Source organism: Enterobacter soli (assembly GCF_964208575.1).
In the GTDB taxonomy this organism is placed as follows: Bacteria; Pseudomonadota; Gammaproteobacteria; order Enterobacterales; family Enterobacteriaceae; genus Enterobacter; species Enterobacter soli_A.
The window spans coordinates 1-56336 of record NZ_CAXOFU010000011.1 but is presented as its reverse complement, the minus strand read 5'-3'; the positions used below and the strand labels follow the sequence as shown (position 1 = coordinate 56336).

Here is a 56336-nt window from a genome sequence, read left to right as displayed (position 1 = left end):
GTGACGAAAGAAGCGAGTCTCTCTCAAATAAGCGATACGAGGATGCACTTCGTGCCGCATTGAATATCATTGTCAGCGCAGGTTCAAAGCCAGTCATCATGTTCACGATTGCCACTATGCCTGTTAACTATCAGAACTGTATAAACCAGCACGTTATCCACCGTCGTCCTTATGATGTCAATGAATGTGACAATCAAAATCCTTCAAGGGATAACAATGAAAACGTGACGAAGCTTATGCAGAAAATGAAGAGCGAATTCCCGACGCTTACATTCATTGACTCAAAGTCTATTCAATGCGTAAGTGGTAAATGCATCACTAGCATTGATGGAACAACTATATATCGTGATGAAGGGCATTTAACTGATTTTGCTTCCTACAAATTCGGTGAGATGTATATCAAAGAGTTCGGTAATCCGCTTAAATAAATCCCCATTACGCCAGGCATCGCCTGGCGTTTTCCTTATTTCATCAGGCGTTACGCCCCGCCATCACACCACCATCCACATCCCAAATCGCGCCCGTAACCCAGCCCGCCTTATCGGAAAGAAGAAACGCCACTGTTTCAGCGATATCAGCCGCCGTGCCCACGCGGCCGATAGGATGGAAACCGTCAAAGCTATTCATCACATCTTTCACGTCGTCTTTTGGAATAAAGCCTTCGTAAATCGGCGTGTGAACCACTGCCGGAGATACCGCATTCACGCGTATACCCTGTCCGCCGAGTTCAATGGCCAGATTTTTGGTTAACGCGTGAAGACCCGCTTTTGCCATTGAATAGGCAGATGAAGGCGTTGCGGCAATGGCCTGCTGAGCCCACATCGACCCGACATTTACGATGGCGCCCTGCGTTCCCGCCTCGAGCATGTTGCGCACCACCGTGCGGGTAATAAAGAACATCGCGCGGTTGATGCTCATATACATGTCGTAGTCGGCCGCTTCATGCTCGATAAAGGCTTTCGGGAAGAAAACCCCGGCCGCATTTACCAGCAGGCTAATATCGCTATGCGCATCGTTGATCGCGTCGATTACGCGCCGCATCCCTTCCTCTTTCATCAGATCGGCAACAATAATCGCTACCGGGCCGAACGCCGCCAGCGCCTGACGGGCCTGCTCTGATTTATCTTCGCGGCTGCCAATAAGCACCACGCTGCCGCCCTTTTGCAGAATCCTTTTTGCCGTTTCGAAACCCATGCCGCTGGTGCCACCGACCACTAACAGTTTTTTACCGGCGAAAGAAACGTCCATCGTTAACCTCATATATTCATTTTGACGGGTGAAAGCAGCCTTGCTGCTCTTCGTGTGGCAGCAGAATGCCACTCAGAAAGCGCGGTGACGAATGAGAAGAAATTGCGTGTCGGGAAAGAAATTCTATCTTACTCGGGTATAGTTATGGGCAGTTCACTCCGGAGTTTTACATGCGATCGCTTAACCGACTCAAATGGCTACACGCCTTTGAAGCCACTGCCCGGCACGGCAGCTTTACTGGCGCTGCCGAGGAGCTGGGGGTAACCCCTGCCGCCGTCGGTCAGCTTGTCCGCTCCCTCGAAGCCTGGGTTGGCCACCCTCTCCTTCACCGCACCCGCACGGGCAAGGAGCGTCTGACGCTGGTTGATGAAGCGCGGGATGCGTTGCAGGACATTACTCATGGGCTGGATAAGCTGGAAGCGGGATTAAACAAACTGCGCGGTCGCCGGGCGCGGGCGGTGGTGGTCGTTACGGCCTCTCAGGTTCTGATGATGAACTGGCTGATGGCGCGTCTTAACCGCTTTGCAGAAACCCATGAAAACATCGATCTGCGGCTTAACGTCACTGAAAAGCTAATGGACGTTGCCCACGGCGAAGCGGATATCGGCATCCGCTGCGGACAGGGCGACTGGCCAGGCGTCAATAAAACCTGGCTGATGGATGAAGAGGCGGTGCTGGTATGCAGCCCGCGCCTGGCTCCGCCGGAGAAAACCGACTGCGCAACATGGCTCGCCGCGCAAAAGTTGATCCACGATGACACCCCGCATCCCGGCGCAGATTTTCCATCCTGGGAGACCGTATTCAACACGCTGAACGCCCCGGAGCCGCGCGAGAGCCGACTGCATATCAACTCCACGTCTGCCGTGATTTTATCGGCGCTCAGCGGTCGCGGGGTGGCGATAGTGCGCCATGCCCTGGTGAAGCAGCTGATTGAAACCGGGCAGCTCGTCCATTTACAGCCCAACCACCGCTGGCCGCTGAAATGGGCCTATTACGTGGTCACTCCGCAGCAGTCGGTCATGCGCAATGAGGTCAGCGTTTTTCACGACTGGCTGCTGCAGGACGTGCTTGAACAGCCGTAATATTGATAAAGAGAGGATTCAGCCGGGCCATTGCCGCCTTCCCTCCTTTCTTGTAACCTTTGACCGTTTAATCCCCCAGAAAATATGAGAAAACCGGACGCAACATGACTGCACACACTTCGAAAGATCCTTTGCATGGCGTAACGCTTGAGATGCAGGTCAATGCGCTGGTTGCCCGCTACGGCTGGGATGAACTGAGTAAACGCATCAAAATCAACTGCTTTAAAAACGATCCCAGCGTCAAATCGAGTTTGAAATTCCTGCGCAGAACGCCCTGGGCGCGTGCAGAAGTCGAAGCGCTGTATCTCGACTCTCTCGACGATGACGCCATCGATGAACCGGATGTTCCCGCCTTTAACCCCTGGGCTAATAGTCGGATCACTAAGAGCTAAAACATCAATGTCACGACACGTAAAACGGATTGGTGCGCTTATTGGTTGCGCACTTTTACTTGTTAGTTGCTCCTCAAAACCCCCTAAATCGCTCGTCACGCCCCTGCCGCCGGTGGATAAACCCGGCCAGCCGCTCAACGAACCGATGCGCGGCATCTGGCTGGCGACGGTCTCTCGCCTCGACTGGCCGCCGGTATCCTCGGTGAACGTCAGCAGCGCAGAGCTGCGCATCAGCCTGCAAAAGCAGGCGCTGAAGGACAAGCTCGATAATCTCAAAGGACTGGGTATCAATACCGTGTTCTTCCAGGTGAAGCCCGACAGCACCGCGCTGTGGGCGTCCAAAATCCTGCCGTGGTCAGACATGATGACGGGCACGATTGGCGAGTATCCTGGCTACGATCCGCTGCAGTTTATGCTCGACGAAGCGCACAAGCGCGGCATGAAGGTTCACGCCTGGTTTAACCCCTATCGGGTCTCGACCAACATCAAACCCTCGACCGTTGCGGCGCTCAACCGAACCGCCTATCAACAGCCCTCCAGCGTATATGTGCAACATCCTGAGTGGATCCGCACCTCGGGGGATCGCTTCGTGCTCGACCCGGGCATCCCGGAAGTGCGCGACTGGATCACCCGCGTGGTAAACGAAGTTGTCGCCAACTATGCGATAGACGGCGTGCAGTTTGATGACTATTTCTATACGGAAACGCGCGGTTCGACGCTCAACGATAGCTCGACATTCCAGCGCTACGGTCAGGGCTTTGCGTCCAAAGCAGACTGGCGACGCCACAACACGCAGCAGCTGATCGCGCAGGTGTCGAAGGCCATTAAGGCCCAGAAGCCCAACGTCGAATTTGGCGTAAGCCCGGCGGGCGTCTGGCGCAACCGATCGTTTGATCCTGCGGGGTCGGATACCCGCGGCGCCGCGGCCTATGATGAGTCCTTCGCGGACACGCGTCTGTGGGTGCAGCAGGGTTTGCTGGACTACATCGCGCCTCAAATTTACTGGCCCTTCTCACGCAGCGCGGCGCGTTATGACGTTCTGACGAAGTGGTGGGCGGACGTCGTCAAGCCGACCCACACGCGGCTGTATATCGGGATTGCGTTTTATAAGGTGGGAGAGCCATCTAAAAACGAGCCGGACTGGACGGTGAACGGCGGCGTGCCGGAGCTAAAAAAGCAACTAGACCTCAACGAATCTCTGCCCGGCGTGAGCGGCACCATCCTCTTCCGTGAGGATTACCTCAACCAGCCGCAGACCCAGGATGCGGTGAGCTACCTCAGAAGCCGCTGGGGAAGCTAAAAAAAAGGCAGAAACGCGCGGTTTCTGCCTGTTTTACTTAGGGTTTCGGGCCAAACATCTCCGTGAGCTGCTTCTCGTCCGGCATTCCAACCACCTGCTGCAGCTCATTTCTCGCGTTCAGATAATAAATCGCTGGCGTGGCGTTTGCCCCCAGCGAGTCCATCAGCTTCTGATGCTGTTGCAATACATCGAAGGTCGCGCGCGACGTTTCGCCTTTGTTTTCAGGCAGTTTTTTACCGCCCGACAGCTCGTACTCCTTCCACGCGGTGACCGGATCTTTGGCGTTCAAGATGGCCGACGCGTAAGGGCCGCTCTTCGGATTCAGAAACGCCACCAGCAGCGTGTTTAGCTGTACTTTCCCGGCCTTCACCCAGGGTTGCGCCTCAGACCAGAACGCTTTGCAGTACGGGCAGAACGGATCGGCAAAGACAAACACCTTGCGCGGGGCGGTATCAGCGCCCTCTTTCAACGGATGCGCCGCATTAAGCGATGTCCACATCTCTTTTCCAAGCGGAATGTAGATCTCTTTCTGGAAAATCTCTTCGCTCAGGTTTTTACCTTTATCGTCATAAAGATAGCCGGAAACAACGTGCTTACCGTCAGGCGTTAAAAAGAGCGTCACGCCCATGTCCTGATACTGCCCCAGCCACGCCGGTGCACCGCCCGGCGCGTCGATCTTCTTGAGGATTTTGATCCCCTGCTGCTCGCTGAAATTTTTCACCACGTCAGGCAGAGCCTCTGCCGCGTTTGCCAACCCGGAAATTGCCAGCGCGGAAAGTAACAGTAATTTTTTCATTCGTGTCTCCGCAGTCAGCCGAAAGCCGTCGGCTGCGCGTAATGATTCCCATAGTCGATTTGAGATCATAAACGACAGGAATGATTCTACAAGGCTTTGCACTGTAAGGATTTGTCTGTAGGGCTACTCGCCCGTCAGCGCATCATAGATATCCCGAAGCCGGGTTCGCAGATAAAGCACCGCCTTGTGCTTGCGGGACAAGAGCGTTTGCACGCTGACGCCGTTCTCTTCCGCCAGCGTTTTCATGCTGTAGCCCTGGAGTTCCGTTTTTTCGAACACCTCGCGCTGGGGTGACGGCAGTTCGGATAGCGCATTTTCCAGCTCTTCCCACATCAGCGTTTTCAGATACTCCTCTTCGGGCGTCTGCGGGATGCCAAACAGCGTTTCGGCGATCTCATCCTCGGCGAAATCGCCGTCGTCGTCTGCGCTGAAATAGCCGGGCAGCGGCACTTCGCGTTTCTTACGCGCCCGGTCGGTCATTTCATTGCGCGCCGCCCGAAAAAGCCAGGCGGCAACGTTCTCAACCGGCTGCTCGACGTTCATCAGCTGAACGGTGATTTCCTGAAAGATATCGTCAGCGTCCTCGCGAACGGCGCTCCGTCCGCGGATGAAGGCTTTCAACCGCGTGCGGCAGGCATGTAGCGCCGACATCAGCAAAGAGTCGCCTGCCGCCCCGGTTTTCATCTCGCTCACTCGGCTTCCGGTGCTTTTGCAGTGCTTTCATCACGCTTCTCTTCGCGATGCCCGCGCCCGCCGCAGTGTCCGTGACGGCCAAACCCGCCGCGACGCTGCTGGATAAAGGCTTCCCGCTGCTCGGGCGACATCTTCATCCAGCGCTCATGCATCCGCCGGTGTCCGCCAAACATCCCCGGACGAAAACCCAGACCGCCAAAAAGAATACGGCACAGGATCAACAGCCCAAGCGCCTGCCAGAACCCGATGGCGTTGACGCCCAAAATGGCTGGCAGGATCGCATTCCACAGGGACATCACCAGCAGCCCCAGCACCACAAACACGATCGCGCCGATGGCCAGCGCTTTCCCCATGCGATGTCGCCCAAAACCACGCCCGCGGCCGCTTTCGTGCATAGTAAAATCTCTCATTGTCGTTACCTCATTAACCTACTGATTATGGTCTGTGGTGAGGTAGACGTATGAGCGGAGGAAATATTGCTGGAATGGGGAAAAATTTATTCGAATATTAAATAATATGCGGCCAATGAATGTCACCAACGCCGTTAAGCTGCGGTCGGGCAAACAAAAATCCCTGAAAACGCCTGATCCCGGCGGACTCAAGCCAGCACCACTCCTCTAGCTTCTCAATCCCTTCCGCCACCAGCGAAATCTCCATGTCGGTACAGCAGCTGACGATGGATTTCACAATCGCCTGTTTCGGCCCGCTCAGGTGAATATCGCTGACAATCTCCCGGTCGATCTTGATCTTGTCCGGCTGGAATCTGGTCAGCAGCGACAGCCCCGCATAGCCGGACCCGAAGTCGTCAATCGCCAGGCCAATGCCTTCGGCACGCAGCTGTTTAATGGCGCTGTTAAACTGGTTAAAACCGGAAATCATTTCGTTTTCAGTAACTTCAATCACGACCTGTTCCGGCTGGAGTCCATGACGCTTGATTTGATCCACCAGAAACTCCACCGCGCCAGGCACATTCACCAGAGACATGGGCAGCAGGTTTACCGCAATTTTATGGCCGCCAATGCCGAGCTTCTCGGCCAGCGCAAAGGCGTAGGCCTTGGTCTGAAGGTCAATCTCGTAGATTTTGTTCTGATCGATACTCTGGAAAAATCGCTCCGGGCTACCGCCGTCGTTGCCGCGAATCAGCGCCTCGAGGGAGGTGATTTTCCCCTGGGTGGGTTCAACGATAGGCTGGAGGGCGAACTGGCAGCTCTGATTGGCAATCAGCCCTTCGATCCGTTCGCCAAAGGGCGCGTTTTCTTTCGACAGCGTCCACTTATCCGCAGTGAGCGCAGATGCCGCGCGCGCCGTTTTTTTCTGGGTAATGAACGACTGGATGAATTTAAACACCCTGTCTTCGGAGGCAAGGTAGCTTTCGAGCTTACTGTAGCGCAGAACGGATTCCAGTACCGCTTTCGGCGATTCAATGCGCAGGTCAAAGAGGAACATACCGACATTCTCGAAGCGCCTGCGCGGACCGTAGTCCCGCATCAGCTCGACCACGTCGGTGTGCCGCCTGTCGTCACGAATGCGGTGAAACAGCTTAACGATGCTCTCCTCCGCGCCTTCCAGCACCTGGAGGATCTCGAGTCCGTTAAACAGCATAATTCCGGTAATATTCATTAGCGCATTGCGCTGCCGCGCGTGCTTAATCAGGGCGTCAAGCTGCTCTGATTTACAGGATGAATTTAACTGGCTTCGGTAAATGAGTGTTGTCAGCACAGTAATTGTTCCTGATCTTTTCTATGCGGCGATAAGCTATTGTTTAGCATACTTCCCCTGTAGCGACTAATTATATTCACGCGGGTAAGCGCATTAATATCGCCCGTAGGAAAACATCCACAATGTGAATGCGTTAGCGCTGCCTACTTTTTCTCATCCGCATCAATGTGCTCGTCGATCCTCGCCTGCATATAGCTGTAAAACGGATTCGAGGTAATCCGCATCAGCGTATCTTTCCCGACGCTTAAAACCGAGGTTTCGCCCCACAGCGACACCGTGCCGAGGCTTACGCCGTAGCGGTTTTTCTCTTCTGGACGGCTGCCGTAGAGGTCATCGTCTGGCGGAAAAGGCACCGCCACGTGCGACAGGGAATAGACGTCCTGCGGGTAAGGCGTGGATAAAGGCACGCTCTGCGCGTCGAGACTTCCCGCCGGAGTGGTTTTTGCGACCGTATCAAAGGTGTGCGGCGTAGCGTTGGTGATTACCGTGACACTGTAACGCCTGAGCGCAGCGGGAAGCAGCTCCGACACCGCCGTCCAGGATGCGGGTTTAAACAGCGGACGCAGAATGGCGGCCTGGTTGATATCAAACACCACCAGCTCGCTGCCGTTGTCCGGCAGCCTGTCGAACAGTCCGGTGACCACCGCGCGGGTGCTGACCGTTGAATCCATCACCGACTGGAAGGCAATCACCGGCGGCAGCGACGCGAGCCTGCCTTCGGCCTCGGCGCGCCCAAACTGCTGCTGCAGCGCTTTGGTCAGCAGCCAGGACTGGCGGGCGGCGTTGACCGGGAAGGAGTTATATTTATACGGGTTATATTCCGGGGTGATGTTAAGCCACGCGGATTTCGCAAACGCCGGGAGCATGGCGGGTAATCCGGCAAGCCCGGCAAAGCGCGCGAACGCCGTGACGCCAATCATCGGCGAGAGCAATACCAGCCGCTGAGGTTTACGCAGGTTCGGTGAATCCAGGCTGTCGAGGGCATACTTCATTGCCAGCGCCCCGCCGTTGGAATATCCCACCAGGTGCAGCGGCACATCGCTTCCCGCCAGACGCGTTGCTTCCCGCACGCCGAGCCGCGCCGCGGCAAGCCAGGACTCCCAGTCGACGGCCGTCAGCGCGCCGGGCGCGGTGCCGTGACCCGGCATGCGCGGCACCACGGCGACAAACCCGTGCTGCTGATAATCCAGCGCCAGATGCCGGACGCTGTAGGGCGCATCCGTCAGTCCGTGCAGCAACACCACCGCGCCGCGCGGCTTGCCGGCGGGCATCAGCACGAACGAGCGGTTGGCATCAGGAGTAAACTGCCCCGGCCACACAAGGCTGTGACGATAAAAACGGTTGAGCGGCGTCTTCTCGCTCTCTTCAACGCGATCCGTCACCTCGCTCTGTAGATCGCTGAAAATGGCCTTTTCTCTCTCGAGGTACTGAGCGAAGGTCGCGCGATCGATTTCGCGAGCCGACATCTCATCCCCTGTCCAGGTGTGCCATTCGTGCAGGCCGGGCTCTTTCAGCGAGGCATAAATTCGAACGGTGAGCAGCACGATCAGGACAATGCCGACAACCAGTGCCACTTTCTTTGCCAGAACCATAAGGCGCACGCTAATGCGCCACGGCAGGTTAGCCATGCCGGTATCCCTTTCCTTTCTACGATGCCCTTATCTTAACAAAAATGTGAAGGCGCTGACGGTTTTGCCAAAGTCCAGCCCGCGCCGTCCGTCCCTGCACCAAAAGTGAACTACGCTGCACAAATGTTGATCATTAGTTAAACAAATATTGCATTAGCTTTGCTGCCGCAGGCGGATTTCGCCGTCATGTGAACATGGCACGCGCCGTGCATTGTTAAGCAACTAACACCCTATCGGCGTTTGACAGCCTGTTAACAGCGAGGCGGTATGACGACAAAACCAGAGATGCTGGCCCGTATCGAAGCGCGTTTTAGTCAGTTCACGCCCAGCGAAAAGCGCGTGGCGAGCTGGATGCTGGCGCACGGGGCGCAGATCCCGTTTGAAACGGCGGAAAGCGTGGCGCTGGCAACCGGCACCAGCGGCATTACGGTAGGACGCTTCCTGCGTAAGCTTGGCTATCGCAATCTGGAAGACGCCAAAAAAAGCCTGCGCGATCCGTATCAGCCCTGGGGCATGAACGATCGCCTCGACTCCTGGCAACAGCAGCAGCCGCTCTCTGACCGACTCCAGCATTCGCTGTCGCTGGAGGTAGACGCCATTACCCACGTCTATCAGCTGGCGCAGACGGATGTGTTTAAGCAGGTGGTGCATCAGCTCACCCACGCGGACGCGGTGTTTGTGCTGGGCATTCAGTCCACGCGCGGGATCGCCAACGCGTTTTTCAGCCATCTGGAGTATCTGCGCCCGCGCGTTAGCTATTCCGAGGGGCTGTCCGGCAGCTGGGTGGAGTCGCTCAATTCCGGGTTTGCGCGGCCCTACATCGTGCTGACCGACACCCGCGCCTACTCCGCTATCGCCCGTCAGTACTGCCGGGTGGCGAGTGAGAAAGGCCTGTCGATGGCGCTGATCACCGATATCTGGTGCCCCTGGGCGCGAGACTACCCGGGAGATTTGCTGCAGGTGAAAACCGATACCGGCCACTTCTGGGATTCGCTGGCCCCGGTGAGCTGCCTGTTCAACCTGCTGCTGTCGGGCGTGGTGGAGATGCTGGGTGACGCCCTCCCGGAACGCCTGGCGATAAACCGACAGCTACAACAAGAGTTTGGTCAATTCGAACGCTAAAGGAGCGGAGCTATGCCCGAAGAGTATCCCCTGGTGGATGTGGCGAAGATCTTTCCCTCGCTGCATATCGATCTGAAGTACGCGACTGCGGACAACCTCACCGGTCATCCGATTTATCAGGAGCACCTGTGCCTGCTGCACGCCGACGCCGCCACCGCGCTGGCGAAGGCCATCAGCATTGCCACCCTCGCCGGGCTAAAACTGGTGGTCTACGACGCCTATCGCCCGCAGGAGGCGCAGGCCCAGCTGTGGCAGGCCTGTCCAAACCCGGAGTACGTGGTGGACGTGGCGATTGGCTCTAACCACAGCCGCGGCACGGCCATCGACGTCACGCTGATGGACGAGCACAGCCGCATGCTGGATATGGGCGCCGGGTTTGACGAAATGCACGACCGCTCCCATCCGTATCACCCGTCCGTGCCGCCTCACGCCCAGCGCAATCGCCTGCTGCTGAACGCCATTATGTTCGGCGCCGGGTTTGTCGGGATAAGCAGCGAATGGTGGCACTTTGAGCTGCCGAACGCCGCCGGCTATCCGCTGTTAGAAGACCAGTTCGCCTGTTATACGCCTGCACACACATCACGTTAACGCTGGAGCACTGCCATGAAAACAACGCTTCTCACTACGCTCATCGCCGCCACCCTGGCCTGTAGCGCGCCCCTGGCGCAGGCTGCGGTGCCAAAAGACATGCTGGTCATCGGGAAAGCCGCCGACCCGCAAACCCTCGACCCGGCGGTGACCATCGATAATAACGACTGGACGGTGACCTATCCCTCCTATCAACGGCTGGTGAAGTACAAGCCGGGCACCACCGAGGTGGAAGGCGATCTGTCGACGGGCTGGAAAGCCTCGGACGACCAGAAAGAGTGGACCTTTACCCTTGCCGATAACGCGAAGTTTGCCGACGGTACGCCGGTGACCGCCGAGGCGGTGAAGCTCTCCTTCGAGCGCCTGCTGAAAATCAGCCAGGGGCCGTCTGAAGCCTTCCCGAAAGATTTGAAAGTGGACGCGGTGGATGAGCACACGGTGAAATTCACCCTAAGCCAGCCGTTTGCGCCCTTCCTCTACACCCTGGCGAACGACGGGGCGTCCATCATTAACCCGGCGGTGCTGAAAGCGAACGCCGCCGACGATGCCCGCGGTTTTCTGGCGCAAAACACCGCCGGGTCCGGCCCGTTTATGCTGAAAAGCTGGCAGAAAGGCCAGCAGCTGGTGCTGGTGCCGAACCCGCACTGGCCGGGAGCGAAACCGCACTTCAAGCGCGTGTCGGTGAAAATCATCGGTGAGAGCGCCTCGCGTCGCCTGCAGCTCTCCCGTGGCGATCTGGACATCGCCGACGCCCTGCCCGTCGATCAGCTCTCCGCCCTCAAGCAGGAAGGCAAAGTGGCCGTGGCGGAATACCCGTCCCTGCGCGTGACCTATCTGTATCTCAACAACGGCAAAGCGCCGATGAACCAGGTGGATTTGCGCCGGGCGGTCTCCTGGGCGACGGATTATCAGGGCATGGTGAAAGGGATCCTCAGCGGCAACGGCAAGCAGATGCGCGGGCCGATCCCGGACGGGATGTGGGGCTTCGACGCGAGCGCCATGCAGTACAGCTTCGATGAGGCCAAAGCCAAAGCGGCGCTGGAGAAGGTACAAGAGAAACCCGCCAGCCTGACCTTCCTCTATTCCGACAACGACCCGAACTGGGAGCCTATCGCCCTTTCCACCCAGGCGAGCCTCGGCAAGCTGGGCATCAACGTCAAGCTGGAGAAGCTGGCCAACGCCACCATGCGCGACCGCGTGGGGAAAGGCGATTACGACATTGCCATCGGCAACTGGAGCCCGGACTTCGCCGACCCGTATATGTTCATGAACTACTGGTTCGAGTCGGACAAAAAAGGGCTGCCGGGAAACCGCTCGTTCTATGAGAACAAAGAGGTCGACGGCCTGCTCCAGGCGGCGCTGAAAACCACCGACCAGGCCGAGCGCAGCAAAAATTACCAGCAGGCGCAGAAAATTGTCATCGACGAGGCGGCCTACGTTTATCTGTTCCAGAAGAACTACCAGCTGGCGATGAACAAAGAGGTCAAAGGCTTCACCTTTAATCCGATGCTTGAGCAGGTGTTCAACATCGACACCATGAGCAAGTAACGGGCCGCGCCGGGGGAAAGCGTATGACGTTCTGGAGCATAGTGCGCCAGCGCTGCTGGGGGTTAATCCTGGTGGTGGCCGGCGTGTGTATCATCACTTTTATCATTTCGCACATGATCCCCGGCGATCCGGCGCGCCTGCTGGCGGGCGACCGCGCCAGCGACGACATCGTTCAGGGCATTCGCCAGCAGCTCGGGCTGGACAGGCCGCTCTATGTGCAGTTTGGCCGCTACGTGGATGCGCTGGTTCACGGTGATTTAGGCACCTCTATCCGCACCGGGCGTCCGGTGGCGGAGGATCTCAAAGCCTTTTTCCCGGCCACGCTGGAGCTGGCGTTTTGCTCTCTGCTGCTGGCGCTGGCAATCGGCGTGCCGCTGGGAATTTTGTCGGCGGTGTACCGCAACCGCTGGCTGGATCACCTGGTGCGCCTGATGGCGATGACCGGGATCTCCACGCCCGCCTTCTGGCTCGGGCTGGGGGTGATAGTGCTCTTCTATGGACATCTGCAAATCCTGCCCGGCGGCGGCAGGCTGGACGACTGGCTCGACCCGCCTGCCCGGGTGACCGGCTTTTACCTTATTGATGCGCTGCTCGAAGGCAACGGCGAGGTGTTCTTTAACGCGCTCCAGCACCTGATCCTGCCGTCCCTGACGCTGGCGTTTGTGCATCTGGGCATCGTGGCGCGTCAGGTGCGTTCCGCCATGCTCGAGCAGCTCAGCGAAGATTACATCCGTACCGCCCGCGCCAGCGGCCTGCCGGGGTGGTACATCGTGCTGCGCTACGCCCTGCCGAACGCAATGATCCCGTCCATCACGGTGCTCGGCCTGGCGCTGGGGGATCTGCTTTACGGCGCGGTGTTGACCGAAACCGTCTTCGCCTGGCCGGGGATGGGCGCCTGGGTGGTGACCTCCATTCAGGCGCTGGATTTCCCGGCGGTCATGGGCTTCGCCGTGGTGGTGTCGCTGGCCTACGTTTTAGTGAATCTGGTGGTCGACCTGCTCTACCTGTGGATCGACCCACGAATCGGGCGCGGAGGTGCCGAATGATGATGACTCAGGAAACGCCCGTTCCGGTGAAAACCACGCCGCCGCGCATCGACTGGGCGAAGCTGTTCTGGCTGCTGCGCAAAAGCCCGCTGACGCTGGTCGGCGGGGTGATTATGTTCCTGATGCTGGCGCTTATGGTGACCTCGCCGTGGATCGTGCCGCACGATCCTAACGCGCTGGATCTGACCGCGCGCCTGCAGGCGCCCTCGGCGCAGCACTGGTTTGGCACCGACGAGGTCGGGCGAGATCTGTTCAGCCGCGTGCTGGTGGGCAGCCAGCAGTCCATCACCGCCGGGCTGGCGGTGGTGGTAATTGCCGGAGGCATCGGCTCCCTGCTCGGCTGTTTGTCCGGCGTGCTTGGCGGGCGCGGTGACGCCCTCATCATGCGGGTGATGGATATCATGCTGTCGATCCCCTCTCTGGTGCTGACGATGGCGCTCGCCGCCGCCCTCGGCCCGAGCCTTTTTAACGCGATGCTGGCGATAGCCATTGTGCGCATACCCTTTTACGTGCGCCTGGCGCGCGGGCAAACCCTGGTGGTGCGCCAGTTCACCTACGTGCAGGCCGCCCGGACGTTTGGCGCCTCGCGCTGGCATCTCATCAGCTGGCATATCCTGCGTAACGCCCTGCCGCCGCTGATTGTGCAGGCGTCGCTGGATATCGGCAGCGCCATTCTGATGGCCGCCACCCTTGGGTTTATCGGGCTCGGCGCGCAGCAGCCTAGCGCCGAATGGGGTGCGATGGTTGCCGTCGGGCGTAACTATGTTCTTGACCAGTGGTGGTACTGCGCGTTTCCGGGCGCGGCGATCCTGATCGCCGCCGTGGGGTTCAACCTGTTTGGCGACGGGATCCGCGACCTGCTCGACCCGAAATCAGGAGGAAAACAGTGATGAGCGAATCGGTCCTGTCGATTGAAGACTTACACCTGAGCTTCCCGATTTTTCGCGGGGAGGTTCACGCCCTAAACCACGTTTCGCTGGAGATTAAGCGCGGCGAAATCGTCGGCGTGGTGGGGGAATCGGGCTCCGGAAAATCGGTCACCGCAATGCTGGCGATGCGCCTGCTGCCCGAAGGCAGCTATCGCGTTCACCACGGGCAGGTAACGCTGCTGGGGGAAGACGTGCTTCGGGCGTCAGAAAAGCAGCTTCGCCAGTGGCGCGGGGCAAAAGTGGCGATGATTTTTCAGGAGCCGATGACCGCCCTCAACCCGACCCGGCGCATTGGCAAGCAGATGGAGGAGGTGATCCGCCAGCACCAGCCCCTTTCGCGCCGCGCCGCCCGCGCCAAAGCCATTACCCTCCTGGAGGAGATGCAAATTCCGGATGCGGCAGAGGTGATGGACCGCTATCCGTTTGAGCTGTCAGGCGGGATGCGCCAGCGGGTGATGATCGCCCTTGCCTTCTCCTGCGAGCCGGAGCTGATCATCGCCGACGAGCCGACCACGGCGCTGGACGTCACGGTGCAGCTGCAGGTGCTGCGGCTGCTGAAGCACAAGGCGCGCGCCAGCGGCACCTCGGTGCTGTTTATCAGTCACGATATGGCGGTGGTCTCCCAGCTGTGCGACCGCACGTACGTCATGTATGCGGGGAGCGTGATTGAGAGCGGCACAACCGACACCTTAATTCGTCATCCCGTTCATCCTTATTCGATAGGCCTTTTGCGCTGTGCGCCGGAAAGCGGCGAGCCGCGCGAGATGCTGCCCGCCATTCCCGGCACGGTGCCTAACCTGACCCGCCTGCCGCGCGGCTGCGCGTTTCGCGAGCGCTGCTTTGCCGCCGGCGCGAAATGCGACGAAACGCCGCCCTTACGGCCCAGCGGCGCGGGCGACAGGCAGGCGGCGTGCTGGTATCCGCAGCTGGAGGTGCGTCATGTCTGATATTTTGCTCAAGCTGGAAAGCGTTCACGTGAACTTCCCGGCGCGTAAAAACTGGCTGGGACGCGTTACGGAGCAGGTTCACGCCCTGAACGGGATGGATCTTCAAATCCGCCGGGGCGAAACGCTGGGCATTGTCGGGGAGTCCGGCTGCGGGAAAAGTACCCTCGCGCAGCTGCTGATAGGCATGCTCAAGCCCAGCGCCGGGGCGTGCCAGCGCACGCGGGACGCAGGCGGAATGCAGATGGTGTTTCAGGATCCGCTCTCATCTCTCGACCCGCGCCTGCCGGTCTGGCGGATCATTACCGAGCCGGTGTGGGTGCAAACGCGCAGCAGCGCCCGTGAGCGCCGTCGACTTGCCGAAACGCTGGCGCAGCAGGTCGGCATTCGCCCGGAGTATCTCGACCGTCTGCCCCACGCGTTTTCCGGCGGCCAGCGCCAGCGCATCGCCATCGCCCGGGCGCTGTCGTCCAGTCCCGATATCATCGTGCTGGACGAACCCACCAGCGCGCTGGATATTTCGGTGCAGGCGCAAATCCTCAACCTGCTGGTGAAGCTCCAGCAGCAGCGCAATCTCACCTACGTGCTGATCTCGCACAACGTGTCGGTGGTGCGGCACATGAGCGACCGGGTGGCGGTGATGTATCTGGGGCAGATCGTCGAGCTGGGGCAAGCTTCGCAGGTGCTGGGCCAGCCGCGCCATCCCTACACCCGGCTGCTGCTCGATTCGGTGCCTAAGACCGGCGAGCCGCTGGACGACAGCCTGGCGCTGCGTAAAACGGAGCTGCCGGGCAATCGCCATCTTCCCGTCGGCTGCTATTTCCGCGACCGCTGTCCGCTGGCAGCCCAGGGCTGCGAAGCGCCCCAGGCTTTACAGCCAGCAGCGGACGGACGCACCGTGCGCTGCTGGCGTAACCTTAGCTGAGCGGCAAAGCCTTAAATCTGCGCCATCCCGCCGTCGACGAACAGCTCGGCGGCGTTAATAAAGCTCGCGGCGTCGGAGGCCAAGAACGCCACCGCTTTGCCCACCTCCTGCGGCTGCCCCAGACGTCCCAGCGGCACCTGGGCGGCCAGCGCATCGTAAAGTCCCTGACGCTGATCCTCCGGCACCAGATCCCCAAGACCCGGCGTCCTGACCGGCCCCGGGCTGACCACGTTCACCCGGATGCCGCGTCCCTGCAAATCCAGCGCCCAGGAGCGGGCGAAGTTCCTCACCGCCGCCTTGCTGGCGCTGTACACGCTGAAGTTGGCGGTGCCTTTGATCGATACCGTCGAGCCGGTCAAGATAATGGACGACCCCGAAGCGAGCAGCGGCAGCGCTTTTTGGACGGTAAACAGCACGCCGCGCACGTTGGTGCCAAAGATACGGTCAAACTGCTCTTCGGTAATGGCGCCGAGCGGCAGCATGTCCCCGCCTCCGGCGTTGGCAAACAGAATATCCAGACGGCCTTCGTCTTTCGCAATCCGGGCGTACACCAGATCGAGATCCGAGAGCTTAGAGACATCCGCGCGGATCCCCACCGCCGAAGGATGAATTTGCCCAACGGCGGCGTCCAGTTCCGCCTGGCGGCGACCCGTGATATACACCTTCGCACCCTGCGCCGCCAGCTCCTGCGCGGTAGCCAGACCAATCCCGGTGCTGCCGCCGGTGACCAGAGCGATTTTTCCTGAGAGCGTGTTGTTCATGTCATTCACCTTCTTTTACGGGGTTTACGATGCCAGCAAAAGCGGTTGAAGGGGCTTTCGCTTGCGTTGGAGTTACTGTAGCGTTGCCGTGATTAGCAAAAAACCAGCAAAAATGAAAATGACTATTCACACAGAGAAATAATGAAGGGGGATAGCGTGGATCAGCTGATGGCAATGCGCGCCTTCACGCGCGTCGTGGAAACCGGGAGCTTTACGCAGGCGGCGGACTCGCTGAACATGCCTATCGCCACCCTGAGCAAGCTGGTGAAAGCCCTCGAAGCCCATCTTGAGGTGCGCCTGCTGCACCGCACGACCCGGCGCGTCGTCAGTACCCCGGAGGGCGAAGCCTACTATGAAAAAGCCCTGCGGGTGCTGATTGATATCGAAGATATCGACACCTCGTTTCGCGTTTCCCGCAGCACGCCGAAAGGCCACCTGCGCATCGACGTTGGCGGCTCTACGGCCCGGGACGTGCTGATCCCCCTGCTGCCGGATTTTATGCAGCGCTACCCGGACATTCGCATCGATCTGGGCGTAGCCGACCGGCCTGTGGATATGATCGGCGGCAACGTGGACTGCGTGATCCGCGGCGGACCGCTCAACGACTCAAGCCTGATTGCCCGCCATATCGGCGATGCGGAGATGGTGACCTGCGCCACGCCAAACTACCTGAAAAAATTCGGCGTCCCGGCCTATCCGCAGGAGCTATGCAACGGCCACCGGCTAGTGAGCTATCTTTCGCCCGTGACGGGCAGAGCCTTTCCCTTCCGCTTTCGCAAAAATGGCCAGACGCACGAAACGGTCGCGGCTCACTATCTGGGGGTAAATGAAAGCAATGGTCATCTGGCGGCATCGGTCGCGGGGTTGGGGATTATTCAGACGTTCAGGTATTCAGCCAAATCTTATCTGGCAGACGGGACGCTGGTTGAGATCCTTCAGGCATGGCGCCCGGCGGCGTACCCTTTTCACGTGGTCTATCCGCAAAACCGGCATCTGACGCATCGCCTGAGGGTGTTTATCGCGTGGATTGCAGAGGTATTTTCTGCGGCGTTGAAAGGTTAGCCGGGCGCGAGCCCGGCCAGATCGCTTAGTTCAGCGTATAGTCCAGAGTGATTTCTGCTTTCAGCAGCTGCGACACCGGGCAGCCGGCCTTCGCTTTCTGGATAATGCCGTCAAACTGCTGCGGATCGATGCCCGGCACTGTGACCTTGCTTTGCAGGGCAACTTTAGTGATCGCAAAACCGCCGTCGGTTTTGTCCAGCGACACGTCCGCCGTGGTGTCGATAGAATCAGCGGTATACCCCGCCTCGCCCAGCATCAGCGACAGCGCCATCGAGAAACAGGCCGCGTGCGCCGCACCGATCAGCTCCTCGGGGTTAGTCCCTTTCGCCCCTTCAAAGCGGGTGTTAAAGCCGTAAGGTTGCTGATTAAGGACGCCGCTCTCCGTTGAGACAGTCCCTTTGCCGCGTTTAATATCGCCAGACCAGTGCGCCGAACCGTGCTTATGAATCGTCATTCTTGCTCTCCTTTTGGCTTACAAAGGGTTAAGTATAGAACATCGTTCAGGAACGTTCGGTAACGCAGATAATTCCTGGTAAAGCGCGAGATTACACTTTGACAAAGCGATAAAAAACGACAATCACAAATATGAAAAACAAGGGAACAAGCCAGACTGGGCTATCTGGAAATAATAAGCCCTGAACCAATGCAAAAATGAGGGTAAGCACCGCAGGGCCGTAATACGAAACCAGCGAATGGAGAATTCTCCTGAAAAATCTTTTGAGTGAATACATGATTTTTATCCAATCATACGGGCAATTATTTCTGCAATTTCATCGTCCGATGACCAAAGCGCATTTAGCGCGTCAGCCCGGACAAATAAGGGTTCAATCAGGAAGTACATCATTTCCAGCTCCTGTGCATAGAGAGCTGAATAGTAGGCCGGACAAATAGTGTGAAGACGATTGGCACTGTCTGCTGCTTTCTGAACCAGGCCATATATTCCAATGAGAGCTACTACCCCGCCTGCTCTGCGCCCTGCCAGAGCGCTGAACTCAAGACTGAGATTCATCCCTCCTGCAACAAGGCAAGCCGTTGCCAGTGCAAACCCGGCGTTGGTAAGTGAGCTGGCGGCGACATGGATGTTTACCGCCATAAGTCTTTCACGTATGTGCTCTAAACTCTCGTGACTTTTGTGGCTGAGTATCACTTCGAAATATGATTTGAGCATCTCAAATACAATATCTGTATACTTAAGAAGATTAATCACGCCGTTTCTGAATCTAATATCTTCTGTTTTATGCCGCTGACAGACGTCGTTATATTCCTCCGTAAAGCAGGATGCGTAATACAAGGCCCGCGTTGCACCCTGGCCTATCGTTTCAATCTGACGAGAAACAGCATGACCCACACTCGATAATGCATATTCGAGCTTTAGCGCCAGAATTTTATTCGCCTGTAAATAATCGATCGTTTCATTGCTGAAATTCATAGCAGCTCCTTGCTATTTATTAAGTCCATTTTTCACGAGCGGACGGGAAATTTCCGTCAAATCCTAACGTAAATAACGCACAATTTCATCCAGGAAGACCCTGAGCGATGCAGGCTGATATTCTCGCGATTGGTAAATGCCATAAATATCGAGGCTAGTGGGTTTAAGCTGTGGCAAAACAGGCACCAGCTTTCCCTGCTCCAGCGCGCTCTGCGCCTCGCGTTCCGGCAGCATGGCGATACCGCAGTGGTTAATTGCGGCGTCCATCAGCAGCGAAGAGATGCTGGCACTCAAATTACCGCTCACCGCCATGGAAACAGGTTCGCCCTCCTGGGTGGTAAAGCGCCACGATTGCCCGGCAAAAAAGCTGTAGTGCAGGCAATTATGGGCCGTTAAGTCCTCCAGCCGCTGCGGCGTTCCGCTGTGGGCAAGATACGCCGGGGACGCGCACAGCACCGAGCGGCACTCCCCGAGGCGACGGGCAATCATTCCCGGCTCCGGGTTATCGGTTATCCGAATGGCGACGTCAATGCGCTCCCCGACCAGGCTTACCGGATGATTATTCACGTCCAGCTCAATGCGCAGCTGCGGGTAGCGCGACAGCAGATCCGGCAGCACCGGGGCAATCATATGGATGGCGGTAAAGTGCGCGCAGGCCACCCTCAGCGTGCCCGCCGGTAAATCGCTGGCGGACTGGTCTTCGATCTCCTGGGAAAGCTGTGAAAGCGTGCGGGTTTTCAGCAGCACTTTTTCCCCCGCGGCGGTGAGCGTCAGCTTGCGCGTTGAGCGGTTGATCAGCCGGGTTCCGGCCCACTTCTCCATCTGCTCCAGGTAGCGGCTCACCATCGGACGCGAAATGCCCAGCGCGCGGGCTGCCGCGCTGAGGCTGCCCAGCTCGCATATCCGGTTATAGACCTGGGCGGCGATGACACGATCCATGCTTCACTCCATTTGCTCGATTTATGAAACTAAGCATGTCCTGTTTCAGGAATTCTGGCAAATCGAGATATCCGTACAATAGAGACTTTCCTGATAACAGAGACACTATGATGAAGCTCACCCGCCTTGCCCTCCTCGCAACCCTGTTTACGCCTGCGGTGTTTGCCGCGCCGTTAACCATTGATACCTATAACCCGCAGGAGAAAGGCATTTTCGCCGTCTCCTCAACGCTGGTTTACGGGCCAACCGAGGCCGTGCTGTTCGACGCCCAGTTCAGCGTCAAGGACGGCGACGCGCTGGTGGAGAAGATCCGCAAAAGCGGCAAGACGCTGAATAAAATCGTCATCACCTCCGGCGATCCGGACTTTTACTTTGGCCTGCAGCCGCTGGTGAAGGCGTTCCCGAATGCCAAAGTGGTGGCCACGCAAAAGGTAGTTGATCACATCAACGCCACAAAAGCGGCCAAGCTCGCCTTCTGGGGCCCGCAGATGAAAGACGGCGCGCCGACGCAGCTTATCGTGCCGCAGGTTATCGCCTCGACGACCTTCCTGGTGGACGGTGAAAAAGTGGATATTGAGCAGCCGGACAGCTACGCCGCCTACGTGTGGATCCCGTCAGCCAAAACTATTCTGGGCGGCACCGGCGTCTCCTGGGGCATTCACCTCTGGACGGCGGATACCCAAACCAAAGCGAGCCGTCAGCAGTGGCAGCAGACTCTGGACGCCATGGCGGCGCACCAGCCAGAGCGCGTGATCCCGGGTCATTACCTCGGCACGCCGCCAGCAGGCACCGCAGCCATCGACTTTACCCGCACCTACCTCCAGCAGTTCGAACGGGCGCTGGACAAGCATAAAGATTCCGCCAGCGTCATCGACACCATGAAAAAACAGTGGCCGAACCTTGCGGAAGCCAGCTCCCTCGAATTAAGCGCCAAAGTGAACACCGGCGAGATGAAGTGGTAATAACCTGATTTTCTCCTGCTATATTTATATTTTTATAGCAGGAGAAATATATGCCCTCGACAGTAAGAGGCATCGACCATATTGGTATTACGGTGCCGGACATTGAAAAATCCACGCAATTTTTCGAGCACGCCTTTGGCGCAAAGGTTTTATATCAGTCGCTGGATTCAAAAACCGATAATATTGACCACGCATCCCAGCAGCACACCCTGAGATTATTCCCGGGCACCCGCATCCGCGCCATCCGGATGCTCGCCATGCCGCACGGCCCCGGCGTCGAGCTTTTCGAAATGCACGGCCCGGAACAGGGTATGCCCGCCCGCGCCAGCGACTTCGGCCTGCAGCATTTTGCTGTGTATGTTGATGATTTTAATCAGGCCATCGCCGCGTTCACGGAAGCCGGCGGGGAGATGTTTACCGAGCCGAAGCCCCTGACCTTTGCGGATGAACAAGGCGAAGGCAACGCCTTCTGCTACGGCCAAACGCCCTGGGGCAGTATTATCGAATTGATCTCCTGGCCCTCGCCGATGCCATACGAAAAAAAGACAAATTTACGCCGCTGGAAGCCCTGATTTTAATTTCCAGGGGTTGAATATGATAATTTTATTTCCAGGATGAATCTGAACCACAACGGCAAAAATATTTGTCACTCTGTTTTTGAATCAGGATTTAAGCAAGCCGTAACATTAAACAGATAACGACACGGAGGCACTATGTTTACTTATTACCCGGCACACACAACATCTGCACAACCTGAGCTCGTCAACGCGATCGCGCAGGGTCTTCACGCCGAGCACGGTGCTGTGACTGAAGATGACATTTTGATGGAGCTAACCAGGTGGGTGGAAGCCACGGACAATGACATCCTCAGTGACATCTACCAGCAGACCATTAACTACGTTGTCAGCGGGCAAAACGCACCCTTGTAAAAACCTGCTAAGCTTGATCGGCAACCTAAGGGATACATTTCTTCCGCACATGCGGAGTTGTCCTTAAAACTATCAACAGGATTGAGGAGTACATATGAAATCAAACCGTCAGGCACGCCATATTCTGGGACTGAACTATAAGCTCTCTAACCAGCGCAAAGTCGTGGTTGAGGGCGACAGCGAAACGCAAATCGCGCACGCCACCGGCAGAAAACGCCACACCGGCCAGTAAGTTCCCGTCAGAAATCCACAACACCATCGGCAAAACCGATGGTGTTTTTGTTTATGTGTTGCGGTAATTAATATTTTGCTCCTCTATAATACTGCCCGACCGCGCCCCGCAGCACAGGCCAGAAAGATGACAAACGCAGTGTCAGGGACGGATCTTCATAAAAAGAGTGAGTGACATGGACAACAAACTGAAAAAACATCGTTCCCTATATATTCCGTACGCCGGACCCGTTCTGCTTGAATTCCCCCTGCTCAACAAGGGCAGCGCCTTCAGTATGGAAGAGCGCAGCAGCTTTAACCTGCTCGGGCTGTTGCCTGAAGTGGTTGAAACCATTGAAGAACAGGCGGAACGCGCCTGGATCCAGTATCAGGGTTTCAAAACTGAAATCGACAAGCACATTTACCTGCGCAACATTCAGGACACCAACGAAACCCTCTTCTACCGCCTGGTGCAAAACCATCTCGAAGAGATGATGCCGGTCATTTATACCCCAACGGTCGGCGCGGCCTGTGAACGCTTCTCTGAGATCTACCGCCGCTCCCGCGGTGTGTTCATCTCCTATCAAAACCGTCACAACATGGACGACATTCTGCAAAACGTGCCGAACCACAACATCAAGGTGATCGTGGTGACCGACGGCGAGCGCATTCTTGGCCTGGGCGACCAGGGCATCGGCGGGATGGGCATTCCAATCGGGAAGCTGTCGCTCTACACCGCGTGCGGCGGCATCAGCCCGGCCTATACCCTGCCGGTGGTGCTGGATGTGGGTACTAACAACCAGCAGCTGCTGAACGACCCGCTGTACATGGGCTGGCGCCATCCGCGTATTACCGACGACGAGTACTATCAGTTCGTTGATGACTTCATCCAGGCCGTTAAGCACCGCTGGCCGGACGTGCTGCTGCAGTTCGAAGATTTCGCGCAGAAAAACGCGATGCCGCTGCTCAACCGCTACCGCGATGAGATCTGCTCCTTTAACGATGATATTCAGGGCACCGCCGCCGTGACCGTCGGTACGCTGATCGCCGCCAGCCGCGCAGCGGGCAGCCAGCTGAGCTATCAGAAAATCGTCTTCCTGGGCGCAGGCTCTGCGGGCTGCGGTATCGCCGAGCAGATCATCGCCCAGACCCAGCGCGAAGGCTTAAGCGAAGAATTGGCGCGCTCCCGCGTGTTCATGGTTGACCGCTTCGGCCTGCTGACCGACGGGATGCCGAACCTGCTGCCGTTCCAGACGAAGCTGGTGCAGAAGCGCGAGAACCTGAAAAACTGGGATACCGACAACGAGGTGCTCTCCCTGCTGGACGTGGTGCGCAACGTGAAGCCGGATATTCTGATCGGGGTGTCCGGCCAGACCGGGCTGTTCACCGAAGAGATCATCCGCGAGATGCACAAGTATTGCGAACGCCCTATCGTGATGCCGCTGTCCAACCCGACCTCCCGCGTGGAGGCGACGCCGCAGGACATCATCGCCTGGACCGAAGGCAACGCGCTGGTTGCTACCGGCAGCCCGTTCGATCCGGTCGTGTGGAAGGACAAGGTTTATCCTATCGCTCAGTGCAACAACTCCTATATCTTCCCGGGCATCGGCCTTGGGGTGATCGCCTCAGGCGCATCGCGCATCACCGACGAAATGCTGATGTCGGCGAGCGAAACCCTGGCGGGCTACTCGCCGCTGGTCAACGACGGTGAAGGCCTGGTGCTGCCGGAGCTGAAAGATATCCAGAAAGTGTCCCGCGCTATCGCGTTTGCGGTCGGCAAAATGGCGCAGCAGCAGGGCGTGGCGGTGAAAACCTCTGCCGACGCGCTGCAGCAGGCCATCGACGACAACTACTGGAAGCCGGAGTACCGGAGCTATCGCAGGACATCGATTTAATAGATGTGGAATGGCTCCTTCTTGCAGTGTGCAGAAGGGGCCACCGAAGCCGTATGTTCCCCTCACCCTCTCCAAAAGGCTGACAAATATTCAGTATTTTTTTTAACTCTCGAAGCGACAGATTTTTGGCTTAAGAATAAACCGGTTACAGCGACGCCCTGTTCCGGCTGAAAATCGCCGAAGCGTTTACGGAAGGCCGGGGCGACGCGCATGGATGCGCGGCGAGGGCGGCTTTACAGGGACGTTTCATCCGCCCGCCCCGATAAGCCTGGAGCAAACGCTGAGGACAAAATTGCCGGGAGCAATTTTGGACAGCGCTTGCGCTGGCCCCGAAGGGGTGAGTCCCATGGATGGGACGAACAATCCCCGAAGCGGCGATTTTCTTGCCGGGAGCCCGGGTGGTCAGGGCGGCGGCGACTGAGCCGCCCTGACACGTTCACAGGTATTGTGGCGACAGAGAAGCAGGGAACGAAAGGTGAACGGAATAACCACCGAAGCCGTATGTTCCCCTCACCCTAACCCTCTCCCCGAAGGGGCGAGGGGATTGTTCTGTGCAAACGTCACACTAGCCAAACCCCCATTCCCCCGCTACACTCCCTTCACCCATTAATCTACTGAATATATAAGGAGGCCAATTATGCTGTACTGTGAAATTTTCAATGTTTCACATACATTTGGTGATCGCACCAGCTCAAGCGTTATCGGTATCGTGCTGCGATAACTTCTGCTTGAGCGAAGACACCAACCCCTGAATCCCTTCTCTCGGGCTTACTGAGTTATCGTCAGCGATGTTTGACGAGGCATAAACATGCCTGTAACTCTTGGGTAAGCAACAAATGAGCACTTTACTCACTGCACAATCTTTACGCGTTGATACGGCGTTTGGCACGCTCTTCGACTCACTCTCCTTTACGCTGAAAAAAGGCGACCGCATTGGTCTGCTGGGCGATAATGGCTGCGGCAAAAGTACGTTGTTAAAGGTACTGGACGGCACTGACACCCCTGCTGCCGGAACGGTGGCGCTGGCCGGACACTGCCTGATGGCGCGCGTTGAGCAACATCTGCCGGAGGCGATCTATCCCCTGACCATGCTGGACGCGGTGCTGGCTCAGCTGCCGCAGGCCGAACGCGACAGCCTGCGCTGGAAAGCCGAAACACTGCTGGCGGGCATGGGCTTCACGCCGCAGGACATGGCGCTGCAATCGGCCACCCTCAGCGGGGGGCAACACACCCGCCTGCTGCTGGCACGGGCGCTCATCAGCGAGCCGGATCTGCTCCTGCTCGACGAGCCGAGCAACCACCTCGATCTGCCAACCATGCTCTGGCTGGAGCAGTTCCTGCAAAACTGGTCCGGCAGCTTTGTGCTGGTGTCGCACGACCGTCAGCTGCTGGATGCCGTCACGAACGGCAGCTGGATCCTGCGCGACAAGACGCTGCACTACTTCGCGCTGCCCTGCACGGCGGCGCGGAACGCGCTGATCGCGAAAGATGAAACTGACGCCCTGCGCCACAAGGCAGAGCAAAAGGAGATCGACCGCGTCACCGCCAGCGCAAAACGGCTGGCAACCTGGGGCAAGGTCTACGACAACGAAGACCTTTCGCGCAAAGCCAAACAGATGGAAAGACAGGTTGAACGCCTGAAGGAGAGCCAGACCGAGCTGACGGCAGGCAGCCAGTGGACGTTAACCCTGCGCGGTGATGCGCTGCGGGCGGATCGTCTGCTGGAAATGGACAGCCTCGACGTGCCGCCGGCACCGGGACTGCCCGCGCTGTTTAGCGTGGACGTGGTGCGCATTAAAAGCGGCGACCGGGTCGCGATAGTCGGGCGCAACGGCTGCGGGAAATCGTCCCTGATGAAGCTCATCTGGCGGCAATTTATCAGCGGCCAGCTCTCCGACGCGCTGAAAATCCACCCGCGCGTGGCGATGGGCTATTACGACCAGACGCTGCACCAGCTGCCGGACGAATCCTCGCTGCTCGACGCCCTGGAGCCCTTTGCCCCTGCCCCGCAGGATCGCAAAATGGCGTTAATCAGCGCCGGCTTTCCGTGGGCGCGCCACGGGCAAAAGGTCAGCACCCTCAGCGGCGGCGAGCGATCTCGCCTGCTGTTTGTCGGCCTGACGCTGGCCCGCTACAGCCTGCTGATGCTGGATGAACCGACCAACCACCTGGATATGGAAGGCAAAGAGGCGCTGGCCGACACCCTGCAACAGTTTGAAGGCGGCGTGCTGCTGGTGAGCCACGACCGTCAGCTTATCAGCCAAAGCTGCAACCGCTTCTGGCTGATTGAGGACGGTAAACTGAGCGAGTGGCACGATGCCCAGGCGGTATTTGAACGCCTGCGCGAGGGCTCGGGCATCGCGCAGCCAGAGGAGATCGTTGCGCGTGCAGAGGCGCACTCTTCGCCTTATGACGATTTACTGGAAAGGCTGGTCGCCCTGGAAACGCTGCTGGCGGAGGATTTGGCGCGCAAGCCGAAGCATCAGAAGCCGCAGCTTCAGGCGCAATGGTGTAAAGAAATAGAGGCTCTGGAAGCTCAGCTGTAACTCTGTGCCCGGCGGTAGCCGCGCCGGGTCAGTTTTTTACTGCGGGTTTTTCGCTTTCCAGGCATCCCACGCCTGCTTAATTTCCTGCTTCGCCGCCGCCGCATCGTTAAAGCCGCTCAGCTCCACCTTCTTGCGCCCTTCCGGAAGCTGCTTATAGACGCGGAAAAATGATTCCAGGCGCTGCACTTCAATTTTCGGCAGATCGGTCAGCTCTTTGATGTCGTCGTAGGTCGGGTCGATTTTACTCGCCGGCACCGCCACGATCTTGTCGTCCTTCTCGCCGCCATCCACCATTTTCAGCACGCCGATGGCGCGCAGCTTAATGAGCGTGCCCGGAGCCATCGGGGCGCGGGTGTAGAAAATTACGTCCAGCGGATCGCCGTCACCGGCCAGAGACTGGGTCAGCGAGCCGTAGTTGACGGGATACGCCACCGGCATGGACTGGAAACGGTCGGCCACGATAAAGCCGGTTTTGGCGTCGGTTTCATACTTGATGATGCCGCCTGCCGGGATCTCGGTTACGGCGTAGAACTCCTCCGGGTTGTTTTCCGGCTGAGGGAAATCGAGGATGTTTTGCGCGTGAACGGAAGCGGAAAGCAGGACGCTGATTGCGATAAGTTTTTTCACCAGATGCATTGTCTTTTAACTCTTCGGTTATTTGGAAGACAACACGTTACGTTTGAAGAATGACAGAACCATGACAGTTTTTTGGCAGTTTTATTCCCCACCATTTATTAGAGGATCGTCGTATTCTTAATCTGAAATCGTGGCAAATTATAACATTATGTTGCCACTGCCTTGCATTACAGCGCCAAACTCTTAATCCTTAGTGAGTACCACACCTGCTATGCAGATACTCATCATGAACAAGGAGAAACACATGAAGGCTGCTGTTGTCACTCAGGATCACCACGTAAACGTCACCGAGAAAACCTTACGCCCTCTGAAGCACGGCGAAGCGCTGCTGAAAATGGAGTGCTGCGGGGTTTGTCATACCGACCTGCACGTAAAAAACGGTGATTTTGGGGATAAGACCGGGGTGATCCTCGGCCATGAAGGGATTGGTATCGTTAAAGAGATTGGCCCGGGCGTGAACTCGCTGAAAGTAGGCGACCGCGCGAGCGTGGCCTGGTTCTTTGAAGGCTGCGGCCACTGCGAATACTGTAATACCGGTAACGAAACCCTGTGTCGCGACGTGAAAAACGCGGGCTATTCCGTGGATGGCGGTATGGCTCAGGAGTGCATCGTGACCGCAGACTACTCGGTAAAAGTGCCGGATGGTCTTGATTCTGCCGCGGCGAGCAGCATCACCTGCGCCGGCGTCACCACCTACAAAGCGGTGAAAATTTCCCACATCAAGCCTGGCCAGTGGATTGCGATTTACGGCCTCGGCGGTCTGGGCAACCTGGCGCTGCAGTACGCTAAAAACGTCTTTAATGCCAAAGTGATCGCCATCGATGTGAATGACGAACAGCTGAAGCTGGCGGCCAGCATGGGCGCGGATTTGACCGTGAACTCGCGCAGTGAAGACGCCGCCAAAGTGATCCAGGAAAAAACCGGTGGCGCACACGCTGCGGTGGTGACCGCGGTGGCGAAAGCCGCATTCAACTCGGCGGTGGACGCCGTTCGTGCCGGTGGCCGCGTGGTTGCGGTTGGCCTGCCGCCGGAATCCATGAGTCTGGATATTCCACGCCTGGTGCTGGACGGTATTCAGGTGGTCGGTTCGCTGGTCGGCACCCGTCAGGATCTGCAGGAAGCCTTCCAGTTTGCCGCCGAAGGCAAGGTTGTGCCGAAAGTGACCATGCGTCCGCTGGAAGATATCAACGCCATCTTTAAAGAGATGGAGCAAGGGCAAATCCGTGGCCGTATGGTGATTGATTTACGCTCTTAATTCCCCTGAGCCGGGCGGTCATTTCGCCTGCCCGGCCTGTTACGACGAACGTCGGTCTGCAATCCACTCCTGCACCTCTATCTGGAACGTATCCGGTGCTTTACGGTACATCTTGCGCGCCAGGTCGAGGATCGTGTGTCGCGACAGCTCCTCTTCCATTCGCTGCTGTGCGTTGTCCATTACCGAACGCACGCCGCACGGCCCCTCGCAGACCCAGGCGGGCGGCGTTTCGTCGAACACCGCTAACCGCTGCCGCACTTCCCGACATTCAAACATGTTCTTTTCGCCGTCGATGGCGTGCGCCACGTCCAGCACGGAGATCAGCTCCGCCGGGCGCGCGAGCTTAAATCCCCCGCCCTTACCCTCGGTGCTGCTGACCAGCCCGGCGCGGGACAAACGGGTGAAAATTTTGCCCAGATAGTCATAGGGCACGCCCTGAAGGGCGGCCATCTCTCTGACGCTCATCTCGCGCTCGTTGCCTTTTGCATCCACCATACACATCAGGCTGTGAATGCCGTATTCCACGCCGGAACTGTAAAAAGCCATGGTTAACTCCGAAGTCATTATTCCGGGTAATTATAGCGATGTTTACGAAAGGTTAAACACTTCAAACTCCCCAATGCTTTAATCCACTGAATTCCCACGACCTTAAACCTTAACTCAGAAAAAAGTTGTCGCAGTTGACTCCGACAAGTATAGTTGCAGTTATGTCAGGCATACAGCCTGAAGACCAAAAGGATCGAAGATGAAGAAGCAAATTTTAATTGTAGGCAGCGGGTTTTCCGGCATGTGGGCGGCCGTCAGCGCGGCTCGACTGGCCGAGCTGGAAAAGAGCCATGAGCTAAATATTACCGTGCTGGCCCCCGTGCCGGAGCTGCGCGTTCGCCCGCGTTTTTACGAGGAGAACGTCTCCACGCTGGTCGCCCCGCTCAGCGATTTGTTTGCCGAACTGGATATCAACTTCATTGCCGGAAGCGCAGAGCGCATTGATTCAAAAGCAAAAACCGTCTGGTATCGCGACGCGCAGGGCAACACCTCTTCTGCTGCCTACGATCGCCTGGTGCTGGCCATGGGCAGCCAGACCCGACGCCCTGCCGTCGCCGGTCTTGCGGAGCACGCCTTTGATATTGACCAGCTGGAATCCACCCAGGTGTTCGAAAAACACCTTGATTCGCTGACGGCGCGTCCGTCTACCCCGGCGCGTAATACTGTCGTGGTGTGCGGCGGCGGCTTCACCGGCATTGAGCTGGCGACCGAACTCCCTGCCCGTCTTCGCGCGCGCTTTGGCGACGATACGCAGACTAAAGTTATCGTAGTAGAGCGCGGAGCGGCAATCGGCGGTCGTTACAGCGCCGGGCTGCGTAACACGATAGAGGAAGCCAGCAGCGAGCTTGGCGTGGAATGGCGTCTGAACAGCGAAATCGAAGCCATCGATGCCGAAGGCGTGACGCTGAAAAACGGGGAGCGTATTGCCTCCTCTACCGTGGTGTGGACCGCTGGCGTAGAGGCGAACGCCCTGAGCCAGCAGATTGACGGTAAACGGGATAATCAGGGGCGTTTAAGCGTGACGGAAACGCTACAGATTCCGGGACATCCCGATATTTTCGCGACCGGGGATATGGCCCACGCCAAAACCGACGACGCGGGCAATACCGCGCTGATGACCTGCCAGCACGCCATTCAGCTCGGTAAGTTTGCCGGGCACAACGCCGCGGCGAGCCTGCTGAACGTCGAGCCCTATCCTTATCGTCAGGTGAACTACGTTACCTGCCTCGACCTGGGGGCCTGGGGTGCGGTCTATACCGAAGGCTGGGAGCAGGCGGTGAAGTCGGTGCGCGAAGAGGCGAAGAAGATCAAAATCGCCATCACTAACCAGCTTATCTACCCGCCCGCAGCCGACAAAACCGTGGCCTTTGCCGCCGCCGACCCGCTGGCGAAGTTTGTCTAGCCCACTCCCCGCGCCCCTTCGCCGGGGCGTTTTTATTTTCAGTTTCCGGCAATCCTTATCTCAATTCCTTTGTTCCCTTGCTTTCAGCCGCGCCCGATGATGGCTGCGACGCTAACAAGAAGATAACAAAGGAATTCACCATGCAAACCCCCTTTCGCCTGCCGCTCCTCACGGCGCTCATTCTGGCAACAACCGCGGCCTATGCGGCAGATGCGCCCGTCAAAGGCGGCACGCTGATCTATCTGGAGCAGCAGGCGCACACCAACCTTTATCCTCCCGCGGGCGGGTTTTACCCCAACGGCGGGATCCTGAACCAGATCACCGACAAGCTGACCTGGCAGAACCCGAAAACCCTCGAGGTTGAACCCTGGGTGGCGGAAAGCTGGACCACCAACGCCGATAAAACCGAGTACACCTTTAAAATTCGCCCCGGCATTACGTTCTCTGACGGTACGCCGCTGGATGCCGCCGCCGTGGCGAAAAACTTCGATACCTACGGACTGGGCAACAAGGCTCAGCGCCTGCCGGTGTCGGAGGTGATCAACAACTACGATCGCAGCGAAGTGGTCGATCCCCTAACCGTGAAGTTCTTCTTCAAAAAACCGTCGCCAGGTTTCCTGCAAGGCACCGCGACCATCGGTTCAGGGCTGGTGTCGCTGAGCACTCTGAAGCGCAACTTCGAAGAGCTGGGCGATGCCCGCCATATCATCGGCTCCGGGCCGTTCGTGGTGAAGGATGAAAAGCTTGGTCGCGAAGTGACGCTGGAAGCGCGTAAAGACTACCGCTGGGGGCCGAAAAACCTGCCCCAGCAGGGCCCGGCAAACCTCGACGGCATTAAGTTTATCGTCACCCAGGAGGACAGCGTGCGCGTGGGCGCGCTGCTGGCGGGCCAGGCGGACTTTATCCGCCAGGTGCAGGCCTACGACGAAAAGCAGGCCACCGACCAGGGCTATAAAATCTACGCGGCACCGACCCGCGGCGTGAACGACAGCATCAGCTTCCGCCCGGACAACCCGCTGGTGGCGGACGTTCGCGTGCGCCAGGCATTGCTGCACGCCACCAACGCGAAACAGGTTGTGGAGACCCTGTTCTCCCCTAACTATCCGCAGGCCAAATCGGTTATCGCCGACTCCGCCGCAGGCTTTGTCGATCTCAGCGATAAGCTCGCTTTCGATCCGGCAAAAGCCAATAAGCTGCTGGACGATGCGGGCTGGAAAACGGGCAGCGACGGGATCCGCGTGAAGGACGGGCAGCGTCTGGCGCTCACCATTTATGAATCTCTGCCGCAGCCGCAAAACAAAGAGGTTTTACAGCTGATTGCGCAGCAGTGGCGTCAGACGGGCGTAGCGCTCAGCGTCAAGGCCGGCGATGCCGGAAGCCGCACGCTGGATAACCTCGACCCGCTAAAAACCCCGCTCACCGTGTCGGAGGTGGGCCGCGCCGACCCGGACGTGGTGAAAAGCATGTTCTACCCGGCAAACCGCGACGCGCTGCTGCAAAAGGGAGGCTCAAGCGACAAGGTGAAGACCTTCCGCGACGACAGGCTGAACGATCTGCTGGTGAATATCTCTGCGGAAGTGGATCCGCAAAAGCGTCTTCAGCTTACCGGAGATGCCCAGCGCTACCTGCTGGACAACGCCTACGTAATCCCGATTTTCGAGGAGCCGCAGGTCTTTGCCGGTGCCCCCTGGCTGAAAGGCGTGAGCTTTGAAGCGGTAGGCCGCCCGTCGTTCTACGGCGCGTGGATTGAGAAACACTGAGGAGCCGCCAATGCGCCACACACTTCTTCAGCGTTCAGGCCACGGGCTGCTGGTGCTCTGGGCCGCCTTCACCCTCTCGTTCGTGCTGCTGCAGGTGCTGCCGGGTGACGCGGTGCTGATTAAATTTCAGAACCCGGATCTCGGCCTCAGCCCGGCGCAGATCCAGGAGATGCGCGTGGCGTACGGGGCCGACAGCCCGCTGTGGCAGCAGTATGTTCATACGCTGTTTGCCATGCTGCGCGGGGATTTTGGCTATTCGCTACAGGCGGGCGTCCCGGTGAGCGAGCTGATCGCCAGCAACCTGCCGGATACCCTAAGCCTGGCGCTTCCGGCGTTTGCGCTGGCGGTGGTGCTGGCGTTTACCCTGGCCTTCGCCTCGCGGCTGCCCGGTTTACGCTGGCTGAGCAATACCATCCAGTCGCTCCCGGTGCTGTTTATCTCTCTGCCCACCTTCTGGCTGGGCATTGCCCTGATCCAGCTGTTCTCTTTTCAGCTACGGCTGATCCCGGTGATTAACCCCTCGCCGCTGCAGGGGCTGATCCTGCCGATCGTGACCGTCGCCATCCCGATCTCCGCGCCGCTGGCGCAGATTTTAATGCGCAGCCTGGACCAGGTTGCGGCGCAGCCTTTCGTGGCCGTCGCCCGCGCCAAGGGGCTGAGCGAAACCGCCGTGCTGTGGCGACACGTCACCGGCAACGCCCTGCTACCGGTGCTGAATATCGCGGGTTTGCTGCTGGGCGAGCTGATTGCCGGGGCGCTGATCACCGAAACCGTCTTTGGCCGAAGCGGCCTGGGGCAGCTCACCCAGCAGGCGGTGAATAACCAGGATATCGCCGTGCTGCAGGCGGTGGTAATGATTTCGGCGCTGGGTTTTGTCCTGATTAATCTGCTGGTGGATCTGCTGATGCCGCTGTTCGATCCCCGTCTGCATACCCTTACCGGAGGTGCATCATGAGCCTTGTCGATTACGCCGCCGCGGCGCGCAAGCGCGTGCCCCAGTGGCAGGCCTTCTCCTGGCAGCCCGGCTTATGGCTGGCGTGGGCGGTGATTGCGACCGCCGCGCTGGCGGCCTTCGCCCCGGGGCTTTTCACCCACTACAGCCCGATTGAAGGCATTGCCGGCGCGCAGCGTCTGGCGCCGCAGGCCGGGTACTGGCTGGGAACCGACCAGCTCGGGCGGGACGTGTTCACGCGCATCGTGTACGGCGCGTCGCACTCCCTGAGCGCGGCGCTGGCTGCCGTCAGCCTTGGGCTGGTGGTGGGAACCGGTATCGGCGTCATTGCCGGGGCCTTTGCCGGACGCGTGGAGTCCCTGCTGATGCGCTTTGTTGACGTCCTGCTCGCCATTCCCTCCCTGCTGCTCTCGCTGACGGTGATCATTTTGCTCGGCTTTGGCACCGTCAATGCCGCCATTGCGGTGGGCGTGGCCTCCGTCGCCAGCTTTGCCCGTCTGGCGCGCGGTGAGGTGGTGCGCATACGCCATAGCGATTACGTCGAGGCGGCGTTCGGCAGCGGCGGCACGTTTTTGTCCGTCCTGTGGCGCCACATTCTGCCCAACTCCCTAACCGCGGTGCTGGCGTTTGCCACCCTTCAGTTTGGTCAGGCGATCCTGGCGCTCTCTACCCTCAGCTTCCTTGGCTACGGCACGCCGCCGCCCGTGCCGGAATGGGGATTGCTGATCGCCGAAGGGCGTAACTATCTTTCGACCGCCTGGTGGCTCACCACCTTCCCCGGCGTTGTTGTTATCGCCGTGGTGCTGGCAACCAACCGCATCAGCCAACAGTTCAGCGGAGGCCGCGTATGACCGTTCTCTCAGTTGAGGATCTCAGCATTAGCTACCGCACCGGCCGCCGCTGGCAGGAGGTGGTGCATCACGTCAGCTTTAGCCTGAAGCGGGGCGAAATGCTGGCGTTCGTGGGCGAATCCGGCTCCGGCAAAACCACCACCGCGCAGGCGATCATCGGCCTGCTGGCGGACAATGCCCGTCGCGACGGCGGTAAAATTGTGCTGAACAATGAAGACATCAGCCGCTGGTCAGCCAAACGGCTCGACGCGCTGCGCGGGGCGCGAATCAGCCTGGTGCCGCAAGATCCGGGCAACTCCCTGAACCCGGTGAAAACCATCGGCGCGCAGGTGGGGGAAATCCTCCAGCTGCATCAGAAAATATCCGCCAGGGCGCGGGATGAGCAGGTGCTGGCGCTGTTAACCAAAGTCGGCCTGAGCCATCCGGAACAGCGCATGAAGCAGTACCCGCATCAGCTTTCCGGCGGCATGAAGCAGCGCGTGCTGATTGCCATCGCCATTGCCCTGCGCCCGGACGTGATTATTGCCGACGAACCGACCAGCGCCCTGGACGTGACGGTGCAAAAGCGCATTCTCGACCTGCTGGACGTGCTGCGCCGTGAGTCCGGCACCGCCGTGCTGTTTGTCACTCACGATCTGGCCCTCGCCGCCCAGCGCGCCGACCGGCTGCTGGTCTTCCGCCACGGCGAGGTGCAGGAACAGGGCGCAACGGCGGATATCGTGCGCGCGCCGCAGCACGCCTATACCCGCCAGCTGCTGAGCGATTTGCAGGGGCAGCGTTTGACCATCGCCCCGGTGTCCGGCCGTCCGCTGGCGTCCCCCGCCATTCGCGCCCTGTCGATTGGCAAGCAATTTTCTCTCGGCAATGGCCATCGTCTTCAGGCGCTCGACGACGTCAGCTTCGAAGTGACGCGCGGCAGCACCCACGCGCTGGTTGGCGAGTCGGGATCGGGAAAAACCACCCTCGCCCGCATCCTGCTTGGGTTTGAACAGGCCGACAGCGGGCGGGTGGTGATTGATGATATTGACGCCACCACCTTAAGCCACGAGGCGCGCCGCCAGCTGCGGCAGAAAATTCAGTTCGTGTACCAGAACCCCTTCGCCTCGCTCGATCCGCGCCAGAGCCTTTTTGAGATTATCGAAGAGCCGCTGAAAAACTTTGCCCGCATCCCTAAAGAGGAGCGCAAGGCGCGGGTCGAAACCGTGGCGCAGCGCGTCGCGCTGCCCGTCGAACTACTGAACCGCACCGCGCGAGAGCTTTCCGGCGGTCAGCGCCAGCGGGTCGCCATTGCCCGGGCGCTGATCCTCGAGCCCACCATTCTGGTGCTCGACGAGGCCACCTCCGCGCTGGACGTCACCGTGCAGGCGCAAATTCTGGCCCTGCTGCAGCAGCTTCAGCAGCAGCTTGGTCTGACCTATCTGTTTATCACCCACGATCTGGCGACCGTTCGCCGCATCGCGCACAGCGTTACGGTGCTGCGCGGCGGCCAGGTTGTTGAACATGGCGCGGTCGATACGCTGTTTGCTTCGCCGCAGAGCAGCTACACCCGCGAATTGATTGATGCCATCCCCCATTTTTCACCCGCTACGGAGGAGTTCGCATGACGCGAAAACGCCTGGGATTTTTCACCCGCCTGCTGGACGTGGCGACGCCTAAAGAGCGCTACCGGCTGGCGACAGAGCAGATCCAGCACGCCGAGCGCCACGGCTTCGACAGCGCCTGGATTGCCCAGCACCATTTCCACGAGCAGGAAGGCGGCCTGCCGTCGCCGCTGCTGTTCCTCGCCCACGTGGCGGCGCACACGCAAAAAATCCGTCTGGGCACCGCCATCATCACCCTGCCGATGGAAAACCCGCTGCGCGTGGCGGAAGATGCCGCGGTGCTGGATCTCCTTTCCAACGGACGGCTGGAAGTGGGGTTTGGCTCAGGCGGCACGCCGACCTCGTTTCTGCCGTTTGGCCTGACGTTTGCCGAACGCGCCGCGGCGTTCGCTGAGAATCTGCACGTCATCCAGAGCGCCTGGGGCGGGGATTCGCTTACCCATCCCGATAACCATCTCTACCCGCCCGCCCCGCAGCTTAACGGGCGGATCTGGATAGCGACCTTCTCGGTGGACGGCGCGGTTCGCGCGGCGCAGGCCGGACACGGGCTGATGCTGTCCCGAACGCAGCCGCGCCCGGCGAACCAGCCGGAACTTACCCTGGACGCGATTCAAAACCCGATCGTGGATGCCTATCTCGACGCCCTGCCTGCGGGCGTTGCGCCGCGCATTCTGGCCTCGCGCACCGCGTTTGTCGCCGACAGCGATGACTACGCCCTGCAGGTTGCCGCCCCGGGGTTAACCAAACAGGCCGCCCAACACCGCGCTGCCGGGCATCAGGTCAAGGGGGATAGCGTGACGGACTATCGCCGCCAGTTTGACGCGCACGTTGGCGCGCCTGACGCGGTGCTGGCCTCGCTGAAGGCCGACTCGGTTCTGGCGCGCGCCACCGACATTTCCTTCCAGGTGCATTCGGTTGAACCTTCGCACCAGGACACCCTGCGCTCAATTGAACTGATTGCGAAACACATTGCCCCCCACATTCTTTGAGGAGACACGTTATGGCATTAAGTCAGGATATTCTCGCCGAGCTGGCGGAGATCGCACCCGGTTCACCGCTGGCCCAGGCTCGCGCCACCCGCGATGCCGCAACGCGCCACGCCCAGGGCAGCTACGAAACCCTGTTCAGCCAGCAGGACGCGGCTTTTGCGCTGGACGAGCGCTTCGCGGTGGCGGCGAAGGTCGCCAAATGGCACAACGCTCCGGCGCTGGCGGCGCACTATGCCGGATTTGGGCTGGCAGACCCGACCTCCCCACGGCTTACGCCCGCGCTGAGCTTCGCCCGCCTGCTGACCTTTTCACCGGTTGACGCCACCCCGGCCGCGCTGAAAGCGCTGACGGACGCGGGCTGGAGCAAAGAAGGCATCGTCACGCTGGCGCAGCTGATCGCCTTCGTCAGCTTCCAGAGCCGCCTGATCGCGGGTCTGCGCCTGCTGAACGATAAATCCATTGCCGCCAGCGATACGCCGGTGGTCGCGGGCGTCTGGCATACCCAGGCCACCACCGCGACGGGCAAAGCCGCGCCGGTGGCGTTCACTCAGCAGGAGCTGGGCTGGGAGCCGTGGCTGGCGGCAAAACCGCTGGCCGAGTTCACCGCGGATGAAGTGGCTATTCTGGCGAAATTTGGCCATACCGAATCGGACTATTTCCGCCTGCTGGGGCGCAACCTGCCCGTGCTGGAGCAGCGCACGCTCACGGATAAAGGGATTTTCTATACGCCGGGAGGATTGCCCCGCGCCGAACGCGAGCTGGCGGCCACGGTGGCCAGTAAGGTCAACGGCTGCATTTACTGCGCATCTGTCCATGCGCGCAAAGCCAGCCAGCTCTCGAAGGACGACGGCGCCGTTGAAGCGCTGCTGGCCATCCGCCCGGGCGGTACGCTGAGCGAAGGGCAATCTGCGCGCTGGCAGGCGGAAATTGATTTTGCAGCGGCGCTGTCGGTCACGCCGCCGGCGGTGACCCCGGCGCATCTCGCCGCGCTGGAAAAGGAGAAGCTGGACACGCTGGAGCAGCTCGATCTGATTCAGTCGGCCGCCTTCTTCGCCTGGGCCAACCGGCTGATGTTGACCCTCGGCGAGCCCTGGCTTTCCTGAGTAGACTCAGGCTAGCGCGCGGGCGTTAGCCTGATTTTTTCGGGCTTTCAGGTAGCCGTACATCAGCAGAGCGGACATCGCCGAGAACGACAGAAGCGCCGCCGGGAGGGTGACATAGCTCCAGCTAAAGCCAAGGGTGATCATCAACCCGCCAAAATAGGCGCCGATAGCGCTGCCGAGGTTAAACGCCATCTGTCCCCCCGCCGCACCCAGCATCTCCCCGCCTTTCGCGTTTTGCAGCAGCAGGATTTGCAGCGGCGCCGAGAGGGCGAACAGCCCGGCGCAGCAGATAAAGCCCATCACCAGCGAGGCGGTTTTGTGCTCGCCAAACGCAAAGAGCAACAGCAGCGACGCGACGATGATGAGATCCGTCGTTGCCGCGATGCGCAGTGGGCTAAACCGCCCGGACAGCTTGCCGCTCAGCAGATTACCCAGCACCATGCCCAGCCCCATCAGCATCATGATGACCGTCATCAGCCCTTCGGAAAAACCGGACACGTTGACCATAAACGGCTTAACGAAGCTGAACCAGGCAAAGACCCCGGCGTTGCCAAACATGGTGGCGGCGAAGATCAGCCAGGGTTCCGGCTTTTTCAAAAAGTGAAACTGTTCGGCCAGCTGTGTTTCTGTTTTGTCGTGCAGGTTTGGCACCCACATCAGCACCGAGAGGATCACCAGCGCGTCGAACACGGCGATCAGTAAAAACGTATAGCGCCAGTTAAATTCGTGCCCCAGCCAGGTGCCGAGCGGCACCCCCATCAGGTTGGCGACGGTCATCCCGGCGATCATCCCTGCGACGGCTACGGTGACTTTGCCGGGCGGCGCGATCTTCGACAGGATTATCGCCCCTACGCCAAAGATGGCGCCGTGCGGAAAACCGGAGATCAGGCGCCCCGCCGCGAGCCAGAAGTAGGACGATGAAAAGGTGAAAACCGCGTTCCCGACGGCGCACATCGCCACCAGAAACAGCAGCGTGGTTTTGAGCGAGAATTTACCGGAAAAGAGCGCGACTATCGGTGCGCCGATCACCACGCCGAAGGCATAAAACGAAATCATATTCCCGGCTGATGGAATGGAGATCCCCGTGTCCCGCGCCAGCTCCGTGAGCACCCCCATGATGCCAAACTCAGCCATTCCCAGGCCGAAGGTGCCAAGCGCCAGCGAAAATATTGTTTTTTTCATACCGCAACCACGTGTTAAAAATGTGCAAAACGAATTATTGAACAATCTGGTATGGTGAGCCAGTTCAAATCGGCTCTCTGACAGGTTAATCCATTAATTCAGGTAGTTTACACTTCATGTTACGGCCCCGTTTTGCCGCGACCGGACAACCTGAGGATGACTATTATGGCCAGTAAGAAGAAAGCCAGCGTCGTTGTTGATGTCGTTAAAGCTGAACCCCTCAAAACCAAAGAGTATGAGAAAGCGCTGCGCCGCCTGCACGTTGAGCTGGTTAAGCTCCAGCAGTGGGTCGTCAGCAAAGGGCTGAAGGTGTGTATTGTCTTTGAAGGACGCGACGGAGCCGGGAAAGGTGGAACCATCAAGGCCATTACCGAGCGCGTCAGCCCGCGCGTGTTCCGGGTCGTGGCGCTGCCAGCGCCTACCGACAAGGAAAAAAGCCAGCTCTACTTCCAGCGCTACGTATCCCATCTCCCCTCTGCCGGTGAAATCGTCATCTTCGACCGAAGCTGGTACAACCGCGCGGGCGTTGAGCGGGTCATGGGGTTTTGCACCGAGGAGCAGGTGGAAAAGTTCCTGGACGGCACGCCGGTGATGGAAAAGGCGATGGTCGATGCCGGGATAATTCTGCTGAAATACTGGCTAGAGGTGACGCCAAAAGAGCAGGAGCGCCGCCTGCGCGACCGCATCAACGACGGCCGCAAGACCTGGAAGCTCTCCCCGATGGACATTAAATCGTTCAATATGTGGGATGACTACACGGTGGCGCGGGATGCGATGTTTGCCGCCACCGACACCGCCTGGGCGCCCTGGTTTGTCGCCCGTTCGGAAGATAAAAAGCGCGTGCGGCTGAATATTATTTCGCACCTGCTGGCGCAAATTCCCTATAAAGATTTGCGTATCGAACCGGTTGAATTGCCAAAACGCAAAATTGGCAAAGTCAAACCGTCGAAATATCCGTTCCGCTATATCGCGGAGCGCTTCTGATATTCACGAGCCTCTTTGCAGGAGAATGTAACGAGGCTCTATTTATTTCCTGCCGTCTGGAATGCTGCTCGCACTCTTTATATTACCAGGGGAAGCGGTATTGTTTTTTGTTGGGGAGGGTTGATAATGGCCCGCACCAGCAAAGGAGGCCAACGTGAAATCGAATCGTACCAAAGACAGGCAGTCACAAACTCACCCGACGGGCTTACGCCCCCAACCTGCCGCAGGCGCAGAAGCGCTACGGCAACCGCAGCAGAAGGACAAGGCGTTTATCGAGGCCATGAATGCGTTTACGGCCAAAGCGGGATTGTTATCTGAGGATCCTTATTTTGGAGGGATTTGATGTGTTTTCAGTTTGATGTTTACCGAAATCCATCAGGCAGAACGCGAGAATATCAGCCCTATTTTATGATCATTCAGCATGATTATTATGACGATCTGTCAACAAGGCTTATTTTACCGCTAAGCTACAGAAAAAATCTGAATGGGCAATTTCATCCAGCTGTACCCTTAGTCAATATTGATTTTCAGACTTTCTTTTTAAATACGGCAGGAATTACGCACGTAGATAAAAAGAAGTTAAACAATAAAGATTACATATGTAACTTACGAAGTGCCAGGAGCTCGGTTATTTCGGCCATTGATGCGTTAATTACCAATACCTGACATCTGAAAAACGCCGCCGGCCCAGGCCGACGGCGCTCAGTTTACTTCAACCCTTCGGTGCTCTCTTTCTTCGCTTCCAGACGCTCAACGTCACGATACCAGCGAGGGTGGTGTTTCTGCGCCCAGCGGCGGCTCACCTTCCCTTCAATCATGCCTTTGATCGACCCCTTCACCCAGAACGCCATATACATATGAATTAGTATGGCGTGGATCAGAATGATGGCCGAGGTCGCGTGGATCAGCAGCGCGTAGCGAATAACCTGGATCGGGAAATAGTGGGCAAAGTACGGACGCCAGATAATCACCCCGGTCACCAGCAGCACGAAAATCATGCTCATGATGGTCCAGAACATCATTTTCTGTCCGGCGTTGTATTTGCCGACCTTCGCCACCTTATGCTCGTTGCCTTTCAGGACTTCAACAATCCCCTTCACCCACGGAATATCCTGCTTATCCGGGATGTTGTGGTGAACGAAGCGCACGAACATAAACATCAGCACCACGAAAATCAGCACGCCGAAGAACGGGTGCAAAATGCGCCCCATCTGCGGCGTACCGAAGGTTTCGGTCAGCCACTGCAGCGTCGGGAAGAAGAACGAAATCCCCGATACCGCCACCAGGAAGAAGCAGATCACCACCGTCCAGTGACAGGCGCGGTCGATAAACTTCGTGCGCACAATCATTTTCGACTTACTCATGATGCTCCTCCTCGTCGTCATCCACCTCTTTGTTCGGCCCGATACCGATGTAGTGATAAATCAGCCCGGCGAAGGTGGCGATAAAGCCCGCCGCCGACAGCGGCTTGAGCGCCCCTTTCCACAGGTTGATCGAGGTATCGATCGCCGGATCCTTCGGCAGATTGTGGTACAGCTCCGGCTGGTCGTTGTGGTGCAGCACGTACATGACGTGCGTCCCGCCCACGCCCTGCGGGTTATAAATGCCCGCATTCTCGTAGCCGCGCGCTTTCAGCTTGTCCACGCGCGCCTGCGCCACGTCCAGCATCTCTTTCTTGGTGCCGAAGTGGATAGCCCCGGTCGGACAGGTCTTCACGCAGGCGGGCTCCTGCCCGACGCTGACGCGATCCACGCACAGGGTGCATTTATAGACCCGGTTATCCTCTTTATTGAGGCGCGGGACGTTAAACGGACACCCGGCGATGCAGTAGCCGCAGCCGATGCAGTTGTCCTGCTGAAAGTCGACGATGCCGTTGGCGTACTGAATAATCGCCCCGGCGGACGGACAGGCTTTCAGGCAGCCCGGATCCTCGCAGTGCATACAGCCGTCTTTGCGGATCAGCCACTCCAGCCTGCCGTTCTGGTCGGTTTCGCTAAAACGCATCACCGTCCAGGATTTGGCGCTCAGGTCGGCAGGGTTATCGTAAACCCCGATGCAGTGCCCCACCTCGTCGCGGATGTCGTTCCATTCGGAACAGGCCACCTGGCAGGCCTTACAGCCCACGCAGGAAGAGACATCGATAAGCTTGGCGACTTCAGCCTTGTAATCCCGCGCGCGGGGCGCGGGAGTGATCGGGTTGGTCGCGGAGCGTTTAATAATGTCTTGTGTTTCCATCGCCATTTACTCGCTCCTTACGCTTTCTCGATGTTGACCAGAAACGCCTTGTACTCCGGCGTTTGCGAGTTGGAATCGCCGACGTTTGGCGTCAGGGTGTTGGCGATGTAGCCCTTCTGCGCCACGCCCTCAAAGCCCCAGTGCAGCGGAATACCGACGGTTTCCACCTGCTGCCCGTGCACGTTCAGGGTTTGCAGACGGCGGGTGACCACCGCGACGGCGCGAATGAACCCGCGCTTGCTGCTCACCGTCACGCGGTCGCCGTTGGTGATGCCCTTCGCTTTCGCCAGCGTTTCGCTGATCTCCACAAACTGTTCCGGCTGGGCGATGGCGTTAAGCCGCGCGTGCTTGGTCCAGGTGTGGAAATGCTCGGTCAGACGATAGGTCGTTCCCACGTACGGGAACTTGTCCTTCTTGCCCAGGCGCAGCGCGTCGTCTTCATACAGACGCACCACCGGGCTGGAGACCACGTTCGGGTGCAGCGGGTTGGTGCCGAGCGGCGTTTCCATCGGCTCGTAGTGTTCCGGGAACGGCCCTTCCGCCAGCTTGTCCAGCGCAAACAGACGTCCCAGCCCTTCCGGCTGCATAATGAACGGCCCGGTTGCGCTGCCCGGCGCGGCAGTGCTGAAGTCCGGGATATCATTCCCCGCCCACTTCGCCCCGTTCCACTGGATCAGCATCCGTTTCGGATCCCACGGCCTGCCGTTGATATCCGCCGACGCGCGGTTATACAGCACGCGACGGTTCAGCGGCCACGCCCACGCCCAGCCGAGCGTATTGCCCAGCCCGGACGGATCGGCGTTATCGCGGTTGGCCATCTGGTTGCCCTGCTCCGTCCAGCTGCCGGCGTAGATCCAGCAGGACGACGCGGTTGAACCGTCGTCGCGCAGCAGCGCAAAGCTGTTCAGCAGCTGGCCTTTTTTCGCCAGCAGGTTGCCGCTGGCATCGTAGAGATCCGCCAATGCCACGCCGTTGTTCTCTTTTGCCACCTCTTCGGACTCGGGATGGTCCGGCTGTCGGTAGTTCCAGCTCATTTTGAGCAGCGGCTCCGCGCCTTTACCGCCTTCGCTGCGGTACATTTCGCGCAGACGATGGTAGATCCCGGCCAGGATCTCGCCGTCATTGCGCGCTTCGCCCGGCGCGTCCTGGCCCTTCCAGTGCCACTGCAGCCAGCGGCCGGAGTTGGCAATAGAGCCGTCCTCTTCCGCAAAGCAGGTCGACGGCAGGCGGAAGACTTCGGTCTGAATCGAGGCCGGATCCACGTCGTTCATCTCGCCGTGGTTCTGCCAGAAGTTGGAGGTTTCGGTCACCAGCGGATCGACAACCACCATGTACTTCAGCTTGCTGAGGCTACGCACCACCTTGTTTTTATCCGGGAACGAGGCAACCGGGTTGAAGCCCTGGCAGATGTAGCCCGTGACGTTGCCCTTATCCATCATGTTGAAATACTTGATGACGTCGTAAGCCTGGTCCCACTTCGGCAGCCACGCATAGCCCCAGTCGTTCTCTTTCTGCGCCGCGTCGCCGTAGAAGGATTTCATCAGGCTGACGTAGAACTTCGGATAGTTGCTCCAGTAGTTCACCTGATCCGGCAGCGTCGCTTTTGGCGTGTTCGCCGCGAGATAGCTTTGCAGATCGGTCTGCTTTTCCGACGGCAGCGTCAGGTAGCCCGGCAGGCTGGTGGACAGCAGGCCAAGATCGGTCAGACCCTGAATGTTGGAGTGACCGCGCAGGGCGTTTACCCCACCGCCGGCCATGCCCATATTGCCGAGCAGCAGCTGGATCATCGCCATGGTGCGGATGTTCTGCGCGCCCACGGTGTGCTGCGTCCAGCCCAGCGCGTACAGGAAGGTGGTGGTTCTGTCGGCGGCGCTGGTAGAGGCCAGCACTTCGCAGACCTTCAGGAAGTCCGCTTTTGGCGTGCCGCAGATGTTCTCCACCACGTCCGGCGTATAGCGGGACACGTGCTGCTTCAGCAAATTCCATACGCAGCGAGGATGGGTCAGGGTTTCATCCCGCATCGCATAGCCGTTTTCATCGAACTGATAGTTCCATGAAGACTTATCGTACTGGCGTTTCTCAGCGTCATAGCCGCTGAACAGGCCGTCATCAAAGGCAAAGTCGTCCCGCACCAGCAGGTTGGCGTTGGTGTAGTGTTTAACGTATTCCGCGTTAATTTTGCCGTTTTCAATCAGGTACAGCAGCACGCCGGACAGGAACGTAATGTCCGTACCGGAGCGGATTGGCGCATAGATATCCGCCACCGATGCCGTACGCGTAAAGCGCGGATCGACGACGATCAGCGTCGCATCGTTGTTGTTTTTCGCTTCCATCGCCCAGCGGAATCCCACCGGATGGGCTTCAGCGGCGTTACCGCCCATCACCACCACGACGTTTGCGTTTTTGATATCAACCCAGTGGTTGGTCATCGCACCGCGACCAAATGTTGGAGCAAGACTTGCTACCGTTGGTCCGTGTCAGACGCGCGCCTGGTTGTCTACCGCCAGCATCCCGAGGGAACGCACAAACTTCTGCGTCAACATGCCGGTTTCGTTACTTGCCGCAGACGCGCAGAGCATCCCGGTGGAAAGCCAGCGGTTAACGGTTACGCCCTGTTCGTTTTTCTCAACAAAGTTAGCGTCACGGTCGGCTTTCATTAATCTGGCGATGCGTGAGAACGCCTCGTCCCAGGAAATTCGCTGCCACTTATCGGAACCCGGCGCGCGGTATTCCGGGTAGCGCAGGCGGTTTTCGCTGTGAACGTAGTCCAGCAGGCCCGCCCCTTTCGGGCACAGCGCCCCGCGGCTTACCGGATGATCCGGATCGCCTTCAATGTGGTAAATCGCTTCTTTGGCGTTCTTCGCGCCATCACCCAGGCTATACATTAATAGCCCGCAACCCACGGAGCAGTATGTGCAGGTGTTACGGATCTCTTTAGCACGCAGCAGCTTATAGTTGCGTGACTGAGCCAGCGCCATTTTGGGAGCGAATCCCAGCATAGCGGCCGTTGTTCCGGCCATACCGCCCGCGCAGATTTTGAAAAACTGTCTGCGGCTGACGTCCATTGTGGTCCTCTTTTTCTGATAAGACTTCGCGCCGCAAACTAACAGCAATACCCCTGATTTTTTTGCGTCAAATCAATGTCGTCTGCCTTCGCCCCCTTAATAGTCGCCCCGTGCGCATTTGAATAATCCTTTAGGGTTAGGCGCTTAGCAGAATAATTCGCGATGCCCGAAGGATTAATGTTATAAATTTTCCCTTTGTATTTTAGGGCGATGGCACGGTAATGGATAAAAAGAGAGCAACGCTGATTGGCCTGGCGGCGATCCTGCTATGGAGCACGATGGTCGGGCTTATTCGCAGCGTCAGTGAAGGTCTGGGGCCGGTGGGCGGTGCGGCAATGATTTATACCGTCAGCGGATTAATGTGCCTGCTGACGGTGGGATTTCCGGATATCAGACGTTTCTCAACGCGATATTTAATTGCGGGCAGCGTACTGTTTGTCAGCTATGAAATTTGCCTCGCATTATCCCTCGGCTATGCCGCCACGCGCCCGCAGGCCATTGAGGTCGGCATGGTCAATTATCTGTGGCCCAGCCTGACGATTGTGTTTGCGATTTTATTCAACGGTCAAAAATCATCGCTGTGGGTGATCCCCGGACTTCTCATTTCCATATTGGGCGTATGCTGGGTATTAGGCGGCGAACGCGGCCTGCATCCCGATGAAATTATCCGCAACGTGATCTCAAGCCCTCTCAGCTATGCGCTGGCGTTCGCCGGGGCATTTATCTGGGCCGCCTACTGCACCGTGACCAGCAAATTCGCCAAAGGACAAAACGGGATCACCCTGTTTGTTTTGCTCACTGCCGCCAGCCTGTGGGTGAAATATGCCGTTAGCCCGCAGCCTGAAATGATCTTTAGCGTGTCCGTGGTGGTGAAGCTATTATTGTGCGGCGTGGCGCTGGGGTTGGGTTATGCCTCGTGGAATATCGGCATTCTTCACGGCAATGTCACCGTGCTGGCGGCCGTGTCGTATTTCACGCCGGTATTATCCGCCGCGCTTGCCGCCGCCGTATTAAATGCCCCGCTCTCGTTCTCTTTCTGGCAAGGGGCGCTGCTGGTCTGCGCCGGGTCGCTGCTGTGCTGGTACGCCACCCGAAATAACGCCTGATATTTCTCTGCCGGGCAACATTCGCGCCCGGCAAAAACTACGCTAATAATTGTGATCTCACGTCAGAATATTTATTTGAGCGCTGGAGAATGTGTTTACATTCTGTTTATATACGCTCCCTTCCGTAAACATAAATCCGCATTTATTGACATTAATTGACACCGCACAGTGACTAATTCCCCGCGAATACTTACGTTGTATATAGCACTTATTGCAATAGTTTATTTCTGGATGTTTCAAGAATTCACGACAGGAACCGCGCCAGGAAATCCTTATAAGCTACTGTTTTTAGGTTAGGAAAAACCCATTTCCGCAAATTTCCACCGCGGCCAAAACGATAATTGAGCGGCAAAATAGGCACCCCTTAAAACTATTTCCCGCTCAATGGTTGAGGCGAGGAAATAATCCATTTGCGACTATTAATTAATCAAAACCATCGTTTCAGCGGCAATTTTTCAGATCACGATCACACTAATTGAAATTATCGCTAATATTTTGAAACTTATTATTGAAACCAGGCTACAAGATTTTTAAAAATAACACGCCATTGACGAACAGCCTCGTTTAGTAATCGTTTAGAAATGGCTCAGGAATACCCAAAGAAAATTATAAGGATTATTTAAGATGAAACTTAAATTAGTTGCAGTGGCAGTGACTTCCATGTTGGCAGCAGGCGTTGTAAACGCGGCTGAAGTTTATAACAAAGACGGTAACAAGCTGGATCTGTACGGTAAAGTAACAGGTCTGCACTATTTCTCTGATGACACCGGCAGCGACGGTGACAAAACTTATGTTCGTCTGGGCTTCAAAGGTGAAACTCAGATCAATGACCAGATGTCCGGTTACGGCCAGTGGGAATATGAGTTCAAAGGCAACAACGAAGAAAGCAACGGCGACAAAGGCAACAAAACTCGTCTGGCGTTCGCAGGTCTGAAATTTAACGAATTCGGTTCTTTCGACTACGGTCGTAACTACGGTGTTGCTTACGACATCGGCGCATGGACCGACGTTCTGCCAGAGTTCGGTGGTGATACCTGGACTCAGACTGATGGCTTTATGACTGGCCGTACTACGGGCGTTGCAACCTACCGTAACAGCGACTTCTTCGGTCTGGTTGACGGCCTGAACTTCGCCGCTCAGTACCAGGGTAAAAACAACAAGCGCGACATCACCGAAGCGAACGGTGACGGTTGGGGCCTGTCTTCTACCTATGAATTCGACGGTTTCGGCGTGGGTGCAACCTATGCGAAATCTGACCGTACCAACAACCAGGTTCGTGCAGGCGAAGTGGCTAACACCATCAACGCTGGCGGCGACAACGCAGAAGTTTGGGCGGCTGGCCTGAAGTACGATGCGAACAACATCTACCTGGCAACCACCTACTCTGAAACCCGCAACATGACCAACTTCGGCAGCGGTTTCATCGCGAACAAAGCGCAGAACTTCGAAGTTGTTGCTCAGTACCAGTTCGACTTCGGTCTGCGTCCGTCCGTTGCTTACCTGAAATCCAAAGGTAAAGACCTCGGTTCTTACGGCGACCAGGATCTGGTTGAATACGTTGAAGTTGGCGCGACCTACTACTTCAACAAAAACATGTCCACCTACGTTGATTACAAAATCAACCTGGTTGACGACAACAGCTTCACCAAAGTTGCTGGCGTGTCTACCGACAACATCGTTGCTCTGGGTCTGACCTACCAGTTCTAAGATTTGTCAGTATAAAAAGGCCAGCCCTCGCGGTTGGCTTTTTTTTTAGGTTGGACTGGCGTGATAAAGGAGAACGCCATGCACATGTTCAAAGGACGCTGCTTGTGTGGGATGAGCCAGTTTAGCGTGAATCTCAGCAACTTCGACGTGTATGCCTGCCACTGTACGCTCTGCCAGAAATGGTCGGGCGGCATAGCCATGTACCTGGAAGCCGAGGGGGAACCCCTTCTGGAACAGGACTCCATCGCCCCTTCTCATTTTGCTTCGTCGTCCCGCGGCGAACGCTGGTTTTGCCCCGGCTGCGGCTGCCCGCTGTGGTTTGAGCTCACCTCATCGTCGCGCTACTTCGTTCCCTGGACGATGCTTGAAATGAACGAAGACGAGCGCCGTCGCCTGGTGCTCGCCGCCGAGATCTACACCGAAACGCAGCCCGCCTTCTGGGGACTGACCGGACAATACGCCCGCTACAGCGGAACGGACATCGAGGCGCTGGACAACAACTGCCCGCTTACGCCGTAGGCTGTTCGCTGCCCGCCGCGCGGCGAAGCCAGTTTTGCAGCAGCTTGCCATCCTCCGTCATCTCCGTATCGGCCCGTACGCACAGGTGATAATCGCGCCCGTCGTCGATGGGCAAATCGAAGATTTTCACCAGCTCACCGCTTTCAAGATACGGCGCGATAAGCGGCTCGCGCATGAGCGCACAGCCCAGCCCGGCCTGAACGCCCGCCAGCGTCAGCAGGCCATCTTCAAACATCGGGCCGCTGCGCCGTGGCGGACGCTTCACGCCCTGCTGGGTGAACCACTGCTGCCAGGTCGTGCGCTCCTCGTCGTGCAGAAGCGGCATTTGCAGCAGCTGTTCCGGCGTGTCGATATGGCCGTGAATGCGCAAAAACGCGCGGCTGCATACCGGCACCATCTTGCCGGAGATCAGCTTTTCACTCTGATACCCCGCCCACTGGCCGTTGCCAAAACGGATCGACATATCCGACGCGTCGCTTAAATAGTTGCGGTGGTTGGCGTAGACGACGTTGATTTCCGTTTGCGGATTGGCGCGCATAAACGCGGGCAGGCGCGGAATAAACCAGCCCATGCCAAACAGCGGGATCAGGCTGATGGTCACCTGCCGGGTTTGCGCCTGCTCCACCAGATGCTCGGTGGCCTGGCGCAGGACGTTAAACGCCGCGCGAATTGAACGGTAGTATTCACGCCCCTGCTGGCTCAGCGCCAGCCTGCGCCCCTGCCGCTCGGTCAGGGGCATTTGCAGATAGCCTTCCAGCACTTTGAGCTGATGGCTGACCGCCGACGGTGAGATATCCAGCTCCTGCGCCGCCAGCGTTACGCTGCCGAGCCGGGCGATGGCTTCAAACGCACGCACGGCACGCAGCGGCGGATCGTTTGCCAGGCGGCTTTCGGCGAAGACGGATTGTTCTGTTTTATTCATATATTGATTTCTTTAGGGTTTTTACCCGCTTGCAGGGTTTTTATATCTTCATATAAATCATACAGATAAGACAATATCGGATTATCATAAGAAATAATATATGTGTATTTTACAATTTAATTCAATTGTTGGATGGTAGCCGTTAAAAGAGCAATTAGTCGGATACGAACGTTGGATACTCTCATACAACAATTGATCAACGGGGTGATGCTGGGAAGCATCTACGCGCTGATCGCGCTGGGCTATACCATGGTGTATGGCATTTTGCGCATTATTAACTTTGCCCACGGCGATATTCTGATGGTCGGCGCGCTCACGACGCTGTCCGCAATCAACGCCCTGAATACGGCCTTCCCGCACCTGCCGCTGCTCCTGCAGCTTGGCTTCGCCCTGCTGATTGCCATGGGCGTCTGCGCGCTGCTGGCGATGGCGGTGGAGCGCTTCGCCTATCGCCGCCTGCGCAACGCGCCGCGCCTCGCGCCGCTGATTTCCGGGATTGGCGTGTCGGTACTGCTGCAAACCGTGGCGATGATCGTCTGGACGCGCAACCCGCTGATGTTCCCGCAGATCCTGCCGATGGATCCGATTGCGGTCACCGCAGGCAGCGAAACCCATCCTCCGGCCATTGTCACCGTCACCGGGATCGTCACCGTGGCGCTGGCGCTGGTTGTGATGATCGGCCTGTGGCTGTTAGTGGAATACACCCGCCTCGGGCGCGGAATGCGCGCGGTGGCGGAGAACCCGCGCGTTGCCACCTTAATGGGCGTTAACCCGAACGCCATCATTACCCTCACCTTTGCCATCGGCGGCGCCTTTGCCGCCCTCGCCGGCGTGATGATGGCGAGCAACTACGGCAACGCCAGCTTTTCGATGGGCTTTTTACCGGGCATTAAGGCCTTTACCGCCGCGGTGCTCGGCGGGATCGGCAACATCCGCGGCGCGATGGTCGGCGGCATTTTGCTCGGCATTATTGAAGCGCTCGGCGCGGGGTATCTCGGCGAGCTGACCCACGGCGTGTTTGGCAGTAACTATCAGGACGTCTTTGCCTTCATCGTGCTGATTCTGGTGCTGGTCTTCCGTCCGGCAGGTTTACTGGGCGAGCGCGTGGCGCACAGGGCGTAGAGGACACTATGACAACGGTACAACTTGAGAAACCCGCCGCTACCCGCAAATTTTGGTCAGGCATGACCCTGTTTTGCCTCGCTCTGGTGATTGCCCCCGTGGTCGCCACCCAGCTTGGCGGCAACTACTGGGTGCGGGTCATCGACTTTGCCCTGCTCTACATCATGCTGGCGCTGGGGCTGAACATCGTGGTCGGCTACACCGGCCTGCTGGATATGGGCTTTATCGCCTTTTACGCGGTGGGCGCATACCTGGCCGCGCTGCTGGCCTCCCCGCATCTGCTGGAGGTGTTCCCGATCCTCGCCGTCTGGTTCCCGGACGGGCTGCACACCTCGTATCTGCTGATCGTCCCGGTCGCCGCGCTGGTAGCCGCGGTGTGCGGCATTCTGCTCGGCGCGCCCACCTTAAAGCTGCGCGGGGATTACCTCGCCATTGTGACCCTCGGCTTTGGTGAGATTATCCGCATCCTGATGCGCAACCTCGACCGCCCGGTGAACATCACCAACGGCGCAAAGGGCATTACCGGCGTGGATACCCTGAACCTGTTCGGCCTGAAGTTTAGCGGCGTTTACCACTGGTTTGGCTTTAAGGTGCCCGCCCTGTGGCTGTGGTACTACCTGCTGATGCTGGTGATTGTGGCGATCATTTTTGTCTGCCTGCGTTTGCAGCACTCGCGCATTGGCCGGGCCTGGCACGCGATCCGCGAAGACGAAGACGTCGCCCGGGCTATGGGCATTAACGTGCGTAACTACAAGCTGCTGGCCTTTGCGATGGGCGCCTCGTTCGGCGGCGTGGCGGGGGCGCTGTTTGGCGCGTTCCAGGGCTTTGTTTCCCCCGAATCCTTCACGCTGCAGGAGTCCATTGCCGTGCTGGCGATGGTGGTGCTGGGCGGGATGGGACACATCCCGGGCGTAATCCTCGGCGCGGTGCTGCTCACCGCCCTGCCGGAGCTGCTGCGCAGCCAGGCGGCGCCCGTACAGCAGGCGCTGTTTGGCACGGTGCTGGTTGACCCGGAAATTCTGCGCCAGCTGTTTTACGGCGTGGCGCTGGTCGGCGTGATGCTGGTGCGTCCTTCCGGCATCTGGCCGGTACGCCATAAGGAGATCGCCGCATGAGCCTGCTCACCGTGCGCAATATGTCCAAACGCTTCGGCGGCCTGACCGCCGTGGACAATGTCTCGTTGTCGATCAATCCGGGCGAGATCTACGGGCTGATTGGCCCTAACGGAGCGGGCAAAACCACCTGCTTTAACCTGATTACCGGGCTATATCCGGCGGACAGCGGCGAGTTTTTGATTGCCGACACGCCCTATTACCCGAAACAGATCGAGAAAGTCACCGCCGCCGGGATCGCCCGCACCTTCCAGAACGTGCGCCTGTTTAACGAGATGTCGGTGCTGGAAAACGTGATGGTCGGCCGCCACGTGCGCACCCGCAACGGCCTGTGGGCGGCGCTGAGCCGCCACAAGCGCGCGCGGGAAGAGGAAGCGCAGACCCGCGAACTTGCCTGGCACTGGCTGGAGTACACCGGGATTGCCAAGTTCGCCCACTACCGCGCCTGCGATCTGGCCTACGGCCATCAGCGTCGGCTGGAAATCGCCCGGGCGCTGGCAACCGATCCGCTCTTACTGGCGCTGGATGAGCCCGCCGCGGGCATGAACGCGGCGGAAAAGAGAGCGCTGGGCGAGCTGCTCATGCGCATTCGCGACGACGGCAAAACGCTGTTGATGATTGAACACGACGTCAAGCTGGTGATGGGCATTTGCGATCGCCTGACGGTGCTTGATTACGGTAAAACGCTCGCCAGCGGCACGCCGGACAGCGTGCGGCGCGACCCGGCAGTGATTGCCGCCTGGCTTGGAGGCCATGCCCATGTCTGAACTACTCACGGTTGAACGTCTGGACGTGCACTACGGCGGCATTCAGGCGGTGCGCGATGTCTCCTTTACCCTGAATGAAGGCGAACAGGCGACGCTCATCGGCGCAAACGGCGCGGGCAAAAGCTCCACCGTGCGCGCCATCACCGGGCTGGAAAGCTTCAGCGGCGCTATTACGTTTAACGGCAAAAGCGTGCGTAAATACAAGGCCGAGGCGCTGCTGCGCGACGGGCTGGTGATGGTGCCGGAAGGCCGCGGTATCTTCGCGCGCATGACGGTGCTGGAAAACCTGCAGATGGGCGCATGGCTTCGGCGTGACAACGTCACCGTTAAGCGGGAAATGAACGATATTTTCGACCGTTTTCCGCGCCTCGGCGAACGTCAGCACCAGCTTGCCGGGCTGCTCTCCGGCGGCGAACAGCAGCTTCTGGCGCTCAACCGCGCCCTGCTCAGCCGCCCGCGCCTGCTGATCCTCGACGAACCTTCCATGGGGCTGGCCCCGAAGATGGTTGAGAACATTTTCGCGGTCATCGCCGAGCTGCGCGAACGCGGCGTCGCCCTGCTCCTCATCGAGCAAAACGCGCGGCTGGCGCTGGAGGTGACCGACAGGGCGTGGGTGATGGACAGCGGTAGCATTGTTCATCACGGCGCGTCCAGGGCAATGCTCGACGACGACCAGATTGCACAGATTTATTTGGGCGAAATGCCCGTTTGACAACACCAACCGACACCAACCAACACCAGGGAATAACAATGAAAACAGTAAAAATCAGTGCGCTTAGCGCCGCGCTTCTGCTCAGCGGTTTTGCCTCAACGGGCGCGTGGGCCGCAGGCGAGGAAACCGTGCTTATCGGCCTGGCGGGCCCGCTCACCGGCCCGTCCGCCCGTATCGGTAAAGATCTGGAGAACGGCGCGCAGCTGGCGATTGACGACATCAACAAGCAGCACCCGACTATCGGCGGCAAAGCGGTGACCTTCAAACTGCAGTCCGAAGACGACCAGTCCGACCCGCGTACCGCCGTGGCGGTGGCGCAGCGTCTGGTGGACAGCGGCGTGGCAGGCGTGGTCGGCCACTGGAACACCGGCACCAGCATTCCGGCGGCGCGGGTTTATCACGATGCGGGCATCGCCCAGGTCGCGCCCGTGGCGACCGGCCATGCGTACACCAAACAGGGCTTCGACACCAGCTTCCGCGTGATGGGCCACGACGATGACGGCGGCCAGTTTGCCGGGCAGTACGCGGTAAACACCCTGAAAGCGAAACGCATTGCGGTGATCGACGACCGCACCGCCTTTGGTCAGGGGCTGGCGGATGAGTTCATCAAGTCTCTCGAGGCGCAGGGCGTGAAAATTGTCGACCGCCAGTACGTTGACGACAAAACGGTTGATTTTAGCGCCGTGTTAACCGCCATTCGCAGCAAGAACGCCGATCTGATTTTCTTCGGCGGCGTTGACAGCCAGGCGGCACCGCTGGCGCGTCGTATCAAACAGCTCGGCATGAACGCCACGCTGATGGGCGCAGGCGGTTTCGTCAGCCAGACCTTCCTCCAGCTGGCGCAAAAAGAAGGTGAAGGCGTGGTCGCGCTGGAGCCGGGTCTGCCGGTTGAGCAGATGCCTGGCGGTAAAGCCTTTGAGCAGGCGTATCAGTCCCGCTACCACACCCATATCGAACTGCACGCGCCGTTCGCCTACGACGCCACCCGCGTGCTGGTCGCGGCGATGGAGAAAGCGGACTCGGTGGATCCATCCGAGTACCTGCCTGCCCTGCGCGCCATCAGCTATTCCGGCGTTACCGGACAGATCGCCTTCGATGACCAGGGCAACCTGAAATCACCGTCCTTCACCGTCTATAAAGTGGTGGATGGCAAATGGCAGCCGCAAACCGTGCTCGGTGGCGCCAAAACGAAGTAACGCAGTGAGGCAATGTGATGAGTGATAATAATGAGCTGGGCATTCTCGCCCGCCGCAAAATTGAAGCAGAAATTATTAAGCCAATTTACGAGATCCTGGTGCGCGAGATAGGGAAAGCCCGCGCCCAGGCGGTGATTGGCGAGGCCATTGAGCAGGCCGCAATCGACGCAGGCAAAGCCTTTGCCAGCAAAGAGCCGAACGGCACGGACGTGAAGAGCTTTATCGCCCTGCAGTACCTGTGGGAGAAAGATAACGCGCTGGAGGTGAAGGTGATCGACGCCGACGAGCAGCAGTACAACTACAACGTGACCCGCTGCCGTTACGCCGAGATGTATCACGAAATGGGCCTGGGTGAGATCGGCCACCTGCTCTCCTGTGCGCGCGACGAAAAGTTTATCGTCGGCTATGCGCCGGACGTTGAGCTGACCCGCACCACTACCATTATGCAGGGCGGCGCGTGCTGCGACTTCCGCTACCGCAGTAAAAAGGACAACGCATGATCCGCGTAAACGCCGGGCGCCTGTGGTCAACGCTTGAGATGATGGCGCAAATCGGCGGCACGCCCGCCGGAGGCGTCACCCGTCTGGCCCTGAGCGAGGAAGACCGCATCGCGCGTAACCTGCTGCGCGACTGGGCACTGGAGGCGGGATTTACCTGCACCGTCGACAGCATGGGCAACATGTTTATCCGCCGCGCCGGTAAAAACCCTTCGCTTGCGCCAGTGATGACCGGGTCGCACGTCGATTCTCAGCCGCTCGGCGGCAATTACGACGGCATTTACGGCGTGCTGGCCGGGCTGGAGCTGCTGCGAACGCTCAACGACAACGATGTTGAAACCGAGCGCGATATCGTGCTGGTGAACTGGACCAACGAAGAAGGCGCGCGCTTTGCTCCGGCGATGCTCTCCTCCGGCGTCTGGACCGGGCAGTTCAGCGAAGCTTACGCCCACGCCCGGGCGGATAGCGCAGGCGTGACGGTCGGGGAAGCGCTGGACAGCATCGGCTATCGCGGCGAGCAGCCCGCGCAGGCTTTTCCGATCCACGCCTGCTATGAACTGCACATCGAGCAAGGGCCGATTCTGGAAGACGAGGCGGTGGATATCGGGCTGGTGCGCGCGGCGATGGGCCAGCGCTGGTTCACGATTACCCTCGACGGCTTTGCCGCCCATGCGGGCACGACGCCGATGCACAGCCGCCGCGATGCGCTCACCGCGTTTGCGGCGCTGGCGTTAAGCGTCGAACAGATTGGCTATCGGCACGCGCCGGACGGACGCGCGACGATCGGCATGGCGAACGTCACGCCGAACTCGCGCAACGTGGTGCCTTCCCGGGTGGTGTGCAGCGTGGAGTTTCGCCATCCTGAGCAATCCGCGCTGGAGGCGATGGAAGCCGCGCTGCATGAGGCGGCGGAAAGCCTGGCCGCGCGCGGCGTGACCGCAGGCGTGGAGCGTATTTTTGACTACGCGCCGATTGCCTTTGACGCGCGGTGTCTGGCGCGCACGGAACAGGCCGTTGCGGCGCTGGGCTATTCGGCAAAGCCGATGGTCTCCGGCGCCGGGCACGACACCTGCTACGTGAGCAAAATTGCCCCTGCGAGCATGATTTTTATTCCGTGCGTGAAGGGGATCAGCCACAACGAGGCGGAAAAGATCCTGCCGGAGTGGTCAGAGAAAGGGGCGAATGTGCTGTTGCATAGCGTGCTGGGGGCTGCGCAGGAGCAATAAGGTGGCTCACCTTTGCGAAAGTGCAGTAGTCAGAGGGACATGCAGCTGTGGCGGTCGTTCCGTTCACTTCACGTCTTCTGCTTCTCTGTTACCACAATACTTGTGAACGTGTCAGGGCGGCTCAATCGCCGCCGCCCTGACCACCCGGGCTTCCGGCAAGAAAATCGCCGCTTCGCGGTGCCCTCAGCTTATTCCT

At 58.6% G+C, this 56336-nt stretch carries 56 protein-coding genes (1 of these 56 running past the window's edge); 39 read left to right on the top strand and 17 right to left on the bottom strand.

Features of this window, described 5'->3' with window-relative positions; genetic code table 11:
• Positions 1-428, top strand: partial view of an acyltransferase family protein gene (locus tag AB6V08_RS13030; RefSeq protein WP_368543185.1) — the final stretch only. The gene continues 1594 nt to the left of window position 1, outside the view; the window shows 428 of its 2022 coding nt (coding positions 1595-2022); its start codon lies off the left edge, out of view; the stop codon is at positions 426-428.
• A 43-nt stretch (positions 429-471) separates the two neighbouring features.
• On the opposite strand, the gene AB6V08_RS13025 is transcribed toward AB6V08_RS13030, so the two are convergent.
• The gene (locus tag AB6V08_RS13025; protein ID WP_368543183.1) at positions 472-1248 is read right to left on the bottom strand and encodes an SDR family NAD(P)-dependent oxidoreductase; all 777 of its coding nucleotides are present in this window, start codon (positions 1246-1248) and stop codon (positions 472-474) included.
• 170 nt (positions 1249-1418) lie between these two features.
• Here AB6V08_RS13025 and AB6V08_RS13020 point away from each other — a divergent pair, with 170 nt between their 5' ends.
• The 3 genes from AB6V08_RS13020 to AB6V08_RS13010 all read left to right on the top strand — a co-directional run bounded on the left by AB6V08_RS13020 (position 1419) and on the right by AB6V08_RS13010 (position 4022).
• Positions 1419-2330 (top strand): LysR substrate-binding domain-containing protein, encoded by a 912-nt coding sequence (locus tag AB6V08_RS13020; protein ID WP_368543181.1) that lies wholly within the window; start codon positions 1419-1421, stop codon positions 2328-2330.
• A 104-nt stretch (positions 2331-2434) separates the two neighbouring features.
• A complete protein-coding gene (locus AB6V08_RS13015) occupies positions 2435-2722 on the top strand; it encodes a VF530 family DNA-binding protein (protein WP_368543179.1) in 288 nt (95 codons plus the stop codon).
• 7 nt (positions 2723-2729) lie between these two features.
• Positions 2730-4022, top strand: a complete 1293-nt coding sequence (locus AB6V08_RS13010; RefSeq protein WP_368543177.1) for a glycoside hydrolase family 10 protein — start codon at positions 2730-2732, stop codon at positions 4020-4022.
• Positions 4023-4059: 37 nt separating this feature from the next.
• Here AB6V08_RS13010 and dsbG read toward each other — a convergent pair whose 3' ends face one another.
• The 5 genes from dsbG to AB6V08_RS12985 all read right to left on the bottom strand — a co-directional run bounded on the left by dsbG (position 4060) and on the right by AB6V08_RS12985 (position 8858).
• Positions 4060-4818 carry a thiol:disulfide interchange protein DsbG gene (gene dsbG, locus AB6V08_RS13005; RefSeq protein ID WP_368543175.1) on the bottom strand — a complete coding sequence of 253 codons (759 nt, stop codon included), beginning with the start codon at positions 4816-4818 and terminating at the stop codon, positions 4060-4062.
• A 123-nt stretch (positions 4819-4941) separates the two neighbouring features.
• Positions 4942-5502: an RNA polymerase sigma factor gene (locus AB6V08_RS13000; RefSeq protein WP_368543378.1), complete on the bottom strand. Its 561-nt coding sequence runs from the start codon at positions 5500-5502 to the stop codon at positions 4942-4944.
• Positions 5503-5507: 5 nt separating this feature from the next.
• Positions 5508-5921: a hypothetical protein gene (locus tag AB6V08_RS12995; protein WP_368543173.1), complete on the bottom strand. Its 414-nt coding sequence runs from the start codon at positions 5919-5921 to the stop codon at positions 5508-5510.
• A 97-nt stretch (positions 5922-6018) separates the two neighbouring features.
• Positions 6019-7230, bottom strand: a complete 1212-nt coding sequence (locus AB6V08_RS12990) for a diguanylate phosphodiesterase (protein WP_368543171.1) — start codon at positions 7228-7230, stop codon at positions 6019-6021.
• Between the two features lie 143 nt (positions 7231-7373).
• Positions 7374-8858, bottom strand: coding sequence for an alpha/beta hydrolase (locus tag AB6V08_RS12985; RefSeq protein WP_368543169.1), 1485 nt, complete (start codon positions 8856-8858; stop codon positions 7374-7376).
• A 267-nt stretch (positions 8859-9125) separates the two neighbouring features.
• On the opposite strand from AB6V08_RS12985, the gene AB6V08_RS12980 reads away from it, so the two are divergent.
• The 7 genes from AB6V08_RS12980 to AB6V08_RS12950 are packed head-to-tail and all read left to right on the top strand — an operon-like array spanning position 9126 to position 15960.
• Positions 9126-9980 (top strand): MurR/RpiR family transcriptional regulator, encoded by an 855-nt coding sequence (locus AB6V08_RS12980; RefSeq protein ID WP_368543167.1) that lies wholly within the window; start codon positions 9126-9128, stop codon positions 9978-9980.
• A gap of 12 nt (positions 9981-9992) precedes the next feature.
• Complete coding sequence (ddpX, locus tag AB6V08_RS12975) at positions 9993-10568, top strand: D-alanyl-D-alanine dipeptidase (protein WP_368543165.1); 576 nt, start codon at positions 9993-9995, stop codon at positions 10566-10568.
• 15 nt (positions 10569-10583) lie between these two features.
• Positions 10584-12116, top strand: coding sequence for an ABC transporter substrate-binding protein (locus AB6V08_RS12970; RefSeq protein WP_368543163.1), 1533 nt, complete (start codon positions 10584-10586; stop codon positions 12114-12116).
• 23 nt (positions 12117-12139) lie between these two features.
• Positions 12140-13162 (top strand): ABC transporter permease, encoded by a 1023-nt coding sequence (locus AB6V08_RS12965; protein ID WP_368543161.1) that lies wholly within the window; start codon positions 12140-12142, stop codon positions 13160-13162.
• Positions 13159-14052 carry a D,D-dipeptide ABC transporter permease gene (gene ddpC / locus AB6V08_RS12960; protein ID WP_368543159.1) on the top strand — a complete coding sequence of 298 codons (894 nt, stop codon included), beginning with the start codon at positions 13159-13161 and terminating at the stop codon, positions 14050-14052. Before AB6V08_RS12965 ends, ddpC begins: the two co-directional genes overlap by 4 nt.
• Entirely contained in the window at positions 14052-15038 is a 987-nt protein-coding gene (locus AB6V08_RS12955) for an ABC transporter ATP-binding protein (protein ID WP_368543157.1), read from the top strand. Before ddpC ends, AB6V08_RS12955 begins: the two co-directional genes overlap by 1 nt.
• Positions 15031-15960: an oligopeptide/dipeptide ABC transporter ATP-binding protein gene (locus tag AB6V08_RS12950; RefSeq protein WP_368543155.1), complete on the top strand. Its 930-nt coding sequence runs from the start codon at positions 15031-15033 to the stop codon at positions 15958-15960. Before AB6V08_RS12955 ends, AB6V08_RS12950 begins: the two co-directional genes overlap by 8 nt.
• Before the next feature lie 11 nt (positions 15961-15971).
• On the opposite strand, the gene AB6V08_RS12945 is transcribed toward AB6V08_RS12950, so the two are convergent.
• Positions 15972-16721 (bottom strand): SDR family NAD(P)-dependent oxidoreductase, encoded by a 750-nt coding sequence (locus tag AB6V08_RS12945; protein ID WP_368543152.1) that lies wholly within the window; start codon positions 16719-16721, stop codon positions 15972-15974.
• A gap of 156 nt (positions 16722-16877) precedes the next feature.
• On the opposite strand from AB6V08_RS12945, the gene AB6V08_RS12940 reads away from it, so the two are divergent.
• The gene (locus AB6V08_RS12940; RefSeq protein WP_368543150.1) at positions 16878-17783 is read left to right on the top strand and encodes a LysR family transcriptional regulator; all 906 of its coding nucleotides are present in this window, start codon (positions 16878-16880) and stop codon (positions 17781-17783) included.
• A gap of 25 nt (positions 17784-17808) precedes the next feature.
• Here AB6V08_RS12940 and AB6V08_RS12935 read toward each other — a convergent pair whose 3' ends face one another.
• The 3 genes from AB6V08_RS12935 to AB6V08_RS12920 form a co-directional block, all read right to left on the bottom strand.
• Positions 17809-18237 carry an OsmC family protein gene (locus AB6V08_RS12935; RefSeq protein ID WP_368543148.1) on the bottom strand — a complete coding sequence of 143 codons (429 nt, stop codon included), beginning with the start codon at positions 18235-18237 and terminating at the stop codon, positions 17809-17811.
• 282 nt (positions 18238-18519) lie between these two features.
• Positions 18520-19212 (bottom strand): hypothetical protein, encoded by a 693-nt coding sequence (locus AB6V08_RS12925; RefSeq protein ID WP_368543146.1) that lies wholly within the window; start codon positions 19210-19212, stop codon positions 18520-18522.
• Positions 19213-19275: 63 nt separating this feature from the next.
• The gene (locus AB6V08_RS12920) at positions 19276-20151 is read right to left on the bottom strand and encodes a LysR family transcriptional regulator (protein ID WP_368543144.1); all 876 of its coding nucleotides are present in this window, start codon (positions 20149-20151) and stop codon (positions 19276-19278) included.
• A 110-nt stretch (positions 20152-20261) separates the two neighbouring features.
• Between AB6V08_RS12920 and AB6V08_RS12915 the strand changes: the two genes are divergently transcribed.
• From AB6V08_RS12915 to AB6V08_RS12890, 6 genes are all read left to right on the top strand, one after another.
• Entirely contained in the window at positions 20262-21113 is an 852-nt protein-coding gene (locus tag AB6V08_RS12915; protein WP_368543376.1) for a Vmh family MBL fold metallo-hydrolase, read from the top strand.
• A 50-nt stretch (positions 21114-21163) separates the two neighbouring features.
• Positions 21164-21685 (top strand): VOC family protein, encoded by a 522-nt coding sequence (locus AB6V08_RS12910; RefSeq protein ID WP_368543142.1) that lies wholly within the window; start codon positions 21164-21166, stop codon positions 21683-21685.
• 141 nt (positions 21686-21826) lie between these two features.
• Entirely contained in the window at positions 21827-22042 is a 216-nt protein-coding gene (bdm, locus tag AB6V08_RS12905; protein ID WP_368543140.1) for a biofilm-dependent modulation protein, read from the top strand.
• Between the two features lie 94 nt (positions 22043-22136).
• Positions 22137-22274, top strand: a complete 138-nt coding sequence (sra, locus tag AB6V08_RS12900; RefSeq protein WP_368543138.1) for a stationary-phase-induced ribosome-associated protein — start codon at positions 22137-22139, stop codon at positions 22272-22274.
• A 175-nt stretch (positions 22275-22449) separates the two neighbouring features.
• A complete protein-coding gene (locus AB6V08_RS12895; protein ID WP_368543136.1) occupies positions 22450-24147 on the top strand; it encodes an NAD-dependent malic enzyme in 1698 nt (565 codons plus the stop codon).
• A gap of 836 nt (positions 24148-24983) precedes the next feature.
• On the top strand, positions 24984-26693 hold the full coding sequence (locus AB6V08_RS12890) for an ABC-F family ATP-binding cassette domain-containing protein (protein WP_368543134.1): 1710 nt from the start codon (positions 24984-24986) through the stop codon (positions 26691-26693).
• Positions 26694-26729: 36 nt separating this feature from the next.
• Here AB6V08_RS12890 and AB6V08_RS12885 read toward each other — a convergent pair whose 3' ends face one another.
• Positions 26730-27329: an inorganic diphosphatase gene (locus tag AB6V08_RS12885; RefSeq protein ID WP_368543132.1), complete on the bottom strand. Its 600-nt coding sequence runs from the start codon at positions 27327-27329 to the stop codon at positions 26730-26732.
• Between the two features lie 244 nt (positions 27330-27573).
• Between AB6V08_RS12885 and adhP the strand changes: the two genes are divergently transcribed.
• Positions 27574-28584 (top strand): alcohol dehydrogenase AdhP, encoded by a 1011-nt coding sequence (adhP, locus tag AB6V08_RS12880; RefSeq protein WP_368543131.1) that lies wholly within the window; start codon positions 27574-27576, stop codon positions 28582-28584.
• 39 nt (positions 28585-28623) lie between these two features.
• Here adhP and AB6V08_RS12875 read toward each other — a convergent pair whose 3' ends face one another.
• On the bottom strand, positions 28624-29130 hold the full coding sequence (locus tag AB6V08_RS12875) for an Rrf2 family transcriptional regulator (RefSeq protein ID WP_368543129.1): 507 nt from the start codon (positions 29128-29130) through the stop codon (positions 28624-28626).
• Between the two features lie 199 nt (positions 29131-29329).
• Here AB6V08_RS12875 and AB6V08_RS12870 point away from each other — a divergent pair, with 199 nt between their 5' ends.
• From AB6V08_RS12870 to AB6V08_RS12840, 7 genes are all read left to right on the top strand, one after another.
• Positions 29330-30532 carry an NAD(P)/FAD-dependent oxidoreductase gene (locus AB6V08_RS12870; protein WP_368543127.1) on the top strand — a complete coding sequence of 401 codons (1203 nt, stop codon included), beginning with the start codon at positions 29330-29332 and terminating at the stop codon, positions 30530-30532.
• A 140-nt stretch (positions 30533-30672) separates the two neighbouring features.
• The gene (locus AB6V08_RS12865) at positions 30673-32292 is read left to right on the top strand and encodes a TIGR04028 family ABC transporter substrate-binding protein (protein ID WP_368543125.1); all 1620 of its coding nucleotides are present in this window, start codon (positions 30673-30675) and stop codon (positions 32290-32292) included.
• Between the two features lie 10 nt (positions 32293-32302).
• Complete coding sequence (locus tag AB6V08_RS12860) at positions 32303-33247, top strand: ABC transporter permease (RefSeq protein WP_368543123.1); 945 nt, start codon at positions 32303-32305, stop codon at positions 33245-33247.
• Entirely contained in the window at positions 33244-34095 is an 852-nt protein-coding gene (locus tag AB6V08_RS12855; RefSeq protein ID WP_368543121.1) for an ABC transporter permease, read from the top strand. Before AB6V08_RS12860 ends, AB6V08_RS12855 begins: the two co-directional genes overlap by 4 nt.
• Positions 34092-35699 carry a dipeptide ABC transporter ATP-binding protein gene (locus tag AB6V08_RS12850; RefSeq protein WP_368543119.1) on the top strand — a complete coding sequence of 536 codons (1608 nt, stop codon included), beginning with the start codon at positions 34092-34094 and terminating at the stop codon, positions 35697-35699. The genes AB6V08_RS12855 and AB6V08_RS12850 overlap by 4 nt, the downstream gene beginning before the upstream one ends.
• On the top strand, positions 35696-36685 hold the full coding sequence (locus AB6V08_RS12845) for a putative FMN-dependent luciferase-like monooxygenase (RefSeq protein WP_368543117.1): 990 nt from the start codon (positions 35696-35698) through the stop codon (positions 36683-36685). The genes AB6V08_RS12850 and AB6V08_RS12845 overlap by 4 nt, the downstream gene beginning before the upstream one ends.
• Positions 36686-36696: 11 nt before the next feature.
• Positions 36697-37788 carry an alkylhydroperoxidase domain protein gene (locus AB6V08_RS12840; protein WP_368543115.1) on the top strand — a complete coding sequence of 364 codons (1092 nt, stop codon included), beginning with the start codon at positions 36697-36699 and terminating at the stop codon, positions 37786-37788.
• Positions 37789-37794: 6 nt separating this feature from the next.
• Here AB6V08_RS12840 and araJ read toward each other — a convergent pair whose 3' ends face one another.
• Complete coding sequence (araJ, locus tag AB6V08_RS12835; RefSeq protein WP_368543113.1) at positions 37795-38970, bottom strand: MFS transporter AraJ; 1176 nt, start codon at positions 38968-38970, stop codon at positions 37795-37797.
• A 165-nt stretch (positions 38971-39135) separates the two neighbouring features.
• Here araJ and ppk2 point away from each other — a divergent pair, with 165 nt between their 5' ends.
• The 3 genes from ppk2 (at position 39136) to AB6V08_RS12820 (ending at position 40620) form a co-directional block, all read left to right on the top strand.
• Positions 39136-39954 carry a polyphosphate kinase 2 gene (gene ppk2, locus AB6V08_RS12830; RefSeq protein WP_368543111.1) on the top strand — a complete coding sequence of 273 codons (819 nt, stop codon included), beginning with the start codon at positions 39136-39138 and terminating at the stop codon, positions 39952-39954.
• Positions 39955-40108: 154 nt separating this feature from the next.
• Entirely contained in the window at positions 40109-40297 is a 189-nt protein-coding gene (locus AB6V08_RS12825; RefSeq protein ID WP_368543109.1) for a hypothetical protein, read from the top strand.
• Complete coding sequence (locus AB6V08_RS12820; protein ID WP_368543107.1) at positions 40297-40620, top strand: CcdB family protein; 324 nt, start codon at positions 40297-40299, stop codon at positions 40618-40620. Before AB6V08_RS12825 ends, AB6V08_RS12820 begins: the two co-directional genes overlap by 1 nt.
• Positions 40621-40661: 41 nt before the next feature.
• On the opposite strand, the gene fdnI is transcribed toward AB6V08_RS12820, so the two are convergent.
• Genes fdnI through fdnG form a run of 3 tightly spaced genes read right to left on the bottom strand, consistent with a single transcriptional unit; the run spans position 40662 to position 45254 of the window.
• Positions 40662-41318 (bottom strand): formate dehydrogenase-N subunit gamma, encoded by a 657-nt coding sequence (fdnI, locus tag AB6V08_RS12815; protein WP_368543105.1) that lies wholly within the window; start codon positions 41316-41318, stop codon positions 40662-40664.
• Positions 41311-42195, bottom strand: a complete 885-nt coding sequence (gene fdxH, locus AB6V08_RS12810; protein ID WP_368543103.1) for a formate dehydrogenase subunit beta — start codon at positions 42193-42195, stop codon at positions 41311-41313. Before fdxH ends, fdnI begins: the two co-directional genes overlap by 8 nt.
• 11 nt (positions 42196-42206) lie before the next feature.
• Positions 42207-45254: a formate dehydrogenase-N subunit alpha gene (gene fdnG, locus AB6V08_RS12805; RefSeq protein ID WP_368543101.1), complete on the bottom strand. Its 3048-nt coding sequence runs from the start codon at positions 45252-45254 to the stop codon at positions 42207-42209.
• Between the two features lie 221 nt (positions 45255-45475).
• On the opposite strand from fdnG, the gene yddG reads away from it, so the two are divergent.
• The 3 genes from yddG to AB6V08_RS12790 all read left to right on the top strand — a co-directional run bounded on the left by yddG (position 45476) and on the right by AB6V08_RS12790 (position 48586).
• Positions 45476-46360, top strand: a complete 885-nt coding sequence (gene yddG / locus AB6V08_RS12800; RefSeq protein ID WP_368543099.1) for an aromatic amino acid DMT transporter YddG — start codon at positions 45476-45478, stop codon at positions 46358-46360.
• Positions 46361-46984: 624 nt separating this feature from the next.
• Positions 46985-48067, top strand: a complete 1083-nt coding sequence (ompC, locus tag AB6V08_RS12795) for a porin OmpC (RefSeq protein ID WP_368543097.1) — start codon at positions 46985-46987, stop codon at positions 48065-48067.
• 78 nt (positions 48068-48145) lie between these two features.
• Positions 48146-48586: a GFA family protein gene (locus AB6V08_RS12790; RefSeq protein WP_368543095.1), complete on the top strand. Its 441-nt coding sequence runs from the start codon at positions 48146-48148 to the stop codon at positions 48584-48586.
• On the opposite strand, the gene AB6V08_RS12785 is transcribed toward AB6V08_RS12790, so the two are convergent.
• The gene (locus tag AB6V08_RS12785; RefSeq protein ID WP_368543093.1) at positions 48576-49508 is read right to left on the bottom strand and encodes a LysR substrate-binding domain-containing protein; all 933 of its coding nucleotides are present in this window, start codon (positions 49506-49508) and stop codon (positions 48576-48578) included. The genes AB6V08_RS12790 and AB6V08_RS12785 overlap by 11 nt on opposite strands.
• Before the next feature lie 171 nt (positions 49509-49679).
• On the opposite strand from AB6V08_RS12785, the gene AB6V08_RS12780 reads away from it, so the two are divergent.
• The 7 genes from AB6V08_RS12780 to AB6V08_RS12750 are packed head-to-tail and all read left to right on the top strand — an operon-like array spanning position 49680 to position 56140.
• On the top strand, positions 49680-50630 hold the full coding sequence (locus tag AB6V08_RS12780) for a branched-chain amino acid ABC transporter permease (protein WP_368543091.1): 951 nt from the start codon (positions 49680-49682) through the stop codon (positions 50628-50630).
• 8 nt (positions 50631-50638) lie between these two features.
• Positions 50639-51745: a branched-chain amino acid ABC transporter permease gene (locus tag AB6V08_RS12775; protein ID WP_368543089.1), complete on the top strand. Its 1107-nt coding sequence runs from the start codon at positions 50639-50641 to the stop codon at positions 51743-51745.
• Positions 51742-52509 (top strand): ABC transporter ATP-binding protein, encoded by a 768-nt coding sequence (locus tag AB6V08_RS12770; protein ID WP_368543086.1) that lies wholly within the window; start codon positions 51742-51744, stop codon positions 52507-52509. Before AB6V08_RS12775 ends, AB6V08_RS12770 begins: the two co-directional genes overlap by 4 nt.
• Positions 52502-53221: an ABC transporter ATP-binding protein gene (locus AB6V08_RS12765; RefSeq protein ID WP_368543084.1), complete on the top strand. Its 720-nt coding sequence runs from the start codon at positions 52502-52504 to the stop codon at positions 53219-53221. The genes AB6V08_RS12770 and AB6V08_RS12765 overlap by 8 nt, the downstream gene beginning before the upstream one ends.
• A gap of 38 nt (positions 53222-53259) precedes the next feature.
• Entirely contained in the window at positions 53260-54417 is a 1158-nt protein-coding gene (locus AB6V08_RS12760; RefSeq protein WP_368543082.1) for a branched-chain amino acid ABC transporter substrate-binding protein, read from the top strand.
• 17 nt (positions 54418-54434) lie between these two features.
• On the top strand, positions 54435-54917 hold the full coding sequence (locus tag AB6V08_RS12755; RefSeq protein WP_368543080.1) for an L-2-amino-thiazoline-4-carboxylic acid hydrolase: 483 nt from the start codon (positions 54435-54437) through the stop codon (positions 54915-54917).
• Positions 54914-56140 carry a Zn-dependent hydrolase gene (locus AB6V08_RS12750; RefSeq protein WP_368543078.1) on the top strand — a complete coding sequence of 409 codons (1227 nt, stop codon included), beginning with the start codon at positions 54914-54916 and terminating at the stop codon, positions 56138-56140. The genes AB6V08_RS12755 and AB6V08_RS12750 overlap by 4 nt, the downstream gene beginning before the upstream one ends.
• Positions 56141-56336 lie beyond the last annotated feature (196 nt).

Coding starts and splice junctions, on each gene's coding strand:
- AB6V08_RS13025 (WP_368543183.1), bottom strand. CDS start 1,248: ATGGACGTTTCTTTCGCCGGTAAAAAACTGTTAGTGGTCGGTGGCACC.
- AB6V08_RS13020 (WP_368543181.1), top strand. CDS start 1,419: ATGCGATCGCTTAACCGACTCAAATGGCTACACGCCTTTGAAGCCACT.
- AB6V08_RS13015 (WP_368543179.1), top strand. CDS start 2,435: ATGACTGCACACACTTCGAAAGATCCTTTGCATGGCGTAACGCTTGAG.
- AB6V08_RS13010 (WP_368543177.1), top strand. CDS start 2,730: ATGTCACGACACGTAAAACGGATTGGTGCGCTTATTGGTTGCGCACTT.
- dsbG (WP_368543175.1), bottom strand. CDS start 4,818: ATGAAAAAATTACTGTTACTTTCCGCGCTGGCAATTTCCGGGTTGGCA.
- AB6V08_RS13000 (WP_368543378.1), bottom strand. CDS start 5,502: ATGAAAACCGGGGCGGCAGGCGACTCTTTGCTGATGTCGGCGCTACAT.
- AB6V08_RS12995 (WP_368543173.1), bottom strand. CDS start 5,921: ATGAGAGATTTTACTATGCACGAAAGCGGCCGCGGGCGTGGTTTTGGG.
- AB6V08_RS12985 (WP_368543169.1), bottom strand. CDS start 8,858: ATGGCTAACCTGCCGTGGCGCATTAGCGTGCGCCTTATGGTTCTGGCA.
- AB6V08_RS12980 (WP_368543167.1), top strand. CDS start 9,126: ATGACGACAAAACCAGAGATGCTGGCCCGTATCGAAGCGCGTTTTAGT.
- ddpX (WP_368543165.1), top strand. CDS start 9,993: ATGCCCGAAGAGTATCCCCTGGTGGATGTGGCGAAGATCTTTCCCTCG.
- AB6V08_RS12970 (WP_368543163.1), top strand. CDS start 10,584: ATGAAAACAACGCTTCTCACTACGCTCATCGCCGCCACCCTGGCCTGT.
- AB6V08_RS12965 (WP_368543161.1), top strand. CDS start 12,140: ATGACGTTCTGGAGCATAGTGCGCCAGCGCTGCTGGGGGTTAATCCTG.
- ddpC (WP_368543159.1), top strand. CDS start 13,159: ATGATGATGACTCAGGAAACGCCCGTTCCGGTGAAAACCACGCCGCCG.
- AB6V08_RS12955 (WP_368543157.1), top strand. CDS start 14,052: ATGAGCGAATCGGTCCTGTCGATTGAAGACTTACACCTGAGCTTCCCG.
- AB6V08_RS12950 (WP_368543155.1), top strand. CDS start 15,031: ATGTCTGATATTTTGCTCAAGCTGGAAAGCGTTCACGTGAACTTCCCG.
- AB6V08_RS12945 (WP_368543152.1), bottom strand. CDS start 16,721: ATGAACAACACGCTCTCAGGAAAAATCGCTCTGGTCACCGGCGGCAGC.
- AB6V08_RS12935 (WP_368543148.1), bottom strand. CDS start 18,237: ATGACGATTCATAAGCACGGTTCGGCGCACTGGTCTGGCGATATTAAA.
- AB6V08_RS12925 (WP_368543146.1), bottom strand. CDS start 19,212: ATGAATTTCAGCAATGAAACGATCGATTATTTACAGGCGAATAAAATT.
- AB6V08_RS12920 (WP_368543144.1), bottom strand. CDS start 20,151: ATGGATCGTGTCATCGCCGCCCAGGTCTATAACCGGATATGCGAGCTG.
- AB6V08_RS12915 (WP_368543376.1), top strand. CDS start 20,262: ATGAAGCTCACCCGCCTTGCCCTCCTCGCAACCCTGTTTACGCCTGCG.
- AB6V08_RS12910 (WP_368543142.1), top strand. CDS start 21,164: ATGCCCTCGACAGTAAGAGGCATCGACCATATTGGTATTACGGTGCCG.
- bdm (WP_368543140.1), top strand. CDS start 21,827: ATGTTTACTTATTACCCGGCACACACAACATCTGCACAACCTGAGCTC.
- sra (WP_368543138.1), top strand. CDS start 22,137: ATGAAATCAAACCGTCAGGCACGCCATATTCTGGGACTGAACTATAAG.
- AB6V08_RS12895 (WP_368543136.1), top strand. CDS start 22,450: ATGGACAACAAACTGAAAAAACATCGTTCCCTATATATTCCGTACGCC.
- AB6V08_RS12890 (WP_368543134.1), top strand. CDS start 24,984: ATGAGCACTTTACTCACTGCACAATCTTTACGCGTTGATACGGCGTTT.
- AB6V08_RS12885 (WP_368543132.1), bottom strand. CDS start 27,329: ATGCATCTGGTGAAAAAACTTATCGCAATCAGCGTCCTGCTTTCCGCT.
- adhP (WP_368543131.1), top strand. CDS start 27,574: ATGAAGGCTGCTGTTGTCACTCAGGATCACCACGTAAACGTCACCGAG.
- AB6V08_RS12875 (WP_368543129.1), bottom strand. CDS start 29,130: ATGGCTTTTTACAGTTCCGGCGTGGAATACGGCATTCACAGCCTGATG.
- AB6V08_RS12870 (WP_368543127.1), top strand. CDS start 29,330: ATGAAGAAGCAAATTTTAATTGTAGGCAGCGGGTTTTCCGGCATGTGG.
- AB6V08_RS12865 (WP_368543125.1), top strand. CDS start 30,673: ATGCAAACCCCCTTTCGCCTGCCGCTCCTCACGGCGCTCATTCTGGCA.
- AB6V08_RS12860 (WP_368543123.1), top strand. CDS start 32,303: ATGCGCCACACACTTCTTCAGCGTTCAGGCCACGGGCTGCTGGTGCTC.
- AB6V08_RS12855 (WP_368543121.1), top strand. CDS start 33,244: ATGAGCCTTGTCGATTACGCCGCCGCGGCGCGCAAGCGCGTGCCCCAG.
- AB6V08_RS12850 (WP_368543119.1), top strand. CDS start 34,092: ATGACCGTTCTCTCAGTTGAGGATCTCAGCATTAGCTACCGCACCGGC.
- AB6V08_RS12845 (WP_368543117.1), top strand. CDS start 35,696: ATGACGCGAAAACGCCTGGGATTTTTCACCCGCCTGCTGGACGTGGCG.
- AB6V08_RS12840 (WP_368543115.1), top strand. CDS start 36,697: ATGGCATTAAGTCAGGATATTCTCGCCGAGCTGGCGGAGATCGCACCC.
- araJ (WP_368543113.1), bottom strand. CDS start 38,970: ATGAAAAAAACAATATTTTCGCTGGCGCTTGGCACCTTCGGCCTGGGA.
- ppk2 (WP_368543111.1), top strand. CDS start 39,136: ATGGCCAGTAAGAAGAAAGCCAGCGTCGTTGTTGATGTCGTTAAAGCT.
- AB6V08_RS12820 (WP_368543107.1), top strand. CDS start 40,297: ATGTGTTTTCAGTTTGATGTTTACCGAAATCCATCAGGCAGAACGCGA.
- fdnI (WP_368543105.1), bottom strand. CDS start 41,318: ATGAGTAAGTCGAAAATGATTGTGCGCACGAAGTTTATCGACCGCGCC.
- fdxH (WP_368543103.1), bottom strand. CDS start 42,195: ATGGCGATGGAAACACAAGACATTATTAAACGCTCCGCGACCAACCCG.
- yddG (WP_368543099.1), top strand. CDS start 45,476: ATGGATAAAAAGAGAGCAACGCTGATTGGCCTGGCGGCGATCCTGCTA.
- ompC (WP_368543097.1), top strand. CDS start 46,985: ATGAAACTTAAATTAGTTGCAGTGGCAGTGACTTCCATGTTGGCAGCA.
- AB6V08_RS12790 (WP_368543095.1), top strand. CDS start 48,146: ATGCACATGTTCAAAGGACGCTGCTTGTGTGGGATGAGCCAGTTTAGC.
- AB6V08_RS12785 (WP_368543093.1), bottom strand. CDS start 49,508: ATGAATAAAACAGAACAATCCGTCTTCGCCGAAAGCCGCCTGGCAAAC.
- AB6V08_RS12775 (WP_368543089.1), top strand. CDS start 50,639: ATGACAACGGTACAACTTGAGAAACCCGCCGCTACCCGCAAATTTTGG.
- AB6V08_RS12770 (WP_368543086.1), top strand. CDS start 51,742: ATGAGCCTGCTCACCGTGCGCAATATGTCCAAACGCTTCGGCGGCCTG.
- AB6V08_RS12765 (WP_368543084.1), top strand. CDS start 52,502: ATGTCTGAACTACTCACGGTTGAACGTCTGGACGTGCACTACGGCGGC.
- AB6V08_RS12760 (WP_368543082.1), top strand. CDS start 53,260: ATGAAAACAGTAAAAATCAGTGCGCTTAGCGCCGCGCTTCTGCTCAGC.
- AB6V08_RS12755 (WP_368543080.1), top strand. CDS start 54,435: ATGAGTGATAATAATGAGCTGGGCATTCTCGCCCGCCGCAAAATTGAA.
- AB6V08_RS12750 (WP_368543078.1), top strand. CDS start 54,914: ATGATCCGCGTAAACGCCGGGCGCCTGTGGTCAACGCTTGAGATGATG.